Source organism: Faecalibacterium prausnitzii (assembly GCF_003324185.1).
GTDB lineage: Bacteria > Bacillota > Clostridia > Oscillospirales > Ruminococcaceae > Faecalibacterium > Faecalibacterium prausnitzii.
The window spans coordinates 54402-108963 of the sequence record NZ_PXUP01000009.1 but is presented as its reverse complement, the minus strand read 5'-3'; the positions used below and the strand labels follow the sequence as shown (position 1 = coordinate 108963).

58 protein-coding genes (2 of these 58 only partly in view) are annotated in these 54562 nt (G+C 61.1%); 31 read left to right on the top strand and 27 right to left on the bottom strand.

The window, feature by feature from the left end:
- From C7J97_RS07845 to hisG, 10 genes are all read right to left on the bottom strand, one after another.
- Window positions 1-601, bottom strand: partial view of an MATE family efflux transporter gene (locus C7J97_RS07845; RefSeq protein WP_113992516.1) — the beginning only. The gene continues 779 nt to the left of window position 1, outside the view; the window shows 601 of its 1380 coding nt (coding positions 1-601); the start codon lies at window positions 599-601; the stop codon falls past the left edge of the window.
- A gap of 133 nt (window positions 602-734) precedes the next feature.
- Window positions 735-1559 (bottom strand): histidinol-phosphatase HisJ family protein, encoded by an 825-nt coding sequence (locus C7J97_RS07840; RefSeq protein ID WP_113992515.1) that lies wholly within the window; start codon window positions 1557-1559, stop codon window positions 735-737.
- Window positions 1560-1566: 7 nt separating this feature from the next.
- Complete coding sequence (gene hisIE, locus C7J97_RS07835) at window positions 1567-2202, bottom strand: bifunctional phosphoribosyl-AMP cyclohydrolase/phosphoribosyl-ATP diphosphatase HisIE (RefSeq protein WP_005922616.1); 636 nt, start codon at window positions 2200-2202, stop codon at window positions 1567-1569.
- A 78-nt stretch (window positions 2203-2280) separates the two neighbouring features.
- Entirely contained in the window at window positions 2281-3036 is a 756-nt protein-coding gene (hisF, locus tag C7J97_RS07830) for an imidazole glycerol phosphate synthase subunit HisF (RefSeq protein WP_097785705.1), read from the bottom strand.
- A gap of 15 nt (window positions 3037-3051) precedes the next feature.
- Window positions 3052-3771, bottom strand: coding sequence for a 1-(5-phosphoribosyl)-5-[(5-phosphoribosylamino)methylideneamino]imidazole-4-carboxamide isomerase (gene hisA, locus C7J97_RS07825; protein ID WP_113992514.1), 720 nt, complete (start codon window positions 3769-3771; stop codon window positions 3052-3054).
- A 30-nt stretch (window positions 3772-3801) separates the two neighbouring features.
- Complete coding sequence (hisH, locus tag C7J97_RS07820; protein WP_113992513.1) at window positions 3802-4410, bottom strand: imidazole glycerol phosphate synthase subunit HisH; 609 nt, start codon at window positions 4408-4410, stop codon at window positions 3802-3804.
- Window positions 4407-5003: an imidazoleglycerol-phosphate dehydratase HisB gene (gene hisB, locus C7J97_RS07815; RefSeq protein WP_097783277.1), complete on the bottom strand. Its 597-nt coding sequence runs from the start codon at window positions 5001-5003 to the stop codon at window positions 4407-4409. Before hisB ends, hisH begins: the two co-directional genes overlap by 4 nt.
- A gap of 2 nt (window positions 5004-5005) precedes the next feature.
- Window positions 5006-6067, bottom strand: coding sequence for a histidinol-phosphate transaminase (gene hisC / locus C7J97_RS07810; protein ID WP_113992512.1), 1062 nt, complete (start codon window positions 6065-6067; stop codon window positions 5006-5008).
- Between the two features lie 12 nt (window positions 6068-6079).
- Window positions 6080-7357, bottom strand: a complete 1278-nt coding sequence (gene hisD / locus C7J97_RS07805) for a histidinol dehydrogenase (RefSeq protein ID WP_113992511.1) — start codon at window positions 7355-7357, stop codon at window positions 6080-6082.
- On the bottom strand, window positions 7354-8949 hold the full coding sequence (gene hisG, locus C7J97_RS07800; RefSeq protein WP_113992510.1) for an ATP phosphoribosyltransferase: 1596 nt from the start codon (window positions 8947-8949) through the stop codon (window positions 7354-7356). Before hisG ends, hisD begins: the two co-directional genes overlap by 4 nt.
- 421 nt (window positions 8950-9370) lie before the next feature.
- Between hisG and C7J97_RS07790 the strand changes: the two genes are divergently transcribed.
- Window positions 9371-9784 carry an EamA family transporter gene (locus C7J97_RS07790; protein ID WP_113992508.1) on the top strand — a complete coding sequence of 138 codons (414 nt, stop codon included), beginning with the start codon at window positions 9371-9373 and terminating at the stop codon, window positions 9782-9784.
- A gap of 55 nt (window positions 9785-9839) precedes the next feature.
- Here C7J97_RS07790 and C7J97_RS07785 read toward each other — a convergent pair whose 3' ends face one another.
- Entirely contained in the window at window positions 9840-10295 is a 456-nt protein-coding gene (locus tag C7J97_RS07785; protein WP_005922600.1) for a MarR family winged helix-turn-helix transcriptional regulator, read from the bottom strand.
- A gap of 81 nt (window positions 10296-10376) precedes the next feature.
- Window positions 10377-12050 carry a Na+/H+ antiporter NhaC family protein gene (locus C7J97_RS07780; RefSeq protein WP_113992507.1) on the bottom strand — a complete coding sequence of 558 codons (1674 nt, stop codon included), beginning with the start codon at window positions 12048-12050 and terminating at the stop codon, window positions 10377-10379.
- 107 nt (window positions 12051-12157) lie between these two features.
- On the opposite strand from C7J97_RS07780, the gene C7J97_RS14995 reads away from it, so the two are divergent.
- Complete coding sequence (locus C7J97_RS14995) at window positions 12158-12313, top strand: hypothetical protein (protein WP_154251355.1); 156 nt, start codon at window positions 12158-12160, stop codon at window positions 12311-12313.
- On the opposite strand, the gene C7J97_RS07770 is transcribed toward C7J97_RS14995, so the two are convergent.
- On the bottom strand, window positions 12310-12699 hold the full coding sequence (locus C7J97_RS07770) for a thioesterase family protein (protein ID WP_113992506.1): 390 nt from the start codon (window positions 12697-12699) through the stop codon (window positions 12310-12312). The genes C7J97_RS14995 and C7J97_RS07770 overlap by 4 nt on opposite strands.
- Before the next feature lie 559 nt (window positions 12700-13258).
- Complete coding sequence (locus C7J97_RS15205) at window positions 13259-13594, bottom strand: hypothetical protein (RefSeq protein WP_207657565.1); 336 nt, start codon at window positions 13592-13594, stop codon at window positions 13259-13261.
- A 112-nt stretch (window positions 13595-13706) separates the two neighbouring features.
- On the opposite strand from C7J97_RS15205, the gene C7J97_RS07755 reads away from it, so the two are divergent.
- The 3 genes from C7J97_RS07755 (at window position 13707) to C7J97_RS07745 (ending at window position 16447) form a co-directional block, all read left to right on the top strand.
- The gene (locus C7J97_RS07755; protein WP_112091660.1) at window positions 13707-14042 is read left to right on the top strand and encodes an ArsR/SmtB family transcription factor; all 336 of its coding nucleotides are present in this window, start codon (window positions 13707-13709) and stop codon (window positions 14040-14042) included.
- 41 nt (window positions 14043-14083) lie between these two features.
- On the top strand, window positions 14084-14305 hold the full coding sequence (locus C7J97_RS07750; RefSeq protein WP_015537588.1) for a cation transporter: 222 nt from the start codon (window positions 14084-14086) through the stop codon (window positions 14303-14305).
- A gap of 258 nt (window positions 14306-14563) precedes the next feature.
- Window positions 14564-16447 (top strand): heavy metal translocating P-type ATPase, encoded by a 1884-nt coding sequence (locus tag C7J97_RS07745; RefSeq protein ID WP_113992502.1) that lies wholly within the window; start codon window positions 14564-14566, stop codon window positions 16445-16447.
- Between the two features lie 60 nt (window positions 16448-16507).
- On the opposite strand, the gene C7J97_RS07740 is transcribed toward C7J97_RS07745, so the two are convergent.
- Together C7J97_RS07740 and ychF are read right to left on the bottom strand one after the other, a co-directional pair.
- Window positions 16508-17191 (bottom strand): 5'-methylthioadenosine/adenosylhomocysteine nucleosidase, encoded by a 684-nt coding sequence (locus C7J97_RS07740; protein WP_015537590.1) that lies wholly within the window; start codon window positions 17189-17191, stop codon window positions 16508-16510.
- 11 nt (window positions 17192-17202) lie between these two features.
- Window positions 17203-18336 (bottom strand): redox-regulated ATPase YchF, encoded by a 1134-nt coding sequence (gene ychF / locus C7J97_RS07735; protein WP_097785714.1) that lies wholly within the window; start codon window positions 18334-18336, stop codon window positions 17203-17205.
- 346 nt (window positions 18337-18682) lie between these two features.
- Between ychF and C7J97_RS07730 the strand changes: the two genes are divergently transcribed.
- From C7J97_RS07730 to C7J97_RS07680, 12 genes are all read left to right on the top strand, one after another.
- Window positions 18683-19381: a response regulator transcription factor gene (locus C7J97_RS07730; protein ID WP_005921458.1), complete on the top strand. Its 699-nt coding sequence runs from the start codon at window positions 18683-18685 to the stop codon at window positions 19379-19381.
- Entirely contained in the window at window positions 19381-20910 is a 1530-nt protein-coding gene (locus tag C7J97_RS07725) for a sensor histidine kinase (RefSeq protein ID WP_113992501.1), read from the top strand. The genes C7J97_RS07730 and C7J97_RS07725 overlap by 1 nt, the downstream gene beginning before the upstream one ends.
- Window positions 20911-21000: 90 nt before the next feature.
- Window positions 21001-21357, top strand: coding sequence for a hypothetical protein (locus tag C7J97_RS14845; protein ID WP_207657564.1), 357 nt, complete (start codon window positions 21001-21003; stop codon window positions 21355-21357).
- 9 nt (window positions 21358-21366) lie between these two features.
- On the top strand, window positions 21367-22017 hold the full coding sequence (gene rpe, locus C7J97_RS07720; protein WP_113992500.1) for a ribulose-phosphate 3-epimerase: 651 nt from the start codon (window positions 21367-21369) through the stop codon (window positions 22015-22017).
- Window positions 22018-22029: 12 nt separating this feature from the next.
- A complete protein-coding gene (locus tag C7J97_RS07715) occupies window positions 22030-23049 on the top strand; it encodes an RnfABCDGE type electron transport complex subunit D (protein ID WP_112121482.1) in 1020 nt (339 codons plus the stop codon).
- Window positions 23046-23771, top strand: coding sequence for an Rnf-Nqr domain containing protein (locus C7J97_RS07710; RefSeq protein ID WP_113992499.1), 726 nt, complete (start codon window positions 23046-23048; stop codon window positions 23769-23771). Before C7J97_RS07715 ends, C7J97_RS07710 begins: the two co-directional genes overlap by 4 nt.
- On the top strand, window positions 23768-24379 hold the full coding sequence (locus C7J97_RS07705; RefSeq protein ID WP_112121480.1) for an Rnf-Nqr domain containing protein: 612 nt from the start codon (window positions 23768-23770) through the stop codon (window positions 24377-24379). Before C7J97_RS07710 ends, C7J97_RS07705 begins: the two co-directional genes overlap by 4 nt.
- 24 nt (window positions 24380-24403) lie before the next feature.
- Window positions 24404-25504: a putative glycoside hydrolase gene (locus C7J97_RS07700; protein ID WP_113992498.1), complete on the top strand. Its 1101-nt coding sequence runs from the start codon at window positions 24404-24406 to the stop codon at window positions 25502-25504.
- Window positions 25505-25538: 34 nt separating this feature from the next.
- The gene (locus C7J97_RS07695; RefSeq protein ID WP_113992497.1) at window positions 25539-26831 is read left to right on the top strand and encodes a DUF1015 domain-containing protein; all 1293 of its coding nucleotides are present in this window, start codon (window positions 25539-25541) and stop codon (window positions 26829-26831) included.
- A gap of 10 nt (window positions 26832-26841) precedes the next feature.
- Window positions 26842-28767 carry a DEAD/DEAH box helicase gene (locus tag C7J97_RS07690; RefSeq protein ID WP_113992496.1) on the top strand — a complete coding sequence of 642 codons (1926 nt, stop codon included), beginning with the start codon at window positions 26842-26844 and terminating at the stop codon, window positions 28765-28767.
- Window positions 28764-29612, top strand: a complete 849-nt coding sequence (locus tag C7J97_RS07685) for a putative RNA methyltransferase (protein WP_113992495.1) — start codon at window positions 28764-28766, stop codon at window positions 29610-29612. The genes C7J97_RS07690 and C7J97_RS07685 overlap by 4 nt, the downstream gene beginning before the upstream one ends.
- A gap of 279 nt (window positions 29613-29891) precedes the next feature.
- The gene (locus C7J97_RS07680; RefSeq protein ID WP_242983466.1) at window positions 29892-31082 is read left to right on the top strand and encodes a twin-arginine translocation signal domain-containing protein; all 1191 of its coding nucleotides are present in this window, start codon (window positions 29892-29894) and stop codon (window positions 31080-31082) included.
- A gap of 81 nt (window positions 31083-31163) precedes the next feature.
- Here C7J97_RS07680 and C7J97_RS07675 read toward each other — a convergent pair whose 3' ends face one another.
- Both C7J97_RS07675 and C7J97_RS07670 read right to left on the bottom strand, forming a co-directional pair.
- The gene (locus C7J97_RS07675; protein ID WP_005921479.1) at window positions 31164-32519 is read right to left on the bottom strand and encodes an MATE family efflux transporter; all 1356 of its coding nucleotides are present in this window, start codon (window positions 32517-32519) and stop codon (window positions 31164-31166) included.
- Window positions 32520-32607: 88 nt separating this feature from the next.
- Window positions 32608-34047 carry an alanine/glycine:cation symporter family protein gene (locus C7J97_RS07670; protein ID WP_113992493.1) on the bottom strand — a complete coding sequence of 480 codons (1440 nt, stop codon included), beginning with the start codon at window positions 34045-34047 and terminating at the stop codon, window positions 32608-32610.
- A 376-nt stretch (window positions 34048-34423) separates the two neighbouring features.
- Between C7J97_RS07670 and C7J97_RS14840 the strand changes: the two genes are divergently transcribed.
- Entirely contained in the window at window positions 34424-35347 is a 924-nt protein-coding gene (locus tag C7J97_RS14840; RefSeq protein WP_147232754.1) for a hypothetical protein, read from the top strand.
- On the opposite strand, the gene pdxR is transcribed toward C7J97_RS14840, so the two are convergent.
- Window positions 35254-36696, bottom strand: coding sequence for a MocR-like pyridoxine biosynthesis transcription factor PdxR (gene pdxR / locus C7J97_RS07655; protein ID WP_113992490.1), 1443 nt, complete (start codon window positions 36694-36696; stop codon window positions 35254-35256). The genes C7J97_RS14840 and pdxR overlap by 94 nt on opposite strands.
- Before the next feature lie 166 nt (window positions 36697-36862).
- Between pdxR and C7J97_RS07650 the strand changes: the two genes are divergently transcribed.
- On the top strand, window positions 36863-37510 hold the full coding sequence (locus tag C7J97_RS07650) for an ECF transporter S component (protein WP_238057081.1): 648 nt from the start codon (window positions 36863-36865) through the stop codon (window positions 37508-37510).
- Window positions 37511-37562: 52 nt separating this feature from the next.
- On the opposite strand, the gene C7J97_RS07645 is transcribed toward C7J97_RS07650, so the two are convergent.
- The gene (locus C7J97_RS07645; RefSeq protein ID WP_113992489.1) at window positions 37563-38801 is read right to left on the bottom strand and encodes a BaiN/RdsA family NAD(P)/FAD-dependent oxidoreductase; all 1239 of its coding nucleotides are present in this window, start codon (window positions 38799-38801) and stop codon (window positions 37563-37565) included.
- Window positions 38802-38957: 156 nt separating this feature from the next.
- On the opposite strand from C7J97_RS07645, the gene C7J97_RS07640 reads away from it, so the two are divergent.
- The 7 genes from C7J97_RS07640 (at window position 38958) to C7J97_RS07610 (ending at window position 45697) form a co-directional block, all read left to right on the top strand.
- The gene (locus C7J97_RS07640; protein WP_113992488.1) at window positions 38958-39500 is read left to right on the top strand and encodes a stage V sporulation T C-terminal domain-containing protein; all 543 of its coding nucleotides are present in this window, start codon (window positions 38958-38960) and stop codon (window positions 39498-39500) included.
- Window positions 39501-39897: 397 nt separating this feature from the next.
- Complete coding sequence (gene hrcA / locus C7J97_RS07635) at window positions 39898-40971, top strand: heat-inducible transcriptional repressor HrcA (protein ID WP_097785731.1); 1074 nt, start codon at window positions 39898-39900, stop codon at window positions 40969-40971.
- Entirely contained in the window at window positions 40968-41585 is a 618-nt protein-coding gene (locus C7J97_RS07630; RefSeq protein WP_113992487.1) for a nucleotide exchange factor GrpE, read from the top strand. Before hrcA ends, C7J97_RS07630 begins: the two co-directional genes overlap by 4 nt.
- 101 nt (window positions 41586-41686) lie before the next feature.
- Window positions 41687-43513: a molecular chaperone DnaK gene (dnaK, locus tag C7J97_RS07625; protein WP_015537611.1), complete on the top strand. Its 1827-nt coding sequence runs from the start codon at window positions 41687-41689 to the stop codon at window positions 43511-43513.
- A 283-nt stretch (window positions 43514-43796) separates the two neighbouring features.
- On the top strand, window positions 43797-44969 hold the full coding sequence (gene dnaJ, locus C7J97_RS07620; RefSeq protein WP_097785733.1) for a molecular chaperone DnaJ: 1173 nt from the start codon (window positions 43797-43799) through the stop codon (window positions 44967-44969).
- Between the two features lie 121 nt (window positions 44970-45090).
- Entirely contained in the window at window positions 45091-45351 is a 261-nt protein-coding gene (locus C7J97_RS07615) for a type II toxin-antitoxin system prevent-host-death family antitoxin (protein WP_015537613.1), read from the top strand.
- Window positions 45341-45697, top strand: a complete 357-nt coding sequence (locus C7J97_RS07610) for a type II toxin-antitoxin system RelE/ParE family toxin (RefSeq protein ID WP_015537614.1) — start codon at window positions 45341-45343, stop codon at window positions 45695-45697. Before C7J97_RS07615 ends, C7J97_RS07610 begins: the two co-directional genes overlap by 11 nt.
- Window positions 45698-45792: 95 nt before the next feature.
- On the opposite strand, the gene C7J97_RS07605 is transcribed toward C7J97_RS07610, so the two are convergent.
- The 6 genes from C7J97_RS07605 to C7J97_RS07580 all read right to left on the bottom strand — a co-directional run bounded on the left by C7J97_RS07605 (window position 45793) and on the right by C7J97_RS07580 (window position 51074).
- Entirely contained in the window at window positions 45793-46122 is a 330-nt protein-coding gene (locus tag C7J97_RS07605; RefSeq protein WP_113992486.1) for a hypothetical protein, read from the bottom strand.
- Between the two features lie 75 nt (window positions 46123-46197).
- Complete coding sequence (locus tag C7J97_RS07600) at window positions 46198-46551, bottom strand: hypothetical protein (RefSeq protein WP_113992485.1); 354 nt, start codon at window positions 46549-46551, stop codon at window positions 46198-46200.
- Window positions 46552-46774: 223 nt separating this feature from the next.
- The gene (locus tag C7J97_RS07595; RefSeq protein ID WP_113992484.1) at window positions 46775-47947 is read right to left on the bottom strand and encodes a DHHW family protein; all 1173 of its coding nucleotides are present in this window, start codon (window positions 47945-47947) and stop codon (window positions 46775-46777) included.
- Window positions 47948-47959: 12 nt separating this feature from the next.
- Window positions 47960-49378, bottom strand: a complete 1419-nt coding sequence (locus C7J97_RS07590; protein ID WP_113992483.1) for an MBOAT family O-acyltransferase — start codon at window positions 49376-49378, stop codon at window positions 47960-47962.
- Between the two features lie 166 nt (window positions 49379-49544).
- Window positions 49545-50114, bottom strand: a complete 570-nt coding sequence (locus tag C7J97_RS07585; RefSeq protein WP_113992482.1) for a DUF4358 domain-containing protein — start codon at window positions 50112-50114, stop codon at window positions 49545-49547.
- A 141-nt stretch (window positions 50115-50255) separates the two neighbouring features.
- Window positions 50256-51074: a M15 family metallopeptidase gene (locus C7J97_RS07580; RefSeq protein ID WP_170126651.1), complete on the bottom strand. Its 819-nt coding sequence runs from the start codon at window positions 51072-51074 to the stop codon at window positions 50256-50258.
- A 78-nt stretch (window positions 51075-51152) separates the two neighbouring features.
- Between C7J97_RS07580 and C7J97_RS07575 the strand changes: the two genes are divergently transcribed.
- From C7J97_RS07575 to C7J97_RS07560, 4 genes are all read left to right on the top strand, one after another.
- Window positions 51153-51602 (top strand): SpoVA/SpoVAEb family sporulation membrane protein, encoded by a 450-nt coding sequence (locus tag C7J97_RS07575; protein WP_112121460.1) that lies wholly within the window; start codon window positions 51153-51155, stop codon window positions 51600-51602.
- An 89-nt stretch (window positions 51603-51691) separates the two neighbouring features.
- On the top strand, window positions 51692-52708 hold the full coding sequence (locus C7J97_RS07570; RefSeq protein WP_113992481.1) for a stage V sporulation protein AD: 1017 nt from the start codon (window positions 51692-51694) through the stop codon (window positions 52706-52708).
- 1 nt (window position 52709) lies between these two features.
- The gene (locus tag C7J97_RS07565) at window positions 52710-53066 is read left to right on the top strand and encodes a SpoVA/SpoVAEb family sporulation membrane protein (protein ID WP_015537621.1); all 357 of its coding nucleotides are present in this window, start codon (window positions 52710-52712) and stop codon (window positions 53064-53066) included.
- 75 nt (window positions 53067-53141) lie between these two features.
- On the top strand, window positions 53142-53393 hold the full coding sequence (locus C7J97_RS07560) for a peptidoglycan synthetase (RefSeq protein ID WP_113992480.1): 252 nt from the start codon (window positions 53142-53144) through the stop codon (window positions 53391-53393).
- Window positions 53394-53465: 72 nt separating this feature from the next.
- Here C7J97_RS07560 and rpsT read toward each other — a convergent pair whose 3' ends face one another.
- The gene (rpsT, locus tag C7J97_RS07555) at window positions 53466-53726 is read right to left on the bottom strand and encodes a 30S ribosomal protein S20 (RefSeq protein WP_005943554.1); all 261 of its coding nucleotides are present in this window, start codon (window positions 53724-53726) and stop codon (window positions 53466-53468) included.
- A gap of 166 nt (window positions 53727-53892) precedes the next feature.
- On the opposite strand from rpsT, the gene gpr reads away from it, so the two are divergent.
- Window positions 53893-54562 carry the 5' portion of a GPR endopeptidase gene (gene gpr / locus C7J97_RS07550; protein WP_044960555.1) on the top strand. 116 nt of this gene lie beyond the right edge of the window, so only the first 670 of its 786 coding nucleotides appear in the window; its start codon is at window positions 53893-53895; the stop codon falls past the right edge of the window.

Here is a 54562-nt window from a genome sequence, read left to right as displayed (position 1 = left end):
TGCCCAGCCCGGCAATGAACCACAGGTCCAGCGCCACGTTCAGCCCCGAACTGATGAGCAGGAACACCAGCGGCATCACGCTGTTGCCGATGGCGCGCAGCAGCCCGGCGCACAGGTTATAAAAGAACATCACCAGCACGCCCAAATCGATGACGATGATATACCGGTAGGCGTCCTCTAAAATTTCGGCGGGGGTGTCCAGCAGCTGCAAAAGCGGCCGCAGGCCGAAAAAGCCCGCCGTGGTAATGACAAAGCTTGCGCAAAGCCCGATGACCAGCGCCCCGGCCACCGTCCTTTTGAGCAGATCCTCGTCCTGTGCCCCGTAGGAGCGTGCAGCCACGATGGAAAGCCCGTTGCCGATGCCGATGCCAAAGCCCACCAGCAGCTCGTAGATGGACCCGCAGGAGCCGATGGCAGCCAGTGCGGTATCGCCCAGCACGTTGCCCACGATCATGGTATCCACGGTATTATACAGCTGCTGGAATAAATTGGACACCAGAATGGGCAGCATGAACAGAAAAAGATTCTTGAAAATAGGCCCGTGCAGCAGGTCTGCATTCCGGTTAAAGAGGTTTGTTTTCAGGGGTCGCGTCTGGGTCATAGGATTCCTTTCTTCGCGCAAAAAGGAGGCCGTTGCACAAAAACTGTGCAGTGGCCTCTTTTGCGGTAAAACGATTTAAAAAAAATTTATTTGTGTAGTTGCGAAACACCGTAGGTGTTTCGCAACTGCTTTTTTATAACTCCTGCTGCTCAAACCCGTTGACGGTCAGCACTGTCAGGGCGGTAAAGCCTGCGGCCTTGATGGCGGCGGCGGCTTCGTCAAAGCCGAAGGTCAGTGCAGCGGTGTCGTGAGCGTCGGCGGTGATGATCACCCTGCCGCCCAGCTTGTTCCACTCGCCCAGCAGCCATGCGCCGGGGTAGAAGTCCTTGCGGTAGCCCCGGTATACGCCGCCGGTGTTTACCTCCAGAATGCAGTCGTTCTCCCGGGCAGCTTGCAGCGCCTTGAACGCCGCTGCCTTGTAGCGGGGAGACTCCTCATCAAAGAAGCTGCCGTCCGCGTTCAGCTTTTTGACAAGGTCGATATGTCCCAGAATATCCGGTTTTTTGGCGGCGATCTTCTCCACCTCGGCAAAATAGGCTTCCACCGCTGCCAGCGAATCGCCGTCAAAATCGTTGCTGATGCAGTCCCGCAGATCCTCGGGGCGGAAATCGATCTCGTAGTATTTGCCGGTATTTTTGCCGTACAGATGGTGCGCGCTGCCGATCCAGTAATCAAAGCCTTTGGGCGTGCCCTCGCTCAGCAGGTCCCACTCGATGCCGCACAGGATGTCCACCTTGCCACGGTACTCGTTTTTCAGCTTGGCAATGGTGGCGCGGTACTGCGCAGTGCGGCCGGGGGTCATGCAGTATTCGCGGTCGGGCGTTGTGTAGCTGTGGCCGCTGAAGCCAAGGGTGGTCAACCCCTGCGCACAGGCGGCACCCGCCATCTGCTGCAGGGTGTTTTTGCCGTCACACAGGGTAGAGTGGCAATGTACGCTGGATTTTCTGTAATCTGCCATAGGCTTCTCACTGCATCCTTTCCTGCTTGACCTTGTGGTCGATGACATGGCGCTTTTCCAGCTCCCGGGTCACATCCTCTACGGTAATGCCCGCGCTGACCATCAGCACCAGTACATGATAGGCAAGGTCGCTGATCTCGTAGACCGTCTCGGCCTTGTCCTCTTTTTCACCCGCAATGATGACCTCGGTGCACTCTTCGCCCACCTTTTTCAGGATCTTCTCCTTGCCCTTTTCAAACAGGTAGGTGGTGTAGCTGCCCTCCGTGGGGGTATCCTTGCGGCCCTTGATGAGGTTATACAGCCCCTGCCAGCTGAACTGCTTCAGCTCCGGGGAGACGTATACCTCGTTGAAAAAGCAGCTCTCTGCCCCGGTGTGGCAGGCGGGGCCGTCCTTTACGACCTCTACCACCAGTGCATCGGCATCGCAGTCAGCGGTAATGGACACCACCCGCTGCACATTGCCGCTGGTCTCGCCCTTGCGCCAGATCTCCTGACGGCTGCGGCTCCAGAATACGGTGCGCCCCTCGGCAATGGTCAGCGCCAGCGTTTCGGCGTTCATGTAGGCAAGGGTGAGCACCTGCTTTGTGTAGTGATCCTGCACGATGGCGGGGATCAGGCCTTTTTCATCAAATTTCAGTTCCATGACGGTTCTCCCTCCCCGGATGGGGATATTGTGTATTTTATCGTATTCAAGACAAAAATGCAAGGGTTTTATGCGTTTTTACAGCCGCATCTCCACGCCGTTGGCGTTCAGGTATTCCTTCAGCTCCCGGATGCCCAGCAGCTTCTGGTGGAAGATGCCCGCCGCCAGCCCAGCGTCGATGCCCTTGTGGTGGAACAGCTCCAGAAAATCCTCTTTTTTGCCCGCGCCGCCGCTGGCAATGATGGGGATGTTCACCCGGGCAGCCACCGCGTCCAGCATTTCAAGGTCGAAGCCGTTGCGCACGCCATCGGTGTCGATGCTGTTCAGGCATATTTCGCCCGCGCCGTGGGCGGCGCACCAGCTGATCCAGTCCAGCGCATCCCGGCCGGTATCCTCACGCCCGCCCTTGGCGAACACCCGGAACTGCCCGTTCACACGCTTCACATCTGCGGAAAGCACCACGCACTGGTCGCCGTACCGCTGGGCGGCGGCGGGGATGAGCCCGGGGTCCTTCAGCGCACCGGAGTTGACGCTTACCTTATCCGCGCCGCATTTCAGCACCCGGTCAAAATCCTCCAGTGTGTTGATGCCGCCGCCCACGGTCAGGGGGATAAAAATCTCTCCCGCCACCCGGGTCAGGATGTCGGTAAAGAGGGCGCGTCCCTCAAAGCTGGCGGTGATATCGTAGAACACCAGTTCGTCCGCCCCGGCGGCGTTGTACAGTCGTGCCATCTCCACCGGGTCGGCCACGTCTTTAATGCCCTCAAAGTTCGTGCCCTTGACCACCCGGCCGTCGCGCACGTCCAGACAGGGGATGATGCGTTTGGTTATCATAAAGCTCCCTCTTTCTCAGTCCTGCACCAGCTGCACGCAGCGGGCAAGGTCCAGCGCGCCGGTGTACAGACTTTTGCCCAGAATGGCCGCTGCCGTGCCCATGCGCTGCAATTCCAGCAGCTCTGCCTCAGAGGAGATGCCGCCGCTGGCGGTAAAGGCCACCCCGGGCACTTGGGCCGCTAATTGCCGGTAAAGGCTCAGGTTTGTGCCCTGCATCGCGCCGTCACAGGCAATGTCGGTGTAGATGATGGCGGTGCAGCCGGCCTCTGCCAGCCGCTTGCAGAAGGCTACGCCCGGCTCGGCGCTGACCTCCTTCCAGCCGTGGATGGCCACATAGCCGTCCTTGGCGTCCACGCCCACGGCAATTTTATCGCCGTATTTTTGCAGCATCCGGGCGGTAAAGGCAAAATCCGTCACCGCCACGCTGCCCAGAATGCAGCGCCCCACCCCGAGGGAAAGGTATTTTTCAATGCGCTCCTCGGTGCGGATGCCGCCGCCTACCTCGATGTACAAACCGCCCTGCTTTGCCAGTGCGGCAATGGTATCGTAGTTGGAAAGGGTGCCGTCCTTGGCACCGTCCAAGTCCACCACATGAAGATTTTTTGCCCCGGCGGCCACAAAGCTGCGTGCCTGTGCGCAGGGGTCCTGCCCGTAAACGGTCATGCGGTCGTAGTCGCCCTGTGTCAGGCGCACCACCTGCCCGCCGCGCAGGTCAATGGCTGGAAATAGCTGCATAGTTGTTTCTCCTTTAGCGTCCTCGCCCGCTCACAATTCGCTGAACGCCTTCAGAATTCTGAGCCCGGTGTCGCCGCTCTTTTCCGGGTGGAACTGGGTGCCGTACACCCGCCCCGCCCGCACCGCGCCGGTGACCGGGATGGAATAATCACTGACGGCAAGGGTGCTTTCGGTGCAGTTTTTGCCGTAGTAGCTGTGGACGTAGTACACATACTCGCCCTCGCGGATGTAGCGGAACAGGGGGTCATCCTTTACGATGTGCAAGGCGTTCCAGCCCATCTGCGGCACTTTCAGACTTTTGTCCGCAAGGTCGGGCCCCAGCGGGCAGACCTCGCCTTTGATAAAGCCCAGCCCGGCGTGCTCGCCGTATTCGTAGCTTTTTTCAAACAGCAGCTGCATCCCAAGGCAGATGCCCAGCAGGGGCTTCTGTTCCGCCTGATCCTTCAGCACCGGCACAAGGCCTGTGGCGGTAAGCTTTGCCATGGCATCCCCGAATGCGCCCACCCCCGGCAGGATAAGCCGGTCGGCGGCGCGGATGGCAGCGGCGTCGGCGGTGACCACCGCCTGCAGCCCCAGCTGCTGCAAGCTGGAACGCAGGCTGAACAGATTGCCCACGCCGTAATCAAGAATGGCGATCATACCAGCAGTCCTTTCGTGGAGGGAATCTCGTCCCGGTGTGCCGCGTCGATGCGCACGGCCTCGGCCAATGCGTGCCCCGCGCCCTTGAAGCAGGCTTCCAGAATGTGGTGGGTGTTCTCGCCCGCAAACTGCACAAAGTGGACGGTTGCGGGCACGCAGCGGGCAAAGCCGTACCAGAACTCCTTGGCGCACTCCACGTCAAAATCGCCCACCTTTTCGGTCTGGCAGCGGATGTCCCAGTTCAGGGTGCACCGGCCGGAAAGATCCACCGCGCACAGCACCAGCGCCTCGTCCATGGGCAGGTAGAAGCTGCCGTAGCGGCAGATGCCGCGCATCTCGCCCAGCGCCCGGGCAAAGGCCTGTCCCAGCGCAATGCCCACGTCCTCGGTGGTGTGGTGGTAGTCCACCTGCACATCGCCGTGGCAGGTGAGCACCAGATCAAACCGTCCGTGCCGGGCAAACAGCTCCAGCATGTGGTTCAGAAAGCCGCAGCCGGTGTCGATCTCGTAGCGGCCGGTGCCGTCCAGATCAAGGGTCAGCTCGATCTGGGTCTCGTTGGTGTTGCGTTCCAGCGTTACCATGCGCTCTGCCATTGTCACACCTCCAGTATTTTGTCCACGGCGTCCATCAGCGCCTGCATCTGCTCCGGCGTGCCGATGGTGATGCGCAGCCAGTTTTCAATGCGCGGCGCATCAAAATGCCGCACCAGAATGCCGCTTTTCTTTAACTCTTTGTATAGCTCACCGCCGTTTATCCGCCCTGTGCTGGCAAACACAAAGTTTGCGCGGCTGTCCAGTACGGTAAAGCCCCGGTCGGTCAGCTGCTGCATCGTCCATGCGCGGGTGTCCATAACGGCGGTGCGGGTCTTTTCAAAGTAGGCGGTATCTTCCAGCGCAGCCTGCCCGGCTTTCAGGGTCAGGCGGTTGATGTTGTAGGGGTTCAGGCTGAACTTGACCCGGTTCAGGTCAGCGATCAGCGCCGCATTGCCCATGGCAAGCCCCAGCCGCGCACCCGCCAGCTGCCGGGATTTGGAGAAGGTCTGCACCACCAGCAGGTTTTCGTATTGGTCGATGAGGGGCACGCAGCTCTCGCCGCCAAAGTCCACATAGGCTTCGTCCACAATGACCACGCTGTCCGGGTTCGATCGCAAAATGCCCTCGATGGCATCCCGGGGCAGGCACAGCCCGGTGGGGGCGTTGGGGTTTGCAATGACGATGGTCTCGTGCAGGCCGTGGTAATCGGCGGGGTCAAGGGTGAAGTCCTCTTTTAACGGAATGATATGGGCAGGAATGTGCAGCAGACCGCACCACACGCCGTAGCAGCCGTAGGTGATATCCGCAAAGGCCAGCGGGTGGCTCTCGTCACAGAAGGCCCGCAGCGCAAAGAACAGGTTCTCGTCGCTGCCGTTGCCGGGCATGACCTGGGAAGGCTGCAAGCCGAAATGCGCCGCCGCCGTGCGCAGCAGCTGGGCACAGGCGGGGTCGGAGTAAAGACGCAGCTTTTCCACCTCGGCTTCGCTCACGGCTGCCACCACCCGGGGCGACGGCAGATAGGGGCTTTCGTTGGTATTCAGTTTGATGTACTGCTGATCCTGCGGCTGCTCCCCGGGCGTGTAGGGGGTGACAGCGGACAGGGCAGGGGAAAGAAAACGGCTCATAATGGTTTCCTCTTACTTCTCATATCGAATGGTCACGCTGCGGGCGTGGGCGTGCAGACCCTCGCGCTCGGCAAAGTCTGCAATGCGGGGCGCAACGGCTTCCAGCGCGTCCCGGGTGTAGTAAATGAAGCTGGACTTCTTGACGAAGTCGTCCACGCCCAGCGGGCTGGAAAAGCGTGCGGTGCCGCTGGTGGGCAGGGTGTGGTTGGGGCCCGCAAAGTAATCGCCCAGCGCCTCTGGTACGTTGCGGCCAAGGAAAATGCTGCCCGCGTTGCGGATCTCGTTCAGCACCCCAAAGGGGTCCTCCACGCAGACCTCCAAGTGTTCCGGCGCGATGATATTGCAGGCCTCGATGGCCTTGTGCAGGTCGGTGCAGAGGATGATCTTGCCGTTGTCGTCCACGCTGGCGCGGGCAATGGCGGCGCGGGGCAGCTGCGGAATTTGTACTTCCAGCTCGGCCTGTACCGCTTTGGCAAGGTCTGCGCTGTCGGTGACAAGCACCGGGCTTGCCAGCCTGTCGTGCTCGGCCTGACTTAACAGGTCTGCCGCCACCCACGCGGGATTGCAGCTGCCGTCTGCCAGCACCAGAATTTCGCTGGGGCCAGCGATCATATCAATGCCCACCTTGCCGAACACCTTGCGTTTGGCGGTAGCAACGTAGATGTTGCCGGGGCCTACGATCTTATCCACCGCCGGGATGCTCTGGGTACCGTAGGCCAGCGCCGCCACGGCCTGTGCGCCGCCGGTCTTGAAAATTTTGGTCACCCCGGCGGTGGCGGCAGCGGCCAGAATGACCGGGTTCACCTTGCCGTCCTTCCCGGCGGGGGTGGTCATGACGATCTCGGACACCCCTGCCACCTTGGCAGGAATGACGTCCATGAGCACGGTGGAAGGGTACGCCGCCGTGCCGCCGGGCACATACACACCGGCTTTTTCAATGGGGGTGTATTTCTGCCCCAGTACAATGCCGGGGCGGTCGTTCATCACAAAATTCTTGTGTACCTGCTGGCGGTGGAACTGCTCGATGTTCTCCGCCGCCTGCCGCAGGGTCTCGAGAAAATAGGGGTCCATGCCCGCAAAGGCTTCGTCGATCTCCGCCTGCGTCACCTGTAAATTTTCGATTGTTGCACCGTCAAATTTCAGGGCGTAGTCCTTCAGGGCATCGTCGCCCCGGGTGCGCACGTCCGCAATGATGGCGTCCACCACGTCCTCTACGTTCTTTTCGGCGCGGATGTCCCGGTTCAGAATTTCCTCCGGCTTCAGCTCGTCAAAATTATACAGCTTGATCATTTCTCTTCCTCCTGCTTGTGCAAGGTGTCGCGCAGCTTTTCCAGCATGGTGTCCATCTGCCGGTGCTTGAACTGGTAGCTGGCCTTGTTGGCGATGAACCGCGCCGAGATGGGCATGAATTCGGTGACCACCTGCAAGCCGTTTTCCCGCAGGGTGGTGCCGGTCTCCACGATGTCCACGATGACATCCGAAAGCCCAAGGATGGGGGCCAGCTCAATGGAGCCGTTCAGCTTGATGATATCGATATCCCGCCCCATGGAGGCGTAGTAGCGCTTTGCAATGTTGACGAACTTGGTGGCCACCCGCACCGGGCGGCTGGGGTCGTCCCGGTAGCCCGCCGGGGCGGCTACGCACATCCGGCAGCGGCCAAGACCGGTGTCCAGCAGCTCGTACACGTCTGCGGCGGCCTCGGTCAGGATATCCTTGCCCACGATGCCCACATCGGCAGCGCCGTGCTCCACATAGATGGCCACGTCGCTGGGTTTGACCAGAAAATACCGGATGCCCGCTGCCGGGTTTTCCACCACCAGCTTGCGGGTGGCGTTGTAGTCCTCCGGGCAGCCGTAGCCGATGCCAGCCAGCAGATGATAGACCTTGTCGCCCAGCCGCCCCTTGGGCAGCGCCACGTTCAGCATCACCTTGCCGGTGTCCTGATGCTGCACCGGCGGCATCGCGTTCAGCCGGTCCAGCTCGTCCAGATACACCGCAAAGCCGATAGCACCCGCCCCGGGGGTGAACTTTTGCAGCAGTAAATCGTACCGTCCGCCCTTCAGCAGCGGACGGGGCAAAGCCTTGAGATAGCCCTGAAACACAAGGCCGTTGTAGTATTCCATCTCACCGGCTAAGGTCAGGTCCAGCCGGATGCTGCCGCCCGCCCGTCCCAGCGTGGGCGCTAGGGCGGTCAGCTCTGCCACGGCGGCGGTCATGGCGGGGTTGCGGCAGAGCGCCGCCGCCTTGGAAAGGGTGGTAGCGTACCCGCCGGAAAGTTCCAGCACCCCGCACAAGGCGTCCGCCGCCGTTTCGGAAAGCCCCGCAGAAAGCGCGGCGGCGCGCAGTTCGTGGGCGTTTTTCTGCCGCAGCTTTTCCAGCAGCTGCGCCCGGGCGGCCTCCGGCACGCCCAGCGCATCGAACAGGCCGAACAGGTAGCCCATGTGGCTGACTTCCAGCACCCACTCTGCGCCCAGCGCCGCAAGCGACTGCGCCGCCAGACATACCGCCTGCTGCACCTCGGCTTCGCCCACAGCGCCCAGCAGCTCCAGACCCATCTGGGAGATCTCTTTAAAGGTGTGGCTTTCGGCGGAGGGGCGGTAGACGTTCTCGTGGTAGTAGTACCGCAGCGTCTCGCCCGGGGCGGGCTGCGCCGTCTTTGCGATGGACAGGGTCACGTCCGGCTTGAGTGCCAGCAGACGGCCGTCCAAATCGGTAAAGGTGATGACCTGCTCCGACGACAGAAAGCTGCGGTTCTCCTGATACAGGCTGTACTCCTCGAACCGTCCCATGTGGTACTTGCGGCAGCCTGCCGTCTCGTACAGGCTGCGCAGCGCAAAGGAGGCGCGCTCCTTTGGCTGCAAATGCTCCAGACTGAACTCCATTTCGCTCCCTCGTTTCCTTTCCCTTGTTTCTTTCCCTGCGCCGGCACAATTCCGGCGTCTCTATACACAAAAACATCCGGCGCGGCATCCTCCGCGCCCATAGGATGAAAGGCTTCTGTTCTTATTTTACTTTATCTAGGTAAAGCTGTAAAGCGTGAAAGTGAACGTCTTTTCCATTCTTATCCTACAATTTTTCAGTGCGTTTGTACAGGAAGGCGAAATTTTTTCAACCCATCAGCCCCTCTCGTGAAAATGGAGCACCGGAGTGTCCGCAGACGCTCCGGTGCTCCGAAATTATAAATATTCTTTCCGCTGATGATGCGCAGAGCAACGCGGCGCGCAATCCAAATCGTCCTCCTCCCGGCAACCTTGTATTCCGTCACACAAAGGCGTATACTGGGGCAAAAAGGAGGTGTTTGCCATGTGGTTCGTTTACGCGCTGGGGTCTGCGGTGTTCGCTGCCCTTACCTCGATTCTGGCGAAGATCGGCATCGAGGGGGTCAACTCCACCCTTGCCACCGCCATCCGCACGGCGGTAGTGCTGCTGATGAGCTGGGGCATGGTGTTCCTCACCGGCACCCAGACCGGCATTGCGGATATCTCCCGCCGCAGCTGGCTGTTTCTGGTGCTGTCCGGCCTTGCCACGGGTGCAAGCTGGCTGTGCTACTACCACGCCTTGCAGGTGGGTGCAGCGTCCAAGGTAGTGCCCATTGATAAGCTGAGCGTGGTCATCACCCTTGCGCTGGCCTTTGTGGTGCTGCACGAGCCCTTCACCGCCAAAAACCTCATCGGCTGCGCCCTCATCACCGCCGGTACGCTGTTTATGGTGCTGTAACGAGATATGCAAAACGGCTGCTGCACGTTCTTGTGCAGCAGCCGTTTTATCGTTTTTATTCCTCGCCTTTTTTCAGTATGTCCAGTTCCGGCATCAGCTCGGTGCTCACGATGGTAAGCATTTGCTCCAGCTTTGCGCATTCCTCGGGGGTAAAGCGCTGCCGGGCACGCTCCACTACGGTGTGCAGGTAAGAGTAACTGATGTTGTAGTAGTCGATATACTTCTGGGTGGGGCGCAGATGGTACTCCCGCCGGTCGGTGGTGGACTGGATCTTTTCCACATAGCCCTTTTTCACCAGACTGCCGATCTTGTACGCCGCATTGGGGGTGGAGATCTGCATCATGCGGGAAAACTCCGCGATGGTGGGCTCGCCCATCGCCATGATGCCCTCCATGCAGAAGGACTCCACCGTGGTCAGGGTAGCCTCACGGGTGGCAAAGCGCTGGAACACGTTCTGGTAAAAATGCAGCTTGAATTTGGTGTAGACGTCCTGAAAAGCTTTTTCCAGCATGGGTCATGCGCCTCCAATGCTTTAGTTTTCTTGCTATACGGCTAGTATACCACGAAAATGCCCCGCTGCATAGCGGAATTTTTACACAGCATCCCCGGAAGTTTTTGCCCGGGTGCGGGCGCGGATGACGCTGAGCACCGCCAGTTCCAGCACGATGGCTACCACCAGCAGCACCAGCGAGGTGACAAGGCTTGCGCGGCTGCCCAGCACTGCCTGTGCAAGGCCGGTGATGATGTAGCACACCGCCGAGCAGGCTGCCGCCGTAATGGCGTAAGGCAGCTGGGTGGAAACGTGGTTCACATGGCTGCAATGTGCGCCCGCCGAAGCCATAATGGTGGTATCCGAGATGGGAGAGCAGTGGTCGCCGCACACCGCGCCGGACAGGCAGGCGGCAATGGACACCACCAGCATCTCGCCGTCCGGGAATGCCTGACAGACGATGGGGATCAGGATGGAGAAGGTGCCCCAGGAAGTGCCGGTGGCAAAGGCAAGGAACACCGCCACAAGGAAGATGATGAACGGCAGCAGATACTGCAGCGCCGCCGCAGAATTGCCCAGCAGGTTTGCCACATAATACTTTGCGCCCAGCAGGCCGGTCATGCCGGACAGCGTCCATGCAAGGGACAAAATCAGCATGGGGCTGACCATGGCCTTGAAGCCCTCGGGGATGCAGGCGGCAAAGTCCTGAAAGGTCATCACGCCGCGTACCCGGTAAAATACAAAGGTGAACAGCAGGGCGATGCTGCTGCCCAGCACCAGACCCGCCGAAGCGTTGCAGTCCGCAAAGGCGGTGATGAAGTCCACGCCCTCAAAGAAGCCGCCGGTGTACACCATGCCGAAGATGCAGGCCGCGATCAGCACCAGCACCGGTGCGATCAGGTCGATGACGTGACCGTTGGTGTCATTCCCATCGTCCACATCGTCGCCATAGGGACGGTCGGCGGTGGTAAACAGGTCGCCGTTTTTGGCGTTGTCCTCGTTCAGCTTCATGGGGCCGAACTCCGCCCCGGTAAAGATGAGGAACAGGCTCATCACAACGGTCATGACGGCGTAATAGTTATAAGGAATGGTGCGCAGGAACATGGTAAAGCCGTTGATGCCAGAGCCCGCCGGGACGCTGGAGGTGACCGCAGCCGCCCAGCTGGACACCGGCGCAATGATGCAGATGGGCGCGGCGGTGGAATCGATCAGGTAAGCCAGCTTTGCGCGGGACACCTTCTGCCGGTCGGTCACCGGGCGCATCACCGAGCCAACGGTCAGGCAGTTGAAGTAGTCGTCCACAAAGATCATCACGCCCAGCAGCAGGGTGGCAAACTGTGCGCCCGCCCGGCTGTGGATGTGGGTGGACGCCCAGCGCCCGAAGGCTGCCGAGCCGCCCGCCTTGTTCATCAGCGCCACCAGAATGCCCAGCATCACCAGAAAGGCCAGAATGCCCACGTTGCCGGAGTCCGACAGCTTGGTGATCATGCCGCCGTCCTCGTTGAAGAACAGGGTGTTCAGCGCCAGCTCAAGGTTGCCGTTGGCATACAGCAGCGCACCGGAAGCAATGCCCACCAGCAGCGAGGTGTACACCTCCTTGGTGTTCAGCGCCAGCACGATGGCAATGACCGGCGGCAGCAGGGAAAAGAAAGTGCTGTACACCGCACAGGTGTAGGTGGCGGGGTCGGCCACCTTGCCGGGGGTCACCGCCGTGCACCACAGCAGCAGGGCAAAGACGAACAGCGCCCCCGCCCAGGATAAGTTTTTGTTTTTCATAAGCTCCTCATATCAGGTGTCAATCATTGTCTGCGGGGTTCGTCCGGCGTATCGGGGCGCAGGCTGCGGGGCAGACTACCCACAGAAACGCAAAGGGGGTGTGCACCGTGCCGGATTACAAGGCCATGTACTTTGAGCTGTTCCGCGCCAGTGTGCAGGCTGTGCAGCTTTTGCAGGACGCGCAGACCCGCGCCGAGCAGCAGCTGCTGGCTGCAGACTTGCCGCCGCTGCGGCTGGACGAAACAGACAAAAGCGACTCTTAGCCCTTTTTGGCCTCGGCCTTAGCAGCAAACTTTTCCTCAAAGATGACAAAGCGCTCGTGGGTGCCGCCGCCCACAGGGCCTTTCTCGTCCGCAAGCGTCACCTTAAAGGTCAGCTTGCGGCCCTCCACTGCCACCAGCTCGCTGCGGCAGGTCACAGTCATGCCCACAGGGGTGGGTGCGGTGTGCTCCAGCTCCAGCTTGGTACCCACGGTGCCGCTGCCTGCTTCCAGCGCAGGGGCAACGCTCTGCCAGCAGGTCTTTTCGGCCAGTGCCACCAGTGCGGGGGTGGCAAACACGTCCAGTGTGCCGCTGCCCATGGTCTTTGCAGTGTTCTCTGCGCTCACGCGCACGCTCTGCTCGCCGCAGATACCGGTTTCCAGCTTCATATACAGTTCCTCCTTATGCGTCCTTTGGACGCAGTTGTGTTATTTGTGGTCATACACCTTTATAAGATATCACAAAACGCGCCGGAATGCACTATTTTTTGCATATTTTTTCAGGGAAGCGCCCGGAAAGCGGGAGGACTGGAAGCGTGTCGCGCTCCGCGGGGAACGTTTCTGCCTGCCAGCAGCGTGCAGGGACGCTCCGCTGGGCCAGAGGCAGGGAGGGGTGTTCCGACTCCCCCCCTCCCTACCTCTGGACTCCACCCACCCCGCAACGGGCCAGGGGCTGCTCGCCCTTGACAATCCTAAAGAAGAAGTCGAAGCACAAAAAAGCTAGCGCTGCGCCAGTCGGCGCTATCGCTTTAACGCTTTTTTCGCTTCTCCATCCATAGCCCCTCAGTCGCTGCGCGACAGCTCCCCCGAGGGGGAGCGAGCGCCCGCCCGCAGCGCTGCGCTTTCGCAGAAAGCGGCGCTGCAAATGCCGTTTTCCGTTACGACTCCTCCCGTGAAAATGCGTTTGGAGCGCTCCGCAGAGCTTGTCAGGGCAAAGCCCCTCCATCTGCTAACGCAGACCGCTCTGCCGCTTAAAAGCCCCACTGGGGCTTTCATTGCTGCGCTGCGCTCCGCAAACGCGGTCGCTCCAAACGCGAAATTGAAAATGATTTTTCCACTGAATATGGCTAGCAACGACGACGACCGCCGCCAGCGGCGGAAACAGGGAGGAGTTGTTGGGGCAGCGGCCAGCAAGACGCACGTGCCGCCCAAGGCACGATGCGGATGCTGGGTGCCGCAACCCGGAAGAAGCGGAAGCCATTTCAAATCGTTCTGCTGCCCAACCCGCACCCTGTTTGCAAATTAAAATTGCATCTTTTTTGCGTTTTACGGCGATTTTCAGCAATTTTGCGGCAATGTAAAAAACTTTGCGGATTTTGCTTGACAGGGGGCTGTCTGCGTGTTATCATGAACACATGAACAGATGCTCATATATCGAAACGAAGGGAGAGGACAGCATGACCGGGCTAGAACAAGCCGCACCGGAAAAGGAAAAACAGCCGGTGGAGATGCCGGATGACGAGGTGCTGTACGAACTGGCAGATCTGTTCCGCGTGTTTGGCGATTCCACCCGCATCAAAATTTTGTATGCCTTACATGACAGCGAACTTTGCGTGCAGGATATCGCGGACGCCGTGCAGCTGAGCCAGTCTGCCGTCAGCCACCAGCTGCGGGTGCTCAAGGATTCCAAGCTTGTGCGCTTCCGGCGGGAGGGCAAAACTGTTTTCTACGCACTGGACGATGACCATGTGCGCAGCATCCTCTCCATGGGGATGGACCATATCGAAGAATGACCGGGCGCACGCCCGCACAAAAAGAAAGGCTGGTACTTATTATGAAAAAGACCTACAAGATCGAAGTGGACTGCGCCAACTGCGCCCAGAAGATGGAGGATGCCGCCAACACCGTAGCCGGTGTGGAAAAGGCGACCGTCAGCTTTATGACCCAGAAGATGAAGGTGGAGTTCGCCGAGGGTGCCGACCCCCACGCCACCATGGAGAATGTGCTGTCTGCCTGCAAGAAGGTAGAGGACGACTGCGAGATCTTTGATATCTGATGTGCGGCAAAGCTCTCCCGGTCGGTACGGACTGGGGGAGTTTTTCTGTGGAAAAATCCACCACTTTTCAACAATTTCCACCGGGTTTTCAACACGCTTTGCGGAAAAAGAGAAAAAGAAGCGTGGAAAAGCGCTTTTTTACAGGAAAACTGTGTGGAAAACGCGGGTAAAACTGTGGAATAACCATTTTTTGCCGAAAAACTTGTGGAAAACCACCCGTTTTTCATCCGCTGCACCGCAAAATGAGGAGCGTTGCTTATGAACAAGAAACAAAAAAAGACCCTTGAGCGCATTCTGATCGCCGTGGCACTGGTGATCGTGCTCAAGCTTTTGCCCGCCTTGCCCATGCCGGTAGAGCTGGCGCTCTACTGCATCCCCTACCTTGTGGTGGGCTGGGACGTGCTGCGCAAGGCGCTGAAGGGCATCAAGAACCGTCAGCCCTTTGACGAGTGCTTTCTGATGGCAGTGGCCACCGTGGGCGCGTTTGCGCTGGGCGACTATGTGGAGGGCTGCGCCGTTATCATCTTCTACCAGATCGGCGAGCTGTTCCAGAGCGTCGCCGTGGGCAAGAGCCGCCAGAGCATTGCCAGCCTGATGGACATTCGCCCGGACTACGCCAACATCGAGGGCGAGGACGGCAAGCTGGAACAGGTGGACCCGGATGAGGTCGAGGTGGGCACCGTCATCGTGGTGCAGCCCGGCGAGCGGGTGCCCATTGACGGCGTCATCGTGGAGGGCGCTTCTGCCCTGAACACTGCCGCCCTGACCGGCGAGAGCCTGCCCCGGGACGTGAACGCCGGGGACGAGGTCATCAGCGGCTGCGTGAACATGACCGGCCTTTTGAAGGTGCGCACCACCAAGGAATTTGGCGAGTCCACCGTCTCTAAAATTCTGGATCTTGTGGAAAATTCCAGCATGAAAAAAGCCCGAGCAGAAAACTTTATCACCCGCTTTGCCCGGGTGTATACCCCCGCCGTCTGCTACGGCGCACTGGCGCTGGCTCTTCTGCCGCCGGTGGTGCTGCTGCTCATGGGACAGCCCGCCCGCTTTGGCGACTGGGTCTACCGCGCCCTGACCTTCCTTGTCATCAGCTGCCCCTGTGCGCTGGTCATCTCCATTCCGCTGAGCTTCTTCGGCGGCATCGGCGGCGCTTCCTCCTGCGGCATCCTCATCAAGGGCTCTACCTATCTGGAAGAGCTTGCCAACACCGGCGTTGTGGTGTTCGATAAGACCGGCACCCTGACGCAGGGCACCTTTAAGGTCACCGGCATCCACCCGGCCGAGGGCGTGACCGACGCCGCACTGGTGGAAGCCGCTGCGCTGGCAGAAAGCTGGTCCAAGCACCCCATCTCCCTGAGCATCAAGGCCGCCTACGGCAAGCCCATTGACGCCGCCCGGGTCACGGACGTGCAGGAGCTGGGCGGTCATGGCGTGACCGCGAAGGTGGACGGCAAGAGCGTTGCTGCCGGTAACGCCCGCCTGATGGAAAAGCTTGGCCTTGCCGTGCCCGCCGTGGACGGCGTGGGCACCATCGTGCACGTTGCCGTGGAGGGCAGCTATGCGGGCTATCTGCTGATTTCGGACGTGGTAAAGCCCCACAGCGCCGATGCCATCCGCGCTTTGAAGGCTTCCGGCGTGCGCAAGACGGTCATGCTGACCGGCGATGCACAGCCGGTGGCACAGGCGGTAGCGCAGCAGCTGGGTCTGGACGAGTACCACGCCGGTCTTTTGCCCGGCGACAAGGTAGACCAGATCGAAAAGCTGCTGGCTGAAAAGCAGCCCAAGGAGAACCTTGCCTTTGTGGGTGACGGCATCAACGATGCGCCGGTGCTCTCCCGCGCAGACGTGGGCATCGCCATGGGTGCGCTGGGCTCGGACGCCGCCATCGAGGCCGCAGACGTGGTGCTGATGGATGACGACCCCGCCAAGATCGCGCTGGCTATGCGCATTGCCCGCCGCACCCTGCGCATCGTGCACCAGAACATCGTGTTCGCGCTGGGCATCAAGGCGCTGTGCCTGCTGCTGGGCGCACTGGGCATTGCCGGAATGTGGGCAGCCATCTTTGCAGATGTGGGCGTGATGGTCATCGCCGTGCTCAACGCCACCCGCGCCCTGTATACCAAAGACCTGACCAAAAACTGACATAAACGCAAAACAGCCAGACCGGCACTGCCGGTCTGGCTGTTGTTGTTTTGGGGAAATTTACAGCTTTTCCACCATCGCTGCTACGATCTTAGTGGCGGTGGCGACATACTCGCTGATAGAGAACTTCTTCACCACCAGCACCTCGTGGCCGTCCTCGTCGGCGTTGTCGCTCATGGCGCGCAGGATGACGCAGGGCACGCCGTTCTTGGCGGCGATCTGGCTTACCGCAGCGCCCTCCATCTCCACGCAGTCCGGGGCGCACTTGGCCTCAATGGCGGCCTTCGTCTCGCTGTCGCCCACGAACAGATCGCCGGTGGCGATCTTGCCCACCAGTGCCTTTACCCCGGCTTCGGCGCAGGCGGCTTCGGCAGCGGCGATCAGTTCCGGGTCGCCGGTGTATTCCTTCAGGAACGGCGGGTTCTGGCAGATCATATCCAGCTGGGCATCGTGGTACAGCACCGTCTTGCCGATGACCACATCCCCGATGCCGATCTTGCTGGTCATGTTGCCCGCAATGCCAGAGAAGATGATCTTCTCCGCGCCGAACTTGGTGATGAGCACCTGCGTGGTAGCGGCGGCATTGGCCTTGCCCATACCGGCGCAGCACACCACCACCTGCTTGCCGGCCAGCATACCCTTGTGGTACTCCACGCCGCCGTAGGGCTCAACGGTGACATTTTCCAGCTTTGCACACAGCTGGTCTACTTCATCGGGCATAGCGCCCATAATACCAAAGATCATGGTGGACTCCTTTAAACATTAAACAGGAACTCGATGACATCGCCATCCTGCACAACATACTCCTTGCCCTCGGTGCGCTGCAGACCCTTGGCCTTGACGGCGGCGTAGTCGAAGTTGTTGGCTTCCAGATCGTTGTAGCCGATGACGCTGGCGCGGATGAAGCCGCGCTCGAAGTCGCTGTGGATCTTACCGGCAGCCTGCGGAGCCTTGGTGCCCTTGCGGATGGTCCATGCGCGGCACTCCTTCTTGCCGTCGGTCAGGAAGGAGATCAGACCCAGCAGGTCGTAGCTGGCGGTGATGAGGTTGTCCAGACCGCTGGCCTCGATGCCCATCTCGGCCAGAAATGCCTTCTTTTCCTCGGGGCTGTAATCCGCAATGTCCTCCTCGGTCTTGGCGCAGATGGGGATGTAGCGGGCGCCCTCCTCCTTGGCGCGGGCAGCCACCAGCGGGACGTACTTGTTGTTCTCGATGCCCTCCATCAGGTCATCCTCGCCCACGTTGCAGGCGTACAGCACCGGCTTTGCGCTCAGCAGACCCATCTCGTGCAGAACGGTCTGCTGCTCGGTGTCGGTGGGGTCAAAATCAAAGCTGCGGGCGGGCTTACCGGCGCTCAGATGGTCGGCCAGCTGCTGCAGCCATGCGGCCTCGGCGGCAGCGCCCTTGTTGTTGCCGCTCTTGGCAGCCTTTGCCATGCGGCCTGCGCGGTTCTGCACCACCTCAAGGTCGGAGAGGATCAGCTCGTAGTCGATGGCTTCAATATCGGCAATGGGGTCCACGGCCTCGGCCTTGGTCACGTCCTCCACCACATGGATGATGTTGTCATCGTCAAAGCAGCGCACCACGTGCACGATGGCGTCACACTCGCGGATGTGGCCAAGGAACTTGTTGCCAAGGCCTGCGCCCTGACTTGCACCCTTCACAAGACCGGCAATGTCCACGAACTCCACGATGGCGGGGGTCTTTTTGTTGGTCTGCCAGATCTCGGCCAGCTTGTCCAGCCGCTTGTCCGGCACAGCCACGATGCCGGAGTTCGGCTCGATGGTGCAGAAGGGATAGTTTGCAGCCTCCGCGTTCTTGGTGGAGGTGATGGCGTTGAACAGAGTGGACTTGCCCACGTTGGGCAGGCCGACGATACCTAACTTCATATAAAATACGCTCCTTACACGTTTTTTGGCATAACGATACATCTACCATTATACGCGATGAACCCCGCCAGCGCAAGGGGGCAGGGCTATCTTGAATCAGGAATCCTGAAATAATCCGGGATGGGTTATCGGCAAGAAATCAAATTTCGGGGCTTCTGCTGCAAACGTTTCTTGCTGATAGCGCGGCTGCGTAAGGTGTACCCTAGGCAGAAATGTGAAAAAAACTACACTTCCTTCTTTATTTTGTCATAACTGTCCCGTATAATAGAAAGGAAAGAGCCGGTCAAAACGCCCGGAAGGGCTGAAGATACAGCAAAAACCTGCATAAAAGGGGAGGAAAACACTTATGGCAAACGAAAAGATCCTTGTGGTGGACGACGACGCCAACATCTGCGAGCTGCTGCGGCTGTACCTGACCAAGGAGGGCTATCAGGTCACGGTGGCAAACGATGGCGAAGAAGGGCTGGAAAAGTTCAACGCGGTCAAGCCGGACATGGTGCTGCTGGACGTGATGATGCCCCGCATGGACGGTCTTGAGGTCTGCCGCCGCATCCGCAAGGCGGGCAACACCCCGGTGATGATGCTTACCGCCAAGGGCGAGACCTTTGACAAGGTGCTGGGCTTGGAGCTTGGCGCAGACGATTACATGGTCAAGCCCTTTGACGCAAAAGAAGTGGTGGCACGCATCAAGGCGGTGCTGCGCCGCTGCCAGACTACCTCCGCTGCCGCCGAGAGCACCGAGGGCGTTATTGAGTTCGACAACCTCCGTCTGGATATGAACAGCTACGAGCTGCGGGTCAAGGGCAAGGTGGTGGAGGCTCCCCCCAAGGAGCTGGAACTGCTGAACTGTCTGGCTTCCCACCCCAACCGCGTGTACACCCGCGACCAGCTGCTGGACGAGGTGTGGGGCTTTGAGTACTACGGCGACAGCCGCACCATTGATGTCCACGTCAAGCGCCTGCGCGAAAAGCTGGCCGGTGCTTCCGATAAGTGGGAACTGAAAACCGTCTGGGGCGTGGGCTATAAGTTCGAGGTGCGTCAATAATGCGTAAAAGTATCTCCACGGCCTTTTTCTCCATGGTGTCCACCCTGATGGTGCTGGGCATCGTGCTGATGGGCTGCTCGGAGTGGGTGCTGTTCAAGAATTATTTTGCGAAGGATCGCTACGAAACACTGGATCAGGTGGTAAATGTCGCCAAGCGCACCGCAGAGTATCTGGTAAACAGCGAGACCATGCCGCAGGGCGCAGAGCTGGACGCTTTGAACACCAAGCTGGAGATCATCGGCGAGAGCGCCGAGGCTTATCTGTTTTTCACCGACCGACAGGGCAATGTGCTCATCGCCTCCGACCCGGACAAGCTTACTACCACCACCGTGCCGCTGGATATCTGCCAGCGCGCCAACGCAGTGGCTGACCCGGACGCCCGGCACTACCACGCTTTCGGCGATTTGGGAGGCGCCCTGACCGAAAAAAGCTATATCGCGGCGGTGGAGACCATCGATGACCAGAGCCTGTTCAGCGGCTGGCTGTTTTTGTGCTCCTCCGGCGCGCAGCTCACCGACTTCAAGCAGCAGTTCTGGTCCAACTTCCTCATGTCCGCCTGCGTGATGCTGCTGTGCGCCAGCGTGCTGACCCGCCTGTTGATGCGTCAGCTCACCGACCCGCTGCAAAAGGTCACCGATGCCGCCCAGCGCTTTGGCGGCGGCGACCTCTCTGTCCGCGTGGAGGGCGTGGAGGGTGATGGCGAGGTGGCAGACCTTGCCCGCACCTTCAACCAGATGGCGGAGAACATCCAGTCCAACGATAACTCCCGGGGTCAGTTCATGGGCAACATCGCCCACGAACTGCGCACCCCCATGACCACCATCAAGGGCTTTGTGGACGGCATTCTGGACGGCACCATCCCGCCCGAGATGCAGAACCACTACCTGCAGCTGGTCAGCGAGGAGACCGGCCGTCTGGCACGGCTCATCCAGAATATGCTGGATCTCTCCAAGCTGGAAAGCGGAGAGTATCAGGTGAACGCCCGGATGTTCAATATCTGGGAGACCCTGACCGGCGTGGCGCTTGCCGCAGAGCAGCGCATCAACGATGGCATGATCGAGCTGGAAGGCCTGACCATGGATGAAAAGGTGCTGGTCTACGCCGACCCCGACCTGATCCATCAGGTGGCGTATAATTTGCTGGACAACGCCATCAAGTTCACCCCGGCGGGCGGCACCATCCGCTTCAGCGTGGAAAAGCTTGGCCCCGAGGCCGAGATCTCCATCTGGAACTCCGGGCAGGGCATCAGCCCGGAGGCGCTGCCCTATGTGTTCGAGCGGTTCTACAAGGAGGATCGTTCCCGCGGCCTGCACGCCCGCGGCTCCGGTTTGGGACTGAACATCTGCAAGGTGCTGGTCAATCTGTCCGGCGGGCAGATCCGCGTGGAGAGCCAGCAGGGCGAGTGGTGCCGCTTTGTGTTCACCCTGCCCACCTGTTCCCCCAACCCCGGCGGCATGAAGCGCCTGCCGGACGCCGCCGGGCAGCCCGGCGCAGTGGAGGAACCCGCCAGCATGAAGCCGGTAGAATAAGACCCCGCAGCCAGACTGCCCCGCCCGGGCGGTCTGGCTGCTTTGGCGTTGTTGGAATAAAAATTCTGCTTACCGCTGTGACCCCCTCTTGTGAAAATGCGTTTGGAGCACTCCGCAGAGTGCGACAAACGCGGAATTAAAAATCTATTTTCCGCTGAATATGGCCAGAGCAACGCGGAGGCCATTCCAAATCGTTCTGCTTCAAAGAAAGCTGCTGCAAAATGGCAAGCCTTCGGCGGCAGCTGCGCGGCACATGGAGATGCTGCCGCGCAATGGACTTTTTGCGCCATTTACGACTTTTCGGTGAAAAAAACGGCTGCGGGTTTGATTTTTTGGCCGTTTTCATGTAAACTAAAAGATAACCATGCCCGCGTATTTTTTGCCCGGCAGAACCCTGCAAAACGCGCAACACATGGGATAAAAATTGCTAAAAATAACGGAGCGTAATGAAATATTATGGCCATCGTAAGTCCTTCGATTCTTTCTGCTGATTTTGGCAAGCTGGGTGCAGACTGCCGCATGGTGTTGGACGCCGGCGCACAGATGCTGCACTATGACGTGATGGACGGGCATTTTGTGCCCAACATCAGCTTTGGTGTGCCGGTGCTCAAAAGCCTGCACAAGGCGCTGCCGGATGCCTTTTATGACGTGCATCTGATGATCAGCCACCCGCTGCAATACGCCGAGCCCTTTATCAAGGCTGGTGCTACCCTGTATAACTTCCATCTGGAGTGCGAAGATGATATTCAGGCCACCATTGATGCCGTTCGTGCGCTGGGCTGCAAGGTGGGTCTGACCATTAAGCCCGGCACCCCGGCCGAGGCGCTGGCCCCGTGGCTGAACCAGCTGGATCTGGTGCTGGTGATGAGCGTGGAACCCGGCTTCGGCGGGCAGAAGTTCATGCCCTCGGCGCTGGACAAGCTCCGCTGGCTCAAGGCAGAGCGGGAAGCACGCGGCCTTTCCTACCTGCTGGAGGTGGACGGCGGCGTGGATGCCGCCACCGCACCCTTGTGCGTAGAAGCCGGTGCCGACGTGCTGGTGGCAGGCAGTGCCGTGTTCGGCGCCGCCGACCCTGCTGCGGCTGTGGGCGCACTGGCCAGCCTGTAAGGAGGCCCGTATATGGATGAAGCTTTGATCCAAGAGCAGGAGCGGCAGCTGCAAAAGACCGGCCGGTACTATAAGCACGTTTTCTGGCTGTGTGTGCCGCTGCTGTGCATGGCCTGCTATTTCTATGGGGCGCGTCCGCTGCTGCTGTGCGGCATCGCCCTGCTTACCGGCAACCTGTGCGACCGTCTGGTGGCGCTGCTGCGCCATCGGGTGTACACCAATAAAGATCTCTCCAACGAGAGTTTCAGCCTGATCATCGCCCTGCTCATGCCCGCCACCGTGGACATCTATGTGCTGGTGGTGGCAGTGCTGGCGGGCGTGCTCATCGGCAAGGAGGTCTTTGGCGGCTACGGCAGCTATCCCTTCAACCCCGCTGCCGTGGGCTACGCCGTGGCGGCGGTATCGTGGCCGGAGCAGGTGGTGCGCTACCCGCAGCCCTATACGCCGCTGCCCCTGTGGAACGCCTCTGCCGTGCCGGTGAGCAGCACCATCGAGGATACCCTGCGCAGCGGCGGCATCCTGAACCTGAACGCCCTCGCCGTTGTGCTGGGCGAGTTTGCTGCCCCCATGGGCACCGGTGCGGCGCTGGTCATTCTGGCCTGCGGCCTTGTGCTGTGGACCCAGAAGGACGTGCACATCGGCGCATCAGCGAGCTTTCTCATCACCTGCGGGCTCATCGCCTTCTTCTTCCCGCGTCAGGTGGGTTTGGCGGACAGCACCCTCTTCAGCAGCCTGCTGCCCCGCCTGCAGGGCATCCGGGACGAGCTGCACACCGGTGCGGTGCTGTTCTGTGCGGTGTTCCTGCTCAACGAGCCCTACACCTGCGCCCATCACCGGCTCGGACGCATCCTGTACGGCGCCCTAGTGGGTGCTGCCACCATGGGCTTCCGCTATTTCGGCGTGTACGAGACCGGCGTCTGCTTTGCACTGCTGGCAGTCAACAGCGTGTCCGCGCTCATTGACCGCACCGAGGAGCGGCTGTACCGTCTGCTGCACCGTCTGCCGTCCGAACGAAAGGAGGCTGCGGAATGAAAAAGCGTACTGCGGAACTGATTTTAAAGGACCCCGAAAAGTTTGCCCATCATGACCGTGTGTTCCTGAATAACCCGGTGGTCATGCAGGGCATGGGTCTGGCACCGCTGGTGGTCGTGGCTACCACCGGGCAGAACGGCCTGATGCTGGCGGCGGCGGTGACGCTGCTGCTGGTGCCCTCCCGCGTGCTGGCCTGCCTGCTCAGCCGCCTTGTACCCCTGCGGGACGAGGAGCCTACCCCGGAGCAGCTGCAAAAAAAGCTGCTGCCCCGCGCACTTTTGTACGCAGCCAGCGCCGCTGTGGTGTACCTGGCGGCATATCCCATTTTGAACTTCGTGTTTGGCACCGGGCTTTTGAACCTTGGCATCTACCTGCCCATGCTGGTGGTGGAGCCGCTTCTGACCTACCGCTTCGGCCGCGTGCAGGAGACAGTGCACAAGGCCGTTTCCAAGGGCGTGCGCATCACCGTGGGCTACGCGCTGCTGCTGCTCGTGGTGGGCGTGGTGCGCGAGTGGCTCAGCCTTGGCACCGTGTTCGGTGCCCCGGTGGGGCGCTGGGCGCTGCTGCCGCTGGCTAAGATGCCGGCGGGCGGCTTTATCGTGCTGGGCATCCTGTGCGCCATCTGGCGCGCTGCGGCTGCAAAGCGCAAGGAATATCTGAAAAAGGAAGCACGGGATACCCTGACCGTGCACTACCAGAAGGAGGTGGACCGCGAACCGTGAAGGAAGTTGTAAGCAGCTCGGCAGTGTTTTTCAGCTATGCACTGCTGGCCATTTTTGCACAGAACGCTGTCTTTACCCGTGCACTGGGCGTGTCCCGCATGGTGCAGCTGGTGGGGGACGACCGCACCAGCAGCGCCTTGTTCGGCATGATGCTGTGCATCACGCAGGTGCTGGTGGCGCCGGTGGCTTTTCTTGCCGGGCGGTTCATTGCCCCGCTGGATAACCGCGCCCAGCTGCGCCCGCTGGTGTATATTGCCAGCATTGCCGTGGTGTGTCTGGCGGAGCATCTGGTGCTGTGGCTGCTGCGCAGCCTGCCCCGCCGCGCCCAGCTGCTGCGCATCGTGCCGCTGGCCGCGCTGAACAGCGGCGTGCTGGGCACGGTGCTGGTGGAGCGCACCCAGTCCTTTACCCTTGGCCAGAGCCTTGGCTTTGGCCTTGGCAGCGGCCTTGGCTATGTGCTGGCGGTGCTGCTGGTCACCGAGGCGCGCCACCGCCTGCGCAGCAAAGCGATCCCCAAAGCATTCCGCGGCCTGCCCATCACGCTGGTGTATATCGGCGTGCTGGCGCTGGCGATCTATGGCTTTACCGGACATTCCGTTATCCTGTAATGCAGACAGGGAGGAAAAGATACCATGGCTAAGTATAAACGTCAGAAGGTCAAGCATTATCACCGCAGCTTTTACAGCCGTGAAATGCGCGTCAAGCGCGGCATCGGCATTGCGGTGCTGGTAGTGGCAGTGCTGGCAGCAGCATGGTTTGCCGCACCCCATGTGCTGGATTGGGCCACCCACACTTGGTATACCGTGGTCAAGGATCGGGATCTGGAGGCCGAAAGCGCTTCCCGCGCCGAGGCAGCCGCCTCCTCTGCGGCGGCAAGCAGCGCTGCTGCTTCGCAGGCAGCGTCTGAGCCGGAGGAGGAAAAGCCGCTGGACGGCAAGGCCATTACCGGCGGCAGCTGGGCAGAGCTGGACGTGACCACCCTGACCGATGAAGCCGCCATCCGCACCGCCGTCCGGCAGCTGAAGCAGCAGGGCGCAGACTACGCCCTTGTCACCCTGAAGGACGCCGCTGGCACGGTGTACTACGCTTCCGGGGTGGCAGCCGCTGCCCAGAGCATCACCGAAAACCCGGTGGATGCGGCCAATATCGCCGCCATCCTGCGGGAGGAGGGCATTATCCCGGCGGCACAGCTTGCCGCCTTTACCGACCCGGTGTCGGTGTACACCGACCGCAGCATGGGCGTGCACTACGATGGCAACAGCCTCTGGCTGGACAACGTCAGCGCAGCCAAGGGCGGCAAGGCATGGATGAACCCCTTTGCCGCAAGCGCGGTGCAGTATGTCGGCGACCTCATTGAGGAGGTGCAGGGCATGGGCTACGAGCAGGTGGTGCTTACCGGGGTGCAGTTCCCCAATATCATCACCCGCAAGCAGGACTTCGGTGCCTCCGGCGGCAAGAGCCGGGAGGGACGCGCCGCCCAGCTGACGGCGGATATCGCCGCATGGCAGACCCGCTTTGCAGGCAGCGTGACCCTGTGGGTCAGCTACCCGGACGCACTGTGCACCGCCGCTACCGATGCCCTTGGCACCACCGGCACGTCCCTTGGCATGGAAAACCTGCTGGTCACCAGCAGCACCGCACTGGATGCGGACAGCCGCGCTGCGCTGGAGCAGGCCGCTGCCGACGCCGGTGTGCAGCACATTGTGGTGCACGACACCGCAGCGTTCCGCTGAGAAGCGGCTTTGATAGAGAGGGGAGGAAACGACTATGAAACCGACTACCTGTTTTGCACCCGCACACATCCTGCTGCCTTCGGAGCAGGTGCCGCTGGAGCAGTGGGGCTGCATCGCCTGTGACCAGTTCACCAGTGACCGCAGCTATTGGCAGCGGGCAGAAGAGACCGCTGCGGGTGCGCCCAGCACCCTGAACCTGATCCTGCCGGAGGTGTATCTGGAGGACGGAGACGCCGATGCGCGGGTGGAAAAGATCCACGCCACCATGCAGGATTACGCCAAAAATGTGCTCACCCGGGCGGTGGACGGCTTTATCTATGTGGAGCGCACCGAGCAGAGCGGCCGGGTGCGGCAGGGTCTTGTAGGGCGTGTGGACTTGGAAGCTTACAGCTACCGCCGTGGCGAAAAATGTACCGTGCGCCCCAGCGAGTGCACCGTGGAAAGCCGCATCCCGCCCCGCATGAAGGTGCGCACCGGCGCTGCGCTGGAAACGCCCCACATCATGATGCTGGCGGATGACCCGGACTGCACCCTCATCGAGCCCATTGCCGCCCACAAGGACAGCCTGCCCAAGGTATACGAGGGCGAGCTGATGCTGGGCGGCGGCCATGTGGCAGGCTGGGCGGTGGAGGACCCCGCCCTCATCGCACAGATCGAAAATGCGCTGACCGTGCTGGGCAGTCAGGAAGAATTTGACAAGAAATACCCCGATGCCACCCGCCGCGACCCGCTGACGCTGGCCGTGGGCGATGGCAACCACTCGCTGGCTACCGCAAAGGCCTGCTGGGAGGAGCTGAAAAAGACTCTGACCCCGGAACAGGCAGAAAATCACCCCGCCCGCTGGTGTCTGGCAGAGGTGTGCAACGTGCACTCCCCGGCCATCGAGATCGAGCCCATCCACCGGGTGCTGTTCAACGTGGACTGCGCCACCGTGCTGCTGAGCCTCATTACATGGAGCGATTCCAACATGGCAGGCTGCTGCTTTGGCGGCAGCAAAAAGCAGCCTTTTACGCTGGCGGGCCCCCACATGGCCAATGTGCTCAGCTTTGAGGACCCCACCGAGCCGCTGACCGTGGGCACCATCGACGATTTTATTTCGGATTATATCGAGCGCCACCCGGAAGCAAAGGTGGACTATGTGCATGACGAGCCGGCTGTGCGTGCGCTGTGCAAGCAGGGCGCAGTGGCGTTTTTGATGCCGCCCTTCGCCAAGAGCGACCTGTTCCGCGGCGTTGTGATGGGCGGCGTGCTGCCCCGCAAGACCTTCAGCATGGGACATGCGGAGGAAAAGCGCTACTACATCGAGTGCCGGAAGATCACAGAATAATAGGAGAACCATGACATTTAAAGAACTGAATCTGTCCGCCCCGCTGCTGCGCGCTGTGCAGGAAGCGGGCTACGAGACCCCCTCGCCCATTCAGGCAGCGGCCATCCCGCCGGTGCTGGCAGGCCGGGATCTGATGGGCTGCGCCCAGACCGGCACCGGCAAGACGGCGGCCTTTGCGCTGCCCATGCTGGACCGGCTCACCGCCAACGCACCCCGCCGCAAGGGCGCTGTCCGTGCGCTGATCCTGACCCCCACCCGGGAGCTGGCTTTGCAGATCGGCGAAAGCTTTGAAGCCTACGGCAAGTACCTGAAATTGCGCAGCACCGTCATCTTTGGCGGCGTGGGACAGGCACCGCAGGTGGAAGCGCTGAAAAAGGGCGTGGATATCCTCATCGCCTGCCCGGGACGGCTGAACGACCTGATCGGGCAGGGCTTTATCGACCTGTCCGCTTTGGAAATTTTTGTGCTGGACGAGGCCGACCGGATGCTGGACATGGGCTTTGTCCATGACGTGAAAAAGGTCATTGCAAAGCTGCCCGCCCAGCGCCAAAACCTGATGTTCAGCGCCACCATGCCCGCCGAGATCGAGCAGCTGGCTTCCGGCATCCTGCACGACCCCGCCTTTGTCAAGGTGGACCCGGTGTCCAGCACCGTGGACCGCATCCAGCAGAGCCTGTACTATGTGGAAAAGGGCAACAAAAAGCTTTTGCTGCCGTGGCTCATCAAAAATCTGCAGCCGCCGGTGGTCAATGCGCTGGTGTTCAGCCGCACCAAGCACGGCGCGGATAAGATCGCAAAGGATCTGACAAAGCAGGGCATCCCCGCCGCCGCCATCCACGGCAACAAGAGTCAGACCGCCCGCGTCACCGCGCTGGAGGATTTCAAGTCCGGCAAGACCCGGGTGCTGGTGGCCACCGATATCGCCGCACGCGGCATTGATATCAGCGAGCTTTCCCATGTGTTCAACTACGACCTGCCCGAGGTGCCGGAGACCTATGTGCACCGCATCGGGCGCACCGCCCGCGCCGGTGCGGACGGCACCGCCGTCAGCTTCTGCGCCCCGGAGGAGCAGGAGTATCTGGCAGGCATTGAAAAGCTGAACCGCCGCAAGATCCCGGTGGTATCCGGCCACCCGTGGGACGGCGTGCCCGCCCCGGTGCGCCCGGTGCTGCCCGTGCGCGGCAAAAAGCCCCGCCCCGAAGCGGAAAACTTGGCCGAAGCGCCGAAAAAACAGGCCGAAACTGCGCCCGCAAAGGCTGCAAAGGCAGCTGCGCCCGCGCCGAAGCAGGAGCCGAAGGCTGCAAAGAACGCGGTGCCTGCAAAACCGAAAAAAGAGGAAACACTGATGCAAGACAGCAACGCAAAGCGCGGGGCCCGCAACGACCGCCGCGCCAACAACCGGGGCGCAAACGCCCCCAAGGAGACGGCAGCGCCCCGCGCCCGCCGCGAGAATGCCGCCCCCGCCCGGGGCAGCAACGTCCAGCCCAAGTTTGACCCCCATTTTGTCAGCGCCCCGGAGGCTACTCCGCTGCGCCCGGCACGCAAGACCCCTGCCGCTCCGGCAGCACCCGCCATCCGTAGCGCACAGGAGCCTCAGAATATCCAGAACGCAAACCGCAGCGGCAGCCGCCGCAACGACCGCAACGACCGGGGTGAACAGCGCAATGCCCGCCCCGCAGCCCAGAGCAATAACGCCCGTCCTGCCCGCAACGAGCGCGGCAATGCAGGAAGCCAGAGCCGCACCGGCAGCGCACCCCGCGCTGCCAAGGCCGAGCCTGCCCGCCGCGGCCGCAATGCCGCCGCCCGGGACGAGGACCCGGGGCTGATGCTCATCAGCCGCCGCCCGCCCCAGCAGAAGTACACCAGCTTTGAGGAATATATGGACGCCCACGGCGGTGCCACCGCACCCATTGAGGATCACAGCGAAGAAGTATGAGCCGGAACGAAGCCTTTACCCCGTGGCAGTGCCCCCTGTGCGGCGGCGCGCTGCAAGGGGAGAACGATCTGAAATGTGAAAAAGGCCACTGCTTTGACCGCGCCCGGGAGGGCTACTGGCATCTTTTGCCGGTGCAGAGTATGCGCACCAAAGCCCCCGGGGACAGCAAGGAGATGGTAGCTGCCCGCCGCGCCTTCCTGAACGCCGGATACTACGGCATCTTCGGGCAGGCGCTGGGGGAGTTGTGCCTTGCCCACGGCGTGCCCGCCGCGAAGGACGCCCCACTGCATCTGCTGGACGCAGGCTGCGGCGAGGGCTGGTACGACCGCTGCATCGCGCAGCAGTTCGCGGCGGCGGAAAAGCCGTTGCAGCTGGCCGGGTTCGATATCGCAAAGCCCGCCGTGCGGCTGGCGGCAAAGGCGCTGCCCGCCGCGCAGTATGCGGTGGCGTCCAGCTTCAGCCAGCCGGTGCGCACCGGCTGGGCAGACGTGCTGCTGAACTGCTTTTCGCCCTTTGCGCAGGAGGAGTTCAGCCGGGTGCTGCGCCCGGGCGGGCGCATGATCTACGTTGTGCCGGGGGCAGAGCATCTGTACCAGATGAAGGCTGTGCTCTACGAAAAGCCCTACAAAAACCCGGTGCAGCAGGTGGAGTACCCGGGCTTCCGCGCCATTGATGAGCGTGAGGTGCAGGGTACCATCACCGTGCCCGCCGCCCAGCTGGAAGCCCTGTTCGCCATGACCCCCTACTACTGGAAAACACCCCGCGACGGTGCCGCCCGCCTTGCGGCTCTGCCGCAGCTGACCACCACCATTGCTTTCCGCTTTCTGGTGTTTGAAAAGCTGTAATAAGATAAAAAGGACTGCCGTGCAGAGTGCACGGCAGTCCTTTTTTATGCCCATTCTCATGCTTGTTGATTTTCACAAGAACTGGCATACTAATATATCAATTTAGCACAAAAACAATAAAATCTATTTACAAGTGCGTTATATTGTGGTACGATTTGTGTAGATTTCGATGGCATGATACAACTGGAATGTCTATCGGGCCCGGCAGCAGGGCGTTTGCTGCACAGCTTTGGGCGGCTTTGCTCCGCACAAATGAGCCGTCTGCATTTAAAAGGAGAAATGATGATGAACAGAAGAGACTTTATGAAGCTTTCCGCCGCTTCTGCCGTGACCATGGGCGCAGTGGCTGGCATGGCGCCAGCATCCTTTGCTGAAAACGCTGGCGTGCACACCGATGCTGAGGTGCAGGCCATGGTGGCAGAGGAACTCCGCCTCTCCCGCGAGGTAGCCTTTTATCCGGCTGCTTTCCGGGGCGATTTTGACAAGTTCTATGTGCTGTTCCACAAGCTGTCCCGCGCTCAGTACGAGAAGGTGGACGGTGCAGCTGTGCCCGGCATCAATGCTTCTCACTACGAGATGTGTGTTGCTCTGACCAATGCCCGCAAGGCGCTGCGCCAGATCAAGGACCCCAAGAGCACCGTTTGGGAAATTTGGGGAGATCAGATGGCCGTGGAATCTCCGCTGCCCACCAACTGGGAAAATTGCTACGATAACGAGGGCTTCCGTCCCTTCCTGAACCCGTACCTGTTGCGAGATCAGGGCAAGGTGAAGGGCAACGTGATCATTATTGCAGGCGGCGGCAGCACCCACCGCAACAACGTGGTGGAAGGCTACCCGGTGGCCGAGTTCTTCAACAAGAACGGCTACAACGCCTTTGTGCTGCAGCGCCGCGTCAACCCTTATGCCGCTGTGGATCAGCAGCTGGATCTGGCCCGTGCTATCCGCTACATCCGCCACAACGCCTCTGAAAAACACATCGGCAAGACCGATATCATGATCGCGGTGGGCTTCTCTGCTGGCGGCATGAATGTGATGCAGGTGGTGGCCGACCAGTTCGGCACTACGAATACCCCGGATAAGGTCTACCCCAGCTACGTCTGCGATGCTGTGGACCATGAGAGCGCTGACCTGAACGTGGCGATCCCCATCTACGGACTGTTCGTCACCGGTCTGAACTTCACGAAGAACCCCAACCTGCCTCCGGTCTTTGGTGTTGTGGGTCAGAAAGACGGCCTGAGTGCGATGATGCTGCCCGCTCTGCCGGAGTGCGCGAATATCTTCAAAGATTTCAGCTTCTATCTGGCACCTGATGCACCCCACGGTGTGGGTCTGGGCACTGGCACCAAGGGCTATGTGGATTACTATACCCAGATCGCCCAGTGGCCGGATATGGCTGTCAACTTCATCGAGAGCCGTCTGGGGCTGATGGAAAAGAAGATCGACATGGACTCCGTGGGCTTTGCATGGTAAGCTGCCCCGACAGGAGTACCTGAAAAAAAACGACCCGCCGCATCTCTTTCAGTGCGGCGGGTCGTTTTTTGTAAAATAATGTTATGTATGATACTCCATCCATTTGCCCTTCCACGCATACAGGATCATGAGCAATGCGCCCAGACCCCAGCTGACGGGGTAGAGGATGAACACGCCCTCGATGCCGGAGAAGAAGGGCAGCAGGAACTGGATCCACACCACACGGAACAGGCACAGCGAGACCAGCAGCACCACCATGGGCGGGATGCTGGCACCCGTGCCGCGCACGGCACCGGCAAGGCCGTGAAGGATGCTGAGCAGGAAGTAGAACGGGCAGAACCACCGCATGGCCAGCTTGCCGTAGGTGACCACGGCCTCGTCGGCGGTGAACAGGTGCAGAATGGCGTCCTGTCCGGCCAATAGCGCCGCGCCGGTGCAAAGGGTGTAGATGACCCCGATGGCAAGGGTGACCCACACCGAGCGCTTTACCCGGTCCAGACGCCCCGCACCGTAGTTCTGCCCCACAAAGGTGGTGGCAGCCATGCTGATGCTGCTCACCGGCAGGATGTTGAAGCCGTCGATCTTCATGTAGGCCGCAAAGCCCGCCATGGCGGCGGCACCGTAGCTGTTCACGCTGGCCTGCACCAGCACGTTGGAAAAGGAGATGACCATGTTCTGGATGCCGGTGGGCAGACCCACCCGGATGATGCGGCCTGCCATTTTGCGGTGCAGCCGGATGGCGGAAAGTTCCACCCGGCAGGCGTCCTCGCTTTTCATCAGAAAACGCAGGCTCAGCACGCAGGACACCAGCTGGCTCAGGTCTGTGGCGATGGCAGCGCCCGCCACCCCCATCCGCAGCCCCACGATGAACACAAAGTCCAGCACGATGTTGGTCACCGACGCCCATGCCAGATACACCAGCGAGCGGCGGGAGTTGCCGGCGGCGTTCAGGATGCCGGCGGTCATGTTATACACCACGCTGAACAGCACCCCGCCGAAGTAGATGCGGATATAGGTCACGGCATCGGCCAGCACCTCGGCGGGGGTGTTCATGGCCACCAGCAAAGCGCGCCCGCAGGCAACGCCGCCCACCGTCAGCAAAAGCCCCATGACCACCGCAATGGCAAGGGAGGTGTGCACCGCCTCGCGGGTCTCCTTGTGGTCGCCCGCGCCCAGATACTGCGACACCACCACGCCCGCGCCCACGGCAAGCCCCTGACTGAAGCCGATGAGCAGGTAGATGGGCGACCCGCTGGAGCCCACGGCGGCAAGGGCATTGCTGCCCACAAAATTGCCCACGATGATGCTGTCGGCGGTGTTGTACATCTGCTGCAGCAGGTTGCCGAAGATCAGCGGCAGGGCAAACAGCAGCAGGCTTTTTACAATGCTGCCCTCGGTCATAAGGGTAGCGGTATTCCGTGTTTTTACGGCGGCCATGGGGCTCCTCCTCTCAGCGCAAAAAATCGCTTGTACCCCTTAGCATAGCACAAACCCCGCCTTGGGACAAGGGGCAGGGCTGACGATTTTAAATTGTCTCACCCGCAGACAACAGCGGCGGCGCGGCGCTGCCGTGCAGCTTGCGGGCAAGGTAGTTTTGGGTGATCTTCACCACCGTACCGGACAGCGCCACCACGCCGATGAGGTTCGGCAGCATCATCAGGCCGTTGAAGGTGTCGGAAAGCGTCCATGCAAGGTCCAGCCGTATCACCGCGCCCACCGGCATCAGCGCTACGAACAGCACCCGGTAAAATGCCCCTGCCCCTGCGCCGAAGAGATACTCCACAGCCTTGCAGCCGTAGCAGCTCCAGCCCAGCACGGTGGAATAGGCGAACAGCAGGATGCACACCGCAATGAGCTTGGACCCCAGCGTGCCGAACACGGCGTCAAAGGCCTGCCCCACCAGTGCACTGCCCGCCGCCCTGGCGGCAATGCGCCCGGTGTCCGGCTCCACAAAGCCGGAGGTCAGCACCACCAGCGCCGTCAGGGTGCACACCACCATGGTGTCTGCAAACACCTCAAAAATGCCCCACATGCCCTGCTGCACCGGCTCCTTTACGTTGGAAGCCGCGTGCACCATCACCGAGGAGCCAAGCCCCGCTTCGTTGGAAAAAGCACCCCGCTTGAAGCCCCAAGTGACCGCCCGGGACAGGCCGTAGCCTACGATGCCCCCACCGGCGGCCCGCAGCCCGAACGCGCCTTTCAGGATGGCGGCAAGCGCCGCCGGGACGGCGGTGATATGCACCCCCACTACGGTGAGCGCACCCACGATGTACAGCAGCGCCATGGCGGGGACAAGCCTTTCTGCCACCGCAGCCACACGCTTCAGCCCGCCCAGCAAAATCACCGCCGACACTGCCGCCAGCACTGCGCCGGTAACGGCCTCCGGCACGCCAAACGCCGCTTTCAGGTTGCCCGCGATGGAATTGAGCTGGCTCAGGTTGCCGATGCCAAAGCTTGCCAGCGCGCAGAACGCAGCAAACAGCACCGCCAGCACCCGCCCCGGCTTGCCGCCAAGGCCGTCCCGCAGGTAGTACATCGGCCCGCCGCGCCAGCCGCCCGCCGGGTCTTTGCGGCGGTAGTAGATGCCCAGCACATTCTCGGCGTAGCTGGTCATCATGCCCAGCAGCGCCATGACCCACATCCAGAACACCGCCCCCGCCCCGCCGGAAAGGATGGCTGTTGCCACCCCCACAAGGTTGCCGGTGCCGATGGTGGACGCCAGCGCGGTGCACAGGCTTTGGAACTGGCTGATGGCCTGCTCCTCGCGGGCGGTATGGGCGGTGACGCTCTGGTCGGTCAGGATGGCACCGAGGGTGTGCCGCATCCAGTAGCCCCACCGCCGCAGCTGGAAGCCCCCGGTGCGCACCGTCAGCAGCAGCCCGGTGCCGAAGAGCAGCCCCAGCCCCATCGGCCCCCACACGATGCCGTTCACGGCCTCGACTCCCCGCATGAACCGCTCTGGCATCTCGTGGCCTCCTTTGTGGTGGTACGATTTGAAATGCCCTCCGTTACACTCTGGGCATATTCAGCGGAAAAATTATTTATAATTTCGTGTTTGTCGCGGCCTGCGGGCCGCTCCAAACACATTTTCACAGAAGGGGCGTAACGAGAAACGGCTCACCCCTTTACCGCATTTTATGCAGCAGCCTTAGTCCTCATGCGGTGCGGAGGGCTTTTCGGGGTCTGGGGCGGGAAGGGGTTCCAGCGTCAGCCAGAAGTCCTCCTGTTCCTCGCGGTCTTTTTCGTTGGGGTTTTCTGCTTTATCCATACAGCATCCCTGCCTTTCTGCATAAAGGGTCGCCCGGTGGGCTATGCTTTATGCACAAAAAGGAGGCAGAGCCATGAAACACGCAAAACGCAGCGGCTGGCGTCCCTTCTGGGCGGCGCTGTGCGCCGCCCTGCTGGTGTTGCTGCCGCTGGTGGGCGGCACAGTGCTGCTCAGCCGCGCCCAGCTGCGCAGCAGTCTGCGGCAGGCTGCAAAAAGCCAAAGCGGGGTGCCCATCCGTCTGCCCAAAGCCGCCGACCAGTGCACCGTGCTGCTGTGCGTGGCAGACGAGACCCCGGGCTTTGTGCTGGCTTACCTGAACGCCGGGCAGAACTGTATCCATCTGCTGGCGGTGCCCGCCGCGCTGGAAGTGCCCTTTGGGGGCAAGAACGTCCCTCTTGCGGACTGTTACGCCGCCGCAGGACCCGCCCGCTGCCGGGAGGCGCTGGGCGAGGTGTTCGCCCTGCCGGAGGATACCGATTATCTTGCCATCGCCCCGGCGGTGCTGACAAAGCTTGCGGCGCGGTACGGCGCAGTGCGGGTGGGTTTTACCGGGGCGCTCACCCCGGAGCAGCTGGCGCGGTACGGCAAAGGCACCGGGGTGCAGGGCATCTCCGCCGCCGATGCCCACAGCTTTTTAGCGGCGCTGGATGCCGACACTGTTCTTTCGCCCCGGCGCAGCGCCGCCGCCCGGGCGGCGGTGTGGGATGCGTTTTTCCGGCAGGCGCTGGAGCTGCTGCCCACCACCCTGCCGCAGGGTCTGCGGGAGGTGAGCAGCAGTCTGCTGACCAGCCTGACCGCCGTAGACCTTGCTACACTGGAACGCACGCTGGAATTTTTAGCCACCAGCGCCGAGCCGGTGGATATCACCGCTGACGCCCTGCCCGGGGACTGGGCAGGCGGACACTATACGGTGTCCGATGCCTCCCGGGCGGCGGTGCAGAGCTTTTTCAACCTCTCCCCGGCGGCGGCGCAGTCCGCGTCCGGCAGTGAGCCATAACCCAGCACCAGCGTCCCGGCGGCAGAGTGCGCCGTGCCGGTCAGGTCGTAGTCGCTCAGCAGGGAACAGCGCACCCCGTACTGCCGGGCAGCAGCCCGCAGGGCGGCGTCCGGCGGCGGGTCTTTCAGCTGTGCCAGCAGGTGCAGACCGGTGTGCAGCCCCGCAAGGGTCAGCTCTTCCGGTGCAAAGGAGGTGCGCAGTGCCGCCACCAGCGCATCCCGGCGGGCTTTGTAGGCGGTGCGTTCCCGCGCTAAGTGCCGGGTGAAATAGCCCCCGGTGATAAAGCGCGCCAGCGTCTGCTGCTCAAACCGTCCCACCGTGCCGGAGTACAGCCGGTACTTGGCCTGCCACGCGCCCAGCAGCTGCCGGGGCAGTACCATATAGGCAATGCGGATGCCCGGGGCAAGGCTGCGGGAGCAGGTGGACAGGTACACCACCGGGCCGTCTGCGCCCGCCATGCCCTGCAAGCTGGGCAGCGGGCGGGTATCAAAGCGGAACTCGGAGTCGTAGTCGTCCTCAATGATGTACCGCCGCCCCGGGGCGCGGGCTGCCCAGTGCAGCAGCTCGGCCCGGCGTCCGGCGGGCATGGTGACCCCGGTGGGGAACTGGTGGCTGGGAGTGACGTAGCACACCGCCGCATCGCTGGCGGAAAGAGCCGTCAGGGACAGGCCGTCCGCGTCCACCGGCAGGCAGCGGCAGGGCACGCCGTTGTTTTCCAGCACCTGCCGGGCGCGGGGGTAGCCGGGAGTCTCCACGGCGGCAGGGCCGGGCAGCAGCGGTGCCAGCAGCCCTAGAAGATATTCCAGCCCTGCACCCACCACCAGCTGCTCCGGGTCGCACTGCACGCCCCGGTACTCGGCCAGATACTCTGCCAGCGCCTGCCGCAGAGCAGCGTCGCCCCGGGCATCCCCGGGGGTGAGCAGCTCCGGCGCGGAATAGAGCAGTTCCTTTTGCAGCCGTGCCCATGTGCGGAAGGGGAACAGCCCCGGGTCCACGCCCCGGGTAGATAAATCGAACTGCACCGGCGGGGTGGTTTCGGCGGGGGGCGCTGCCACCGGCGCAGAGGGCGCGGCGGGCGGCTGCACCCCCTGCGGCAGGGCAAGATACTCCTGCACCGTGAAGCCGCTGCGCTCCCGGGCGGTCAGGTAGCCCTCGGCTGCCAGCATCTGGTAGGCAGTGTCCACCGTGTTCACCGAGACCGACAGCTCTGCCGCCAGCCGCCGTTTGCCGGGCATCCGGGTGCCCGCTGTCAGGGTGCCCGCCCGCATCTCGGCGGCAAGGCTGCGGTAGAGCTGCTCGTACAGCGGCACCGCCGAAGCCGGGTCCAGTGCCGTGGTCAGATGTACCATAGAATGTCCCTCCCATCTGGGTATTGCGTCAAACTGACCCCATAAAAAAACTTTGTTCTGGGTATTTTCATGGGGTCAGTTTTGCGTATAATAGGAGCATACCCGCCGGACACCCAAATGTCAAGTGGTTTTGTGGGGTTATCGGCGCGATTGGAGGGAAAGTATCATGTCTACTACTGCAATGTGGCTGCTGCTGGCAGTCGTCGTTATCCTGATCCTTTTTTTCAGTGTGCTGTACAAGCGCCGCTTTACGGTGCACGAGCTGGCGCTTACCGGTGTGATGGCTGCACTGAGCCTTGTGGCCTACCTGTTCTTCCGCATCCCCTTCTACGGCGGTTCTTCGTTCCATCTGGGCAACACCTTTACTGCCTTGACGGCGCTGCTGCTGGACGGTGTATCCGGCGGTCTGGCGGGTGCCATCGGTCTGGCGCTGGCGGATATCCTTGCCGGTGACCCGGGCTACGCTATTACCACCTTCGTGCTCAAGTTCATCATCGGCATCACCTGCGGTGCCGTGGCACATAAGGTGTTCAAGCTGCGGGATCAGGATCGTCACAGCGCCGGGTATCTGGTCAAGGTGATCGTCTCTGCGGGTTCCGGTCTGCTGCTGAACGTGTTCACCGACCCCTTCCTTGGCTACTTCCGCAACGTGTACATCTTTGGGCAGGAGTACACCGTGGCACAGGCGCTGACCAAGATCGCCGGCGGCGTCACCTTTGTGAACAGTGTGGCTTCCACTGCCTGCGCCGTGGTGCTGTATCTGGCACTGCGCCCCGCACTGGAGCGTGCAAAGCTGCTTTCCAAGGGCGAGTAAAAATAAAAAGGGATCCTGAAGCGCCAGCTGGCGCTTCAGGATCCCTTTTTTGTTACCGTTTTCGGCTGCAAAGGTGCTTTGCGGCGTCCCGCCCGGCGGCAAGGCCGCTGCCGAACGCCCAGTGCAGGTTGAAGCCGCCGCAGCTTCCGGCGCAGTCCAACGTTTCACCCACGAAGTACAGCCCCGGACAGCCCTTGAACTGGAAGGTCGGTTCCACCTCGGTCAGGGCAAGCCCGCCGCCGGTGGTCTGCGCCTGCCGCCAGCCGCAGGGGGCAAGCCCCTCGAACCGCCAGTGCTTGGCGGTGTGGGCAAGGGGCTGCATCTGCTTGACCGAGCGGTTGTTGGGCATATTGGCAGCTTCCCAGAGGGCGTAACCCAGCTTGACGTTCAACAGCCCTGTCCAGAACCCGGCGAGGGTGTCGGATGCGGTTTGGATGGCGTGCCGGGCAAGCAGACGGGTCAGGTCTATCTCGCTCAGCTCCGGGAACAGGTCAAGTTCCACGACAGGGTCTCTCAGCCTGCGCCCGGGGGCAAGCAGGCCGGACAGCTGCATGATGCAGATGCCGGAAAGCCCGTAGTCGGTAAACTGTACTTCGCCCATCTCTTCAGCCAATACCCGGTCGCCGTCCAGCAGGCGGGCGGCGGCTTTGGCGCGGATGCCCGCAAGGCTCTTGTTCGGCTTTGCGCATTGCAGGGCGGTCAGGCAGGGGTAAAGCGGGCGCATCTGCCCGCCGCAGTCGGCGGCAAAGCGGGTGCCGAAGCCGTCCGTGCCGAACTGCGGCCCGGCGGCGCCGCCCATGGCGCAGATAACGGCATCTGCCCGCAGGCTTTCGGTGCCGCCCTCGGCGGTGGTAAACTGCACCGCGTAGCCGCCTTTGCTCTGCCGCAGGGTGCTTACCGTGCAGCCGGTGCGCAGCTGTACGGTGTGCCGCTGCAAATGCAGCTCCAGCAGCGCCAGCACGTCTGCCGCCTGATTGGAATAGGGATACACCCGCCCGGCTTCATCGGTGCGGGTGTACAGCCCCAGCTGCTCAAACCACGTCAGCGGCGCGGCGGCATCCACCGCCGCCAGCAGGGGGCGCAGTGCGGCGGGGTCGGCGGTGAAGTATTTTTCCGGCGCAATGGCGGTGTTGTCCAGATTGCAGCGGCCGTTGCCGGTAGCCAGCAGCTTTTTGCCCACCTTGGGGTTGCGCTCCAGCACCGTGACGCGGGCAGCGGGCGCGGCCTGTGCAGCCGCCAGCGCAGCGGCCAGTCCGGCGGCACCGCCGCCCAGAATAAGGATGTGTGCCATGCGGACACCTGCTTTCTTTGGGTTTATTCCTATTTATTGTAGCAGAACCCCGCCCGGAACGCAATGCGGCGGGCAAAGCAAAAAATGTGCTGCCGGTATAATTTGCCGCCGCTGACAGATACTACATACAAAGGAAACCGCAAGGAGGGCAAAATAATGAAAGCAACCGGTATCGTGCGCCGCATCGACGAGCTTGGCAGGGTGGTGATCCCCAAGGAGATCCGCCGCACCCAGCGCATCCGGCGGGGCGACCCGCTGGAGATCTTTACCACCGGCGACGGGGAAGTGATCTTTAAAAAGTACTCGCCCATGGGCGAGGTGAACACCCTTGCCGCCCAGCTGGCAGAGGTGCTCAGCCGCCAGTTTGCACTGACCGCCTTTGTGTGCGACAGGGACCGCATTCTGGCAGTCAGCGGCAGCGGGCGGCGGGAGCTGACCGACCGCAGCATCAGCCAGCCGCTGGAAAAGCTGATGGAAGCCCGCAAGCCCTACCAGAGCCCGGGCAGCCCGGAAAAGACCCTGCTGCCCTGCGAGGGCGCACCCCGGGTGCTGCTATGCGCCGCGCCGGTGCTGGCGGGCGGGGACGTGACCGGCGCGGTGGGTCTGTTGACCGAGGACCGCACCGCCTGCCCGGAGGACGCCCAGTGCAAGGCGGTGGCAGTGGCAGCGGCCTTTCTGGCAAAGCAGATGGAGGAATAAGGCGGGACGATTTTAAATGCGAGCCGCGCTGCTTTGCGCATAAAAAGCGGAAAGAATATTTTTATTGGTAGTTCCGAAACGCCTGCGGGCGTTTCGGAACTACTTTTTCACGGGGGGATCACCCCTTCCGTCACGGCTTTCGCCGTGCCACCTTCCCCAAGGGGACGGCTTTTGCTGTGGAGGGAAAGTTTATGGTATAGCCATAAGGCGCCCCCTTGGGGGAGCTGGCGCCGGAGGGCGCCTGAGGGGGTAACCCCCTTTATGACAGAATTATGAATCTTTATAAACATTTTTGCAAAGGGCTTGACAGCAGGGCAAAAACGATTATAATGGTCTTAGCACTCAGGAACAAGGAGTGCTAAACAAACGAAAGCGATACAAAAAGGAGGCAGGCGCTATGACGATGGATGCACGCAAGCAACGGGTCTTGCAGGCGATCGTGGCGCTGTATGGCCTTGAGGGCGAGCCGGTGGGCAGCAGCGTGCTGGCAAACTACTTTGACATGGCAGTGTCCAGCGCAACGCTGCGCAACGAGATGGCGGCGCTGACAAAGCTGGGCCTGCTGGAGCAGCCCCACACCAGCGCAGGGCGTGTGCCCAGCGCCAAGGGCTACCGGTATTATCTGGACAACCTGCTGACCGATGATCAGCCGCTGGACCGCGTTACCCGCGCCCGGGTGGATGCGGTGTTCGCCAGCCTTGACCACGAGCCGGAAAAGCTGGCACAGGGCGCTGCCAAGGCGCTGGCCGCCATCAGCGGCTGCACCGCCGCCGTCAGCACTCCCTGCGCCGAGGATCTGTGCATCGCCCATTACGAGGTGGTGCAGGTGGGCCGCAGCGCAGCCGCTGTGCTGGCTGTGACCACCGCCGGTTACGTCCGCACCCGGGTGGCGCGGGTACGCACCGGGCTTTCCCGGGAAAATGCAGCCGCCCTTGCGGCGCTGCTCAACCGCAACCTTACCTTTGTGGCACCGGTGGATCTTTCCACCCGGATGCTCAGCGAGCTGTGCAGCCAGATCGCACCGGAGCTTGTGCCGGTGGTCAGCGCCGCAGCCGCAATTCTGCAGGACAGCGTAAAGCCCCATGTATTTCTGGGCGGCGAGCAGTACCTGCTGGACTGGCCGCAGCTGGACGGCAGAGTGGGTGATATCCTTACCCTGCTGAACGACGAGGAACAGGCCGCAAGCCTGATCGCACCCCCGGAAAACCGCAGCGAAAGCGTGCTGCTGGGCGAGGATCTGGAACCGCAGATCCCCGGGCTGTGCATCGTGAGCGACCGGTATCTGGTAGGCGGCGGGCTGTGGGGCTCCATTGCCCTGATCGGCCCCACCCGGATGCCCTTCCAGAAGCTGATGCCCCTGCTGCACGAGTTTGCAGACCAGCTGGGCGAGGGCATGAGCGGCAAACGAAAAGACACCCCGCAGGCTGCCGTACCACGGCGGACTGTGATCTATAAGGAGGATCTGGAATGAGCGAAGAAGCAAAGAACACGGTGCCCGAGAACGAGCAGCCGGAGACTGCCCCCGAGGAAAAGACCGCTGCCGCAGCGCCCGAACAGGCTGCTGCCGAAGCTGCCACCGAAGAGGACAAGAAGAAGGACGGCGGCTGGTTCAACAAGAAGGCCCGGGAGATGGAAGCCGTTAAGGCAAAGCTGGATGCAGCGGAAAAGAACGCTGCACAGGCTAAGGATCAGCTGCTGCGCATGGCTGCCGAGTACGACAACTACCGTAAGCGCTCCACCCGCGAGGCCGACCAGAAGTTTGGCGACGGTGTTTCCCATGCAGTGGAAAAGATCATCCCCATTCTGGATACGCTGGATATGGCTGCCAACGCCCCCACCACCGATGAGAATTACAAAAAGGGCGTGGTCATGACGCTGGATAAGGCGGCAAAGGCACTGGAAGCCCTCCATGTGGAGGAGATCGAGGTGCTGGGCAAGCCCTTTGACCCCAACTTTATGAATGCTGTGCAGCAGATCCCCGCCCCGGACGGGCAGGAGAGCGGCACGGTGGTCACCGTTTTCCAGAAGGGTTACAAGCTGGGTGACAAGATCATCCGCCATGCAACCGTTGTGGTGGCCGAATAAATAAGCCGAACCTCCCGCAAGGGAGTTTGCAATAACATCCGCTTGACATCATCATAAGCATCATATAAACAAGATTTGTTCTTTCGAGAGGAGACTTCATTATGAGTAAGATTATTGGTATCGACCTTGGTACTACCAACAGCTGCGTGGCTGTTATGGAGGGCGGCGAGCCTGTTGTTATCGCCAACTCTGAGGGTGCCCGCACCACCCCGTCCGTTGTCGGCTTCACCAAGACCGGCGACCGTCTGGTAGGTCAGGTTGCAAAGCGTCAGGCTATCACCAACCCCGACAACACCGTTTCTTCCATCAAGCGTCAGATGGGCACCGACCACAAGGTGACCCTGAACGGCAAGGAGTACACTCCCCAGCAGGTCAGCGCTATGATCCTGCAGAAGCTGAAGGCTGACGCCGAGGCTTATCTGGGCGAGACCGTCACCGAGGCTGTCATCACTGTGCCTGCCTACTTCAACGACAGCCAGCGTCAGGCAACCAAGGACGCAGGCACTATTGCAGGCCTGAACGTCCGCCGTATCATCAACGAGCCCACCGCAGCTGCTCTGGCTTACGGTGTGGATAAAGAGGACGACCAGAAGATCATGGTCTACGATCTGGGCGGCGGCACCTTCGATGTGTCCATCATCGAGATGGGCGACGGCGTTACCGAGGTTCTGGCCACCAACGGCGATACCCATCTGGGCGGCGATGACTTCGACCAGCGCATCATCGACTGGATGGCAGACGCTTTCCAGACCGAGAACGGCATCGACCTGCGCAAGGACAAGATGGCTGCACAGCGCCTGAAGGAAGCTGCCGAGAAGGCTAAGATCGAGCTGTCCAGCGCAATGAGCAGCCAGATCAACCTGCCCTTCATCACCGCTGATGCTACCGGCCCCAAGCACTTGGATATGACCCTGACCCGCGCAAAGTTCAACGAGCTGACCGCTGATCTGGTCGATCGCACCATGACCCCCGTGCGCAAGGCTCTGCAGGATGCAGGTCTGCGCGCTTCCGACCTGAAGAAGGTCCTGATGGTCGGTGGTTCCACTCGTATCCCCGCTGTCTACGATGCCGTGAAGAAGGAACTGAACTGCGAGCCCTTCAAGGGCATCAACCCCGATGAGTGCGTGGCTGTCGGTGCTGCTATTCAGGGCGGCGTTCTGAACGGCGAGAAGAAGGGTCTGCTGCTGCTGGATGTCACCCCGCTGAGCCTCGGCATTGAGACTCTGGGCGGCGTGTGCACCAAGATCATCGACCGCAACACCACCATCCCCACCCACAAGAGCCAGGTGTTCTCCACCGCAGCCGATAACCAGCCCTCTGTTGAGGTCAACGTGCTGCAGGGCGAGCGTGAGTTTGCCCGCGACAACAAGAGTCTGGGTGTGTTCCATCTGGACGGCATTGCTCCGGCTCCCCGTGGCGTGCCTCAGATCGAAGTTACCTTCGATATCGATGCCAACGGCATTGTGAAGGTCAGCGCTAAGGATCTGGGCACCGGCAAGGAGCAGAACATCACCATCACCGCTTCCACCAATATGTCCAAGGAGGACATCGACAAGGCTGTGAAGGAAGCTGAGCAGTTTGCTGCCGACGATAAGAAGAAGCGTGAAGAGGTCGATATCCGCAACGGTGCCGACCAGATGGTGTTCCAGACCGAGAAGATGCTGAAGGAGAACGGCGACAAGCTGCCCGCAGACGTGAAGAGCGATGCCGAGGCAAAGCTTGCTGACCTGAAGACCGCTGTCCAGTCCGGCAACGTGGACGACATCAAGGCAAAGCAGGAAGCCCTGAGCCAGGTGTTCGAGAAGATGTATCAGGCAGCCGCTGCCGCACAGCAGGCCGCCGGTGCACAGCCCGGTGCTGACGCAGGCGCAACCAACGAAAAGCCCAACGATGATGGCGTTGTGGATGCCGACTTCAAGGAAGTCTAAGTTTGACACAAAGCGCTGTGTCCGGCCAAACCGGCGGGCACACGCGCAATAGAGCAAAAGCCGCTCCGGTTTAGGCCGGAGCGGCTCTTGCTGGTTTATAAGTAAAAGAGTTCTCGCTGCCGCAAAAGCCTTCCCCCGGACGGGGGAAGGTGGCATGACGCGAAGCGGCATGACGGATGAGGGCGCAGACAACAGCTGCGAAAGACCGAAGCGGGAGCTTTTGAACAGGAGGAACCGACCGGGGCGTTACCCGGGGAGGGCGTTCCCGGAGAGGTGAGTGGATATGGCACAGGAAAAGCGTGATTATTACGAAGTGCTGGGGGTATCCAAGGGCGCAAGCGATGCCGAGATCAAAAAGGCATACCGCAAGCTTGCCATGAAGTACCACCCGGACTATAACCCCGGCGATAAGGACGCCGAGGCAAAGTTCAAGGAGATCAACGAGGCAAACGAGGTGCTTTCGGACCCGAAAAAGCGCCAGCTGTACGACCAGTACGGCTTTGCCGGTGTTGACCCCACTTATGCAGCACAGAACGGCGGCGGCCCCGGCGGCTTTAGCGGTTTTGGCGGCGACGGTGTGGACTTGGGCGACATTTTTGGCGATATCTTCGGCGGCGGCTTTGGCGGCTTCGGCGGCTCGTCCCGTCAGGCAAACCCCAACGCCCCCCGCAAGGGTCAGGACATCCGGGTGCGCATCACCCTGAGTTTTGACGAGGCCGTGCACGGCTGCAAGAAGAACATTACCATCACCCGCCAGCAGGAGTGTACTGAGTGCCACGGCTCCGGCTGCGCCGCCGGTACCAGCCCCGAGACCTGCCCGGACTGCGGCGGACGCGGCTTTGTCATCCGCCAGCAGCGCACCCCCTTTGGCGTGATGCAGACCCAGCAGCCCTGCTCCCGCTGCGGCGGCAAGGGCAAGCTGGTAAAGAACCCCTGCAAGGTCTGCCACGGCAGCGGCAAGGTGGCTACCAAAAAGACGCTGGAGGTGTCCATCCCCATGGGCATCGACGACGACCAGAGCTTTGCACTGCGCGGCATGGGCGATGCCGGTACCAACGGCGGTCCCGCCGGTGACGTCATCGTCATGGTCACCGTGCGCCCCAGCGAGGTGTTCCAGCGCGATGGCTACGATGTGTGGGTCACCGTGCCCATCACTTACAGTCAGGCTGTGCTGGGCGACAGCGTCACCGTGCCCTCCATTGACGGCAAGGTGGAGTACACCGTGCCCGAGGGCACCCAGAGCGGCACCACCTTCCGCCTGCGCGGCAAGGGTATCCAGTACCTGAACGGCCGTGGCCGCGGCGATATGTACGTCAAGTGCGAGGTGGAGATCCCCAAAAAGCTGAACAAGGCGCAGCGCGATGCCCTGAAAAAATTTGAGGGCACGCTGAAAGAAGAAAACTACGAAAAGCGTAAGGGCTTCTTCAAAAAGCTGAAGGATATGTTCAACGCATAAGGTATGAAATCCCCTGAGCTGCCGGGAACAGCAGTTCAGGGGATTTTTGTTTTTTGCTGCAAATTTTACGTTGAATTTTACAACAAGATGCGTTATACTAAAACTGAAAGGAGTGGATAATATGCCGAATATTAAACCGATCTCTGATTTGCGAAATTATAACGAGGTATTGCGGGATGTGGAGGAAGGCTCGCCGGTCTTTCTGACCAAGAACGGCCGCGGAAAATATGCCATTGTGGAACTGCGTGATTATGAGAAAGCACAGGCAACGATCCGTCTGATGAGTGAGATCGCAAAAGGTCGCCGCTCCGGGGAAGAGAAAGGCTGTCTGACCAGTGAAGAAATGAGGGCGCATTTCCGTGCAAGAGCAAATGAAAAATAAGATCTTATACACAGACGAGGCACGCTGTGATTTGGATTCGATCTGGGATTATATTGCACTTGATCTGCAAAATCAGCAGGCGGCGGAAAGACTTGTCAATAAAATCATGGACAGAGTAGATCAGCTGGAAGATTTTGCGGAGAGCGGAATGCTGCTTTCATCCATATCGGAAGTAATAGGAGAAGAACGGTTCCTTGTATGCGAGAACTATTTGATTTTTTACCATACCGGAAAATCGGTGGTCACGGTCGACCGTGTACTCTATGGCCGCAGGGACTATCTGAGCGTGTTGTTTGATAAAACAAGGGAAGAACCTTTGGAAGAGGATTCTTTGCCGGAAGAATGAGCATAAAAACAGCGGAGGCGCTGCCCTTTCGGGCAGCGCCTCCGCCTGCTTTGTTCTTTGGTGTACTCCGAGCCGGTCTTATGAGATAAGATGGATCAGAGCAGGATGACTGCTGCATTGATGATCAGGCCGACACCGGTAGCGGTGGAGCTGATCATGTAAGCGGTGCAGGCGATGTCACGGATGGCGTTGGCAGTGCTCTTCTCCATATCGGCAGTCAGAGCATCCAGACCGGTCTCAGTCCAAGTGTTGGGGTTCTTACGGCGGTAATTGCGGACAGCGGTCAGACCCTTGAACCAGCCGTACGGGGGAATCAGCCAGCACAGCAGAGCCTCAGACATGGTAGCATTGGCGCCGCCTTCGGTGTAGGTCATTTCCTCAGTGGACAGTACATTGTAGTACGCGGGCATCATCATTTTTTCCATAATAACACTCCTTTTGAAACAAAGCTATCCAAAACGGTGCATCCAAAAAAGCACCGTTTTATCTGATTAAAAAGGTCAGCGCACGATCAGCAGAACGGCGCTCAGGGGAGCCAGCGCCACCACCATGGTGGTGGAAACGGCATCCCGCACAAAGTTGCCGGCGGATTTGCCCATATCGGCGGCAAGGGCATCGGTGGCGCGGCCCATCACGGTAAAGAAGTTGCCGTCCTTGTTGCCGTCCTGCTGCAACCATGTGCGTGCCTGCTTGATGCCCCAGATGTAGCTGGAGGCCAGCACCACAGCACCTACGACCGTTGCGGCAGTAGTGGCGAGACTGGCAGCATCATCCACTGCGCCGCCGCCGGTGGTATAGGTCATTTCTTCGTTGGAAAGTACCGCATAATCTGCGGGATAATTCATCTTTTTCATCTTCAATACTCCTTTGTCAAAGGGAAATGCCGCATTGCATCCCGATCCCCCGGCGTCTATACCCAATTGCCGATAGAGCATTGTTCTCTATATGACCATTCTACAACAGTGGTCGGATTTTATCAAGGGGTTTTGGCACATCTGTGCAAAAACTGGCGGGACGCATGAAATTGCGGCTATAAATTTGTGAAAATAGACTGCAATAATTTAGGCTTTTGGCTGTTTACCCCTGTACCCCGACGCGGTAGAGGTAGGGGTCGCTCTTGAAGCTGTCAAAGTTATACAGCACAAGGATCTGGTCGTAGCCGTTATCGGCGATCAGCTGATCCAAGCCGTAGTTGTAGTTGCGGAAGTCCACCACGTCGATGTCAGCGTAGTTGGCGGTCAGGTAGGGTACAAAGCAGTTGGCGTAGCTGTCCTTGATGACAAGGATGCGCCCGCTGCCGTTGCCCTGCACCCGGCTTAAACCGTTGTTGCCGTGCAGGAACATGGCGTATTTATCATAAACGGAGAGCTTCTCTGTGTCGTACAGGCCGGTGGCCTGCCCCTCGGTGGGCTGGCCTGCCGCCGTCACGTTCCATACCGTCAGGGTGTTGGCAAGGTCGTAGTAGGTGATCACGTCCGGCACGGCGTTCCATGTGCGCGCCTTGGCGTAGTGGGTGCCGTAAAAGCCGTCGGCAGTCAGCGCAGTGTGGGCGGCGGTATCAAAGGGGGTAAGGCCAAGGGTCTGGCACAGCTGGCTGTAAGCGTAGTAGGCGCCAAGGCTCGTCCAGTGGTGGTCGGTGCGGTAGTAGATATACTCGCTCTTGTGGGCGGCAAGGGTCTGGCGCACGTCCACAAAGCTGCCGCCGGCCGCCTGCACCGCAGCGGAAAGCTGGTCAAGGTAGCCGTCCTCGTCCAGCAGGGGGGCGTTTGCGGGCACGTTTTCTTTATAGATATCGCTGGCAGCGGGTGCCAGCAGCACATTCACCTTGCCCGGGTAGCGCTGGCACAGGCTGGTGAGCGCTGCGGTATTTTTGGGCAGGGTGCGCTCCTCGCTGGAAAGCAGCCCGTAGGTGCGGGGGAACATCATGTGCTCCTTGCCCAGCAGGATGCCGCCGTTCTGCTGCTTTTGCAGCAGGGTGGTCTCCACCACGCTCTGCAGGCTGATCCACTGGTCGCGCCCCGCCACCTGATCCTTGACGTATTTGGTGTAGGCGGTAAAGTAGCTGTTCAGCCCCTTGGCGGTGAACTGGGTCAGCGCCGGGCGCTGGCTCAGGGTGGTATTCTCCAGCTCACTGTAGCTGCGATCCGGGGTGACCATATCCAGCGCGAACAGCCCGATAAAGAACAGGCTGAACACCACCAGCACCGGGTAGTGCAAAAGGGAGGAGGTCTTTTTCTCGTGTTTGGACATCTTCCCGCCTCCTTAAAAGTTAAAATACAGGAACGGGCTGTTGGTGCTGCCCACCACATAGGCGGTGGAGACCACCAGCAGCGTCAGGATGGCGGCGCAGCGGGTGACCACGTTCTTGCGCAGCACATCCCACAGCTTTTCGATCAGCGGGGTGCAGCACACCACGCTTACCGCCAGCAGCACGCCGTAATTCCGCAGGAAATACAGCGGCGACACCCCGCCGGAGGGGATAAAGAGCTTTTGGAACAGCAGCCCGAAGGACACGCCGGTGTCGTTGCCCACGAACATCGCCCAGCCTACCACCACAAGGAACAGGGTGTAGAAATGCGGCCACACCCTGCCTTTTTTCAGGTAGGGCAGCAAAAACAGCTTTTCAGCCGCCAGCAGCACAAAGTAGTAAAGACCCCAGCAGATAAAGTTCCAGTTCGCGCCGTGCCAGATGCCGGTGAGCAGCTCCACGATGAACAGGTTCAAGATCTGCCGCTTGAGCCCCTTGCGGTTGCCGCCCAGCGGGATATACACATACTCCCTAAACCAGCCGGACAGGGTCATGTGCCAGCGCCGCCAGAACTCGGTGATGGAAGCGGAGATATAGGGGTAGTTGAAGTTTGCAGGGAAGTCGAAGCCCAGCATCTTGCCCATGCCGATGCCCATGAGGGAGTAGCCGGAGAAATCGAAGTACAGCTGCAAACTGTATGCGATGATGCCCAGCCACACCAGCGGGGTGGAGGCGTTTGCCAGACCCACAAAGGTGGTGGAGGGGCTGTCGGCTACTCCGATAATATCTGTCCACAATGCGCCCACGGCGTCCGCCAGCAGCACCTTTTTGGCAAGACCGAAGGTGAACAGGGTCATGCCCTCTTCAATTTGTTTGAGGTTATAGCGGTGCCTGTAGACGTGCAGCTGGTCGGAGACGTCCCGGTACTTGACGATGGGCCCCGCGATGAGCTGCGGGAACATGACCACATAAGCGCCGAAATCGATGATGTTGCGCTCGGCTTTTACATCCCGGCGGTAGACGTCGATGGAGTAGGAAAGGGTCTGGAAGGTGTAGAAGCTGATGCCCAGCGGCAGGGTGCCGATGCCTTGAATTTCGGCAAAGGCGGTGCCCAGCAGGGCATTGGCGCTGCGCAGCACAAAGTTTGCGTACTTGAAGTAGAACAGCATCCCTAAGCTGCCAATGAGCGCCACCAGCAGAAAAAAGCGGCGCAGCGCGGGCTTTGCATCAAAGTGCTCGATGGCAAGGCCGCTGAGATAGTTGATGAGGATAAGCGCCACCATGACCGGGAAAAAGCGCACCTCGCCCCAGCAGTAGAACACCAGACTGCACAAAAACAGCACGGTGTTCTTCAGTTTTGCGGGGGCAAGATAGTACAGCGCCAGCGTGATGGGCAAAAAGCGGAACAGGAAGATGATGGTGCTGAAAACCAAGGGGTCAGCCTCCTTTTTTACACGGAATTACAGACTCAGCCTTCCCCCGGCCGGGGGAAGGTGGCATGACGGATGCGGGCGCAGCTTCAGCAGAAATACCCCTCATCAGGGGCTTTCTACTGAAAAAAGCCGATGCCGCAGATGGCACCGGCTCGGAAGGTCAGATTCAGCTGTTCAGGGCGCTGTCCACAGCACTGTTCAGGTCTGCGGTGCACTCGTTGGAGGCGATCACCATGACCACACGGTCGCCCTTGGAGGAGATGATAGCGTTTTCCACGTTGCTCTGTGCCTGTGCAAACTCGGCGTAGTTGCCGTAGAAAGCCACCTGATCCTGCTTGTAGCTTTCCAGCGCGGTCACCACGTCCTGTGCCTTGCCGGAAGCGGCTTCCACCACCAGCACAAGGCCGGCATCGCCATTGTCGTTGCTCTTTACGCCCTTGTAGGCGGCTACGTCCTCGGCCTTCAGGCCGAAGTCGTACTCGATGTTCATGGCAGCGATCTCGAACTGGTTGGAGATGGGGTTCGCAGCCAGCAGGGTCTCCACAGCGCTGTCCAGATCGGCAGTGCCGTTTTCAGCGGTATCCGCCGCCGGGGCGGCAGTGCTGGAAGCCGGTGCAGAGGCAGAGGCGCTGGACACGGAGGACGGCGCGGAAGAAGCGCTGCCGCCGCAGCCGGTCAGGGCAACAGCCAGCACGGCGCTGACGGCGATCACAGAGAGTTTTGTGCGGTTTATCATAAAATATTCCTTCTTTTGTTGAATTCGTTTGTCGGGGTGCGGGGCTGCGCCGCGCACACGGGCAAACTGTATTTATCTTACCATAACAGCAGGTAAATTGCAACGCACCCCACAGGGTTTTCCGGCAGTTTTCATCGGATTTTAACCGGTCACGGTCTCCCCGGCGGCAATGCGCTGCAAAACGGCTACTGCGTCCTCCAGACACAGGCCGCTCCGGTTGAGCAGGGCGGCGTTTTCCGCGCCCACATAGCGCCAGTGCCACGGCTCGTAGGTGATGCCGGTCACGCTTTCGGCTTCCTTGGGGTAGCGCAGGATAAAGCCGTACTGCTCTGCGTTCTCGCACAGCCAGCGGAAAGCGGCGGTGTCGGCAAAGCCGGTGTCAAGGGCGGTGTGCTCCGGGCTGTTCAGGTCGGCGGCAAGGCCGCAGTTGTGCTCCGAGCAGCCCGGCGGGTTGACGATGGCAGCCGCCTTTTCCCGGGCGGCGGCTTCGCTCAGACCCTTGTTGCGGTAGTACTGGGTCTTGTTGTCGTACAGCTTTTTCTGGTAGCTGACGCTGCGGTAGCCGCTCTGCATCCGCACGTCCACGCCGTCCCTGGCGGCAGCGGCCTGCATGGAGAGAAAGGCCTCGGCGGCTTCGGTCTGCAAGGTCTTGTTGATGGCGGTAGCCGAGCCGCATTCCTTGGTCTCGACAGGGTAGTCCTCCGTTATCGGGTGGGTGCGGCTCACAAGGATCATACGGGGGTCGTCCAGCAGCGCCTGCGCCTGTGCGGCGGTAAGGAGGCTCTGCTGCGCGCCGTTCTCGGCGGGCAGCGCAAGGCTCTCGGCAGGCAGCTCGGGCAGCTGCGGCACCGCAGCCTTGCGGGTGCAGGCGTAGGCGGTGCCGCCTGCCACAAAGCAGGCCAGCGCCGTCAGGCAGAGCAGACGCCGGGCGTGATGGTTACGGTGATGGGAAGAACGCATAGAACCTACCTTCTTTCACAAAAAAGGATAAGCACCCGCCGCCCCGGGCAGACTATCCGCAAAAGGGGGCGCGGGAAGATGAAGATGACAGCGCAGGAATACGCACGCCGGGTGCAGAAGGCGGGGCCGCATTCGCCGCTTCTGGCAGACTGCCTGTGGGCGTTCTGTGTAGGCGGCGGCATCTGCCTGCTGGGTGAAGGGCTGCGCCAGCTGTTTCTGCGGCAGGGCGCGGACGCCGAAGCGGCGGGTACCCTGACCAGCTGCACCTTGATATTGCTCTCGGCGGTGCTGACCACGCTGGGCTGGTACCAGAAGCTGGCGGCAAAGGCCGGGGCGGGGTCGCTGGTACCCATCACCGGCTTTGCCAACGCGGTGGTCAGTGCGGCCATCGAGTTCAAGGCCGAGGGACGGGTGACGGGCACGGGAGCCAAGATGTTCCTCATCGCCGGGCCGGTCATCGTGTACGGCACGCTGGCGGCGGTGGTGTACGGCGCGGTGCTCTGGCTGCTGGGGGCCTCTGCTTTATAATACGGAACAGCCCCGCCGGATATTGCAGCGCCGCAGCACCAGTATAGCACGTGCCGGGGCATTTTTTGTAGAAAAAAGGAGAAAATTTTATGACAGAGCGCCGGGGTGATACCCTGTTGTTCCATACCCCGCCGGTCATCGCCGCACAGGCGGCGGTGGGCGGCAAAAAAGAGAGCGAGGGCCCGCTGGCGGCGGGCTTTGACGAGCTGACCACCGACAACCGGCTGGGACAGCGCAGCTGGGAGGCCGCCGAAAAGCAATTGCAGCTGCGGGCGGCACGGCTCTGCCTGCAAAAGGCGGCTCTGCCCGCCGAGCGGGTGGACCTTGCGCTGGCAGGGGACTTGCAGGCGCAGTGCACCGCCTCCGGCTACGCGCTGCGGGAGCTGGGCGTGCCCTTTGCGGGGCTGTTCGGGGCGTGCAGCACCATGGCCGAGGCGCTGGCGCTGGGCGCGGCGCTGTGCAGCAGCGGGGCGGCGCAGAACCTGCTGGCTATGACCTCCAGCCATTTCTGCGCGGCAGAACGTCAGTTCCGCACCCCGCTGAGCTACGGCGCGGTGCGCACTCCTACCGCGCAGTGGACGGCCACCGCCGCCGGGTGCTGCCTGCTGCGTCCGGCAGGGCAGGGGGTGGGCGTTGCCGCCGCCACCCTTGGGCGGGTGCAGGATTATAACATCAAGGATATCAACAATATGGGCGCAGCCATGGCACCGGCAGCAGCTGCCACCCTGCTGCACTATCTTGCCGATACCCATGCAGAACTGCGGGATTTTGACTGCATCTACACCGGCGACCTTGGGCTGGTGGGCAGTCAGATGCTGCGGGAGCTGTTGGCAGCAGAGGGTCTGCTGCTGAAAAACCACGCGGACTGCGGCTGTCTGCTCTACGATGCCGGGGAGCAGCGGGTGAAAAGCGGCGGCTCGGGCGCGGGCTGCTGCGCCGCCGTGCTCTGTGGGCATATCCTGCCAAAGCTGCTGCGCCGTGGCAGCCGCCGGGTGCTGTTCATCGCCACCGGGGCACTGATGAGTCAGACTACCTTTTTGCAGAAGGAGAGCATCCCGGCGGTGGCGCACTTGGTAGAGCTGACCGCGCCGGAAAAGGAGAACTGAAATGAACTATCTGTGGGCATTTTTAATAGGCGGTGTCCTCTGCGCGGTGGGGCAGCTGTTCATCGACCTGACAAAGCTGACCCCGGCACGCATCCTCACCGGCTATGTGGTGGCGGGGGTGGTGCTCTCGGCGGTGGGGCTGTATGCGCCGCTGGCAGAGTTTGCCGGTGCGGGGGCGAGCGTGCCCCTGCTGGGCTTTGGGCATCTGCTGGCAAAGGGGGTGCGCACCGCCGTGGCGGAAAAGGGTGCCATCGGCATCCTGACCGGCGGGCTGACCGCGGCTTCTGCGGGCATCACCGCAAGCCTTGTCTGCGGCGTGGTATGCAGCCTTGTGGGCAAAAGCCACGACCAGAACTGATGTTTTGTCCGCGCTGCTTCGCCACATTTTGCGCCCGGCGGCTGGTAAACTGGGGGCAAAACGGAGGTGAGGCGCATGAAACACAGCGGACAGACCGTATTGTGGGAGCTGTGGGCGGCGCTGTGCCTGTGCACGGCGCTGGTGCTGCCGCCGGGCAGTCCGTGGCTGCACGAGCCGGCGCTTTTGTACCCGGGACTTTCGCTGGCGGCGGTGGTTCCCGCAGCGTGGGCGGTGTGGTGGGTGGTGGTGCCGCCGCAGCCGTTGCCGCCGGAGCAGCTGCTGGAACCGGTACAGCGGCAGAGCCTTGCCGCACTGTGCGGGACATAACAGCGAAAAAAACAAAAACCCCTGTGCCGGTTACCCGGTACAGAGGTTTTGTTCGTCAATCAAACTGCGCGATCAAGCGTTCTTGTTAGCACGCTTTGCCATACGGCTGATCTTGCGGCTGGCGGTGTTCTTCTTGATGACACCCTTAGCGCGAGCCTTGTCGATCGCGGAAACAGCAGCCAGGACGGTTGCGTCCTTGTCAGCGGCATTCGCATCGATGGCAGCGTCTGCCTTCTTGACGACTGTTTTCAGGTTGGTCTTAATGGCCTTGTTGTGAGCCTGCTCTGCAGCAGCCTGCACGACGCGGTCCTTCTGAGATTTGATGTTAGGCATTCGTTCCACCTCCTTGGCTACCTATAACAGCGCACCCTATGATACCATATTTCGCGTACCAGCGCAAGCGTTTTTTTGATTTTTGTTTGGAAAAGTTTTGTTTTTCCCATACTTTCCGGCAATAAGGCGGGCTTTTGCCCCAAAAAAGGAACGGAGAGTGTGGAAAATGCGTACTACGGATATGGCTGACGAGCTGTTCAGCGGCGCGGCGCAGCCGCTGCCCGCAGGGGTGCGGCTGGCCACCGCCCGCCACGGCGGGGTGACAGTGACCCGGGTGGAGATCGCCCGCGAGGGGCTCAGCCGTCCCCGGGGCAGGTATGTGACGCTGGAAATGCCCAGCGTCAGCGTGCTGGACGAGCGGGACGCCGCCGTCATCGAGGTGTGCGCCCGGGAGCTGCGCGCCCTTTTGCCGCCGGAAGGGCCGGTGCTGGTGCTGGGTGTGGGCAACCGCCGCATCACCGCCGATGCCCTTGGCCCGCGCACGGTGCAGCGCATCCTTGTCACCATGGGCGCGGGCGCTGCCCCGCCGGTGCGGGGCTTGCGCCCGGTAGCAGCCGTTGCGCCCGGGGTGGCGGCGGCCACCGGGCTTTCGCTTCAGCAGCTGGCGGCGGCGCTGGTGGGGCAGCTGCACCCGGCGGCGGTGGTCTGCGTGGACAGTCTCTGCTCCGCCGAGGGGCAGCGGCTGGGGCGCACGGTGCAGTTTTCGGACACGGGGCTCTACCCGGCGCAGGCCGACCACACCCGCCACCTGACCCGGGACACCCTTGGCGTGCCGGTGGTGGCGGCGGGCATCCCTACCCTGATGCAGGCGCAGGAGGGCGCAGATCTTGTGGTCA

Excerpts from the sequence above, each read along its gene's own strand:
- dnaJ (WP_097785733.1), top strand. The coding sequence starts at position 43,797 with ATGGCACAGGAAAAGCGTGATTATTACGAAGTGCTGGGGGTATCCAAG.
- C7J97_RS07745 (WP_113992502.1), top strand. The coding sequence starts at position 14,564 with ATGAACAAGAAACAAAAAAAGACCCTTGAGCGCATTCTGATCGCCGTG.
- C7J97_RS07600 (WP_113992485.1), bottom strand. The coding sequence starts at position 46,551 with ATGAAAAAGATGAATTATCCCGCAGATTATGCGGTACTTTCCAACGAA.
- C7J97_RS07645 (WP_113992489.1), bottom strand. The coding sequence starts at position 38,801 with ATGGCACACATCCTTATTCTGGGCGGCGGTGCCGCCGGACTGGCCGCT.
- C7J97_RS07565 (WP_015537621.1), top strand. The coding sequence starts at position 52,710 with ATGAACTATCTGTGGGCATTTTTAATAGGCGGTGTCCTCTGCGCGGTG.
- C7J97_RS07560 (WP_113992480.1), top strand. The coding sequence starts at position 53,142 with ATGAAACACAGCGGACAGACCGTATTGTGGGAGCTGTGGGCGGCGCTG.
- C7J97_RS07695 (WP_113992497.1), top strand. The coding sequence starts at position 25,539 with ATGAAACCGACTACCTGTTTTGCACCCGCACACATCCTGCTGCCTTCG.
- C7J97_RS14840 (WP_147232754.1), top strand. The coding sequence starts at position 34,424 with ATGAAACACGCAAAACGCAGCGGCTGGCGTCCCTTCTGGGCGGCGCTG.
- hisIE (WP_005922616.1), bottom strand. The coding sequence starts at position 2,202 with ATGGAACTGAAATTTGATGAAAAAGGCCTGATCCCCGCCATCGTGCAG.
- C7J97_RS07575 (WP_112121460.1), top strand. The coding sequence starts at position 51,153 with ATGAAGATGACAGCGCAGGAATACGCACGCCGGGTGCAGAAGGCGGGG.
- hrcA (WP_097785731.1), top strand. The coding sequence starts at position 39,898 with ATGACGATGGATGCACGCAAGCAACGGGTCTTGCAGGCGATCGTGGCG.
- C7J97_RS07650 (WP_238057081.1), top strand. The coding sequence starts at position 36,863 with ATGTCTACTACTGCAATGTGGCTGCTGCTGGCAGTCGTCGTTATCCTG.
- C7J97_RS07615 (WP_015537613.1), top strand. The coding sequence starts at position 45,091 with ATGCCGAATATTAAACCGATCTCTGATTTGCGAAATTATAACGAGGTA.
- C7J97_RS07640 (WP_113992488.1), top strand. The coding sequence starts at position 38,958 with ATGAAAGCAACCGGTATCGTGCGCCGCATCGACGAGCTTGGCAGGGTG.
- C7J97_RS07840 (WP_113992515.1), bottom strand. The coding sequence starts at position 1,559 with ATGGCAGATTACAGAAAATCCAGCGTACATTGCCACTCTACCCTGTGT.
- C7J97_RS07710 (WP_113992499.1), top strand. The coding sequence starts at position 23,046 with ATGAAAAAGCGTACTGCGGAACTGATTTTAAAGGACCCCGAAAAGTTT.
- C7J97_RS07680 (WP_242983466.1), top strand. The coding sequence starts at position 29,892 with ATGATGATGAACAGAAGAGACTTTATGAAGCTTTCCGCCGCTTCTGCC.
- C7J97_RS07605 (WP_113992486.1), bottom strand. The coding sequence starts at position 46,122 with ATGGAAAAAATGATGATGCCCGCGTACTACAATGTACTGTCCACTGAG.
- C7J97_RS07580 (WP_170126651.1), bottom strand. The coding sequence starts at position 51,074 with ATGCGTTCTTCCCATCACCGTAACCATCACGCCCGGCGTCTGCTCTGC.
- C7J97_RS07690 (WP_113992496.1), top strand. The coding sequence starts at position 26,842 with ATGACATTTAAAGAACTGAATCTGTCCGCCCCGCTGCTGCGCGCTGTG.
- C7J97_RS07740 (WP_015537590.1), bottom strand. The coding sequence starts at position 17,191 with ATGATCTTTGGTATTATGGGCGCTATGCCCGATGAAGTAGACCAGCTG.
- C7J97_RS07610 (WP_015537614.1), top strand. The coding sequence starts at position 45,341 with ATGAAAAATAAGATCTTATACACAGACGAGGCACGCTGTGATTTGGAT.
- C7J97_RS07585 (WP_113992482.1), bottom strand. The coding sequence starts at position 50,114 with ATGATAAACCGCACAAAACTCTCTGTGATCGCCGTCAGCGCCGTGCTG.
- C7J97_RS07725 (WP_113992501.1), top strand. The coding sequence starts at position 19,381 with ATGCGTAAAAGTATCTCCACGGCCTTTTTCTCCATGGTGTCCACCCTG.
- dnaK (WP_015537611.1), top strand. The coding sequence starts at position 41,687 with ATGAGTAAGATTATTGGTATCGACCTTGGTACTACCAACAGCTGCGTG.
- C7J97_RS07755 (WP_112091660.1), top strand. The coding sequence starts at position 13,707 with ATGACCGGGCTAGAACAAGCCGCACCGGAAAAGGAAAAACAGCCGGTG.
- C7J97_RS07595 (WP_113992484.1), bottom strand. The coding sequence starts at position 47,947 with ATGTCCAAACACGAGAAAAAGACCTCCTCCCTTTTGCACTACCCGGTG.
- rpsT (WP_005943554.1), bottom strand. The coding sequence starts at position 53,726 with ATGCCTAACATCAAATCTCAGAAGGACCGCGTCGTGCAGGCTGCTGCA.
- hisC (WP_113992512.1), bottom strand. The coding sequence starts at position 6,067 with ATGAGCCGTTTTCTTTCCCCTGCCCTGTCCGCTGTCACCCCCTACACG.
- C7J97_RS07750 (WP_015537588.1), top strand. The coding sequence starts at position 14,084 with ATGAAAAAGACCTACAAGATCGAAGTGGACTGCGCCAACTGCGCCCAG.
- hisH (WP_113992513.1), bottom strand. The coding sequence starts at position 4,410 with ATGATCGCCATTCTTGATTACGGCGTGGGCAATCTGTTCAGCCTGCGT.
- C7J97_RS07780 (WP_113992507.1), bottom strand. The coding sequence starts at position 12,050 with ATGAAAAACAAAAACTTATCCTGGGCGGGGGCGCTGTTCGTCTTTGCC.
- C7J97_RS07670 (WP_113992493.1), bottom strand. The coding sequence starts at position 34,047 with ATGCCAGAGCGGTTCATGCGGGGAGTCGAGGCCGTGAACGGCATCGTG.
- C7J97_RS07785 (WP_005922600.1), bottom strand. The coding sequence starts at position 10,295 with ATGCTGGAAAAAGCTTTTCAGGACGTCTACACCAAATTCAAGCTGCAT.
- C7J97_RS07630 (WP_113992487.1), top strand. The coding sequence starts at position 40,968 with ATGAGCGAAGAAGCAAAGAACACGGTGCCCGAGAACGAGCAGCCGGAG.
- hisD (WP_113992511.1), bottom strand. The coding sequence starts at position 7,357 with ATGATCAAGCTGTATAATTTTGACGAGCTGAAGCCGGAGGAAATTCTG.
- hisA (WP_113992514.1), bottom strand. The coding sequence starts at position 3,771 with ATGCAGCTATTTCCAGCCATTGACCTGCGCGGCGGGCAGGTGGTGCGC.
- rpe (WP_113992500.1), top strand. The coding sequence starts at position 21,367 with ATGGCCATCGTAAGTCCTTCGATTCTTTCTGCTGATTTTGGCAAGCTG.
- hisB (WP_097783277.1), bottom strand. The coding sequence starts at position 5,003 with ATGGCAGAGCGCATGGTAACGCTGGAACGCAACACCAACGAGACCCAG.
- C7J97_RS07700 (WP_113992498.1), top strand. The coding sequence starts at position 24,404 with ATGGCTAAGTATAAACGTCAGAAGGTCAAGCATTATCACCGCAGCTTT.
- ychF (WP_097785714.1), bottom strand. The coding sequence starts at position 18,336 with ATGAAGTTAGGTATCGTCGGCCTGCCCAACGTGGGCAAGTCCACTCTG.
- C7J97_RS07675 (WP_005921479.1), bottom strand. The coding sequence starts at position 32,519 with ATGGCCGCCGTAAAAACACGGAATACCGCTACCCTTATGACCGAGGGC.
- C7J97_RS07685 (WP_113992495.1), top strand. The coding sequence starts at position 28,764 with ATGAGCCGGAACGAAGCCTTTACCCCGTGGCAGTGCCCCCTGTGCGGC.
- C7J97_RS07730 (WP_005921458.1), top strand. The coding sequence starts at position 18,683 with ATGGCAAACGAAAAGATCCTTGTGGTGGACGACGACGCCAACATCTGC.
- hisF (WP_097785705.1), bottom strand. The coding sequence starts at position 3,036 with ATGATAACCAAACGCATCATCCCCTGTCTGGACGTGCGCGACGGCCGG.
- C7J97_RS07770 (WP_113992506.1), bottom strand. The coding sequence starts at position 12,699 with ATGAAGCTGGAAACCGGTATCTGCGGCGAGCAGAGCGTGCGCGTGAGC.
- pdxR (WP_113992490.1), bottom strand. The coding sequence starts at position 36,696 with ATGGTACATCTGACCACGGCACTGGACCCGGCTTCGGCGGTGCCGCTG.
- C7J97_RS07790 (WP_113992508.1), top strand. The coding sequence starts at position 9,371 with ATGTGGTTCGTTTACGCGCTGGGGTCTGCGGTGTTCGCTGCCCTTACC.
- hisG (WP_113992510.1), bottom strand. The coding sequence starts at position 8,949 with ATGGAGTTCAGTCTGGAGCATTTGCAGCCAAAGGAGCGCGCCTCCTTT.
- C7J97_RS07715 (WP_112121482.1), top strand. The coding sequence starts at position 22,030 with ATGGATGAAGCTTTGATCCAAGAGCAGGAGCGGCAGCTGCAAAAGACC.
- C7J97_RS07570 (WP_113992481.1), top strand. The coding sequence starts at position 51,692 with ATGACAGAGCGCCGGGGTGATACCCTGTTGTTCCATACCCCGCCGGTC.